The organism is Enterococcus faecium (genome assembly GCF_029023785.1).
Lineage (GTDB): Bacteria > Bacillota > Bacilli > Lactobacillales > Enterococcaceae > Enterococcus_B > Enterococcus_B faecium.
In genome coordinates this window covers 1,873,014-1,930,684 of sequence record NZ_CP118955.1, presented here as the reverse complement: position 1 = coordinate 1,930,684, position 57,671 = coordinate 1,873,014, and the positions used below count along the sequence as shown (strand labels likewise).

Annotated in this window: 59 protein-coding genes (2 of these 59 cut by a window edge); 47 read left to right on the top strand and 12 right to left on the bottom strand. The window is 38.5% G+C overall.

Going from position 1 to position 57,671, the window contains the following annotated elements; all coding sequences use genetic code 11:
- The 4 genes from PYW34_RS09440 to PYW34_RS09425 all read left to right on the top strand — a co-directional run.
- A protein-coding gene (locus PYW34_RS09440) for a bifunctional folylpolyglutamate synthase/dihydrofolate synthase (RefSeq protein WP_002294071.1) crosses the window boundary here: on the top strand, positions 1 to 879 show its 3' portion. The gene continues 435 nt to the left of window position 1, outside the view; 879 of the gene's 1,314 nt are visible here — the last part of the coding sequence; the start codon falls outside the window, past its left edge; it ends in the stop codon at positions 877 to 879.
- Positions 869 to 1,522, top strand: a complete 654-nt coding sequence (locus tag PYW34_RS09435) for an HAD family hydrolase (RefSeq protein ID WP_002287951.1) — start codon at positions 869 to 871, stop codon at positions 1,520 to 1,522. The genes PYW34_RS09440 and PYW34_RS09435 overlap by 11 nt, the downstream gene beginning before the upstream one ends.
- A 54-nt stretch (positions 1,523 to 1,576) precedes the next feature.
- Positions 1,577 to 2,269, top strand: a complete 693-nt coding sequence (radC, locus tag PYW34_RS09430; RefSeq protein WP_002294069.1) for a RadC family protein — start codon at positions 1,577 to 1,579, stop codon at positions 2,267 to 2,269.
- 149 nt (positions 2,270 to 2,418) lie between these two features.
- Positions 2,419 to 2,619, top strand: coding sequence for a cold-shock protein (locus PYW34_RS09425; RefSeq protein WP_002294067.1), 201 nt, complete (start codon positions 2,419 to 2,421; stop codon positions 2,617 to 2,619).
- Between the two features lie 253 nt (positions 2,620 to 2,872).
- Here the strand turns inward: PYW34_RS09425 and rnjA are convergent, their stop codons facing one another.
- Both rnjA and PYW34_RS09415 read right to left on the bottom strand, forming a co-directional pair.
- Entirely contained in the window at positions 2,873 to 4,552 is a 1,680-nt protein-coding gene (rnjA, locus tag PYW34_RS09420) for a ribonuclease J1 (RefSeq protein WP_002287948.1), read from the bottom strand.
- 1 nt (position 4,553) lies between these two features.
- A complete protein-coding gene (locus PYW34_RS09415) occupies positions 4,554 to 4,766 on the bottom strand; it encodes a DNA-directed RNA polymerase subunit epsilon (protein ID WP_002287947.1) in 213 nt (70 codons plus the stop codon).
- 392 nt (positions 4,767 to 5,158) lie between these two features.
- Between PYW34_RS09415 and efrA the strand changes: the two genes are divergently transcribed.
- The 4 genes from efrA (at position 5,159) to PYW34_RS09395 (ending at position 9,576) form a co-directional block, all read left to right on the top strand.
- Entirely contained in the window at positions 5,159 to 6,889 is a 1,731-nt protein-coding gene (gene efrA, locus PYW34_RS09410; protein ID WP_002294065.1) for a multidrug efflux ABC transporter subunit EfrA, read from the top strand.
- Positions 6,886 to 8,646, top strand: coding sequence for a multidrug efflux ABC transporter subunit EfrB (gene efrB / locus PYW34_RS09405; RefSeq protein ID WP_002299665.1), 1,761 nt, complete (start codon positions 6,886 to 6,888; stop codon positions 8,644 to 8,646). Before efrA ends, efrB begins: the two co-directional genes overlap by 4 nt.
- 94 nt (positions 8,647 to 8,740) lie before the next feature.
- A complete protein-coding gene (locus PYW34_RS09400) occupies positions 8,741 to 8,938 on the top strand; it encodes a hypothetical protein (protein WP_002294061.1) in 198 nt (65 codons plus the stop codon).
- A 152-nt stretch (positions 8,939 to 9,090) separates the two neighbouring features.
- Positions 9,091 to 9,576, top strand: a complete 486-nt coding sequence (locus PYW34_RS09395; protein ID WP_002289401.1) for a gamma carbonic anhydrase family protein — start codon at positions 9,091 to 9,093, stop codon at positions 9,574 to 9,576.
- A gap of 103 nt (positions 9,577 to 9,679) precedes the next feature.
- Here PYW34_RS09395 and clpP read toward each other — a convergent pair whose 3' ends face one another.
- Positions 9,680 to 10,273 (bottom strand): ATP-dependent Clp endopeptidase proteolytic subunit ClpP, encoded by a 594-nt coding sequence (gene clpP, locus PYW34_RS09390; protein ID WP_002289402.1) that lies wholly within the window; start codon positions 10,271 to 10,273, stop codon positions 9,680 to 9,682.
- A gap of 179 nt (positions 10,274 to 10,452) precedes the next feature.
- Here clpP and PYW34_RS09385 point away from each other — a divergent pair, with 179 nt between their 5' ends.
- The 8 genes from PYW34_RS09385 (at position 10,453) to PYW34_RS09355 (ending at position 18,752) form a co-directional block, all read left to right on the top strand.
- Entirely contained in the window at positions 10,453 to 10,980 is a 528-nt protein-coding gene (locus tag PYW34_RS09385) for a hypothetical protein (RefSeq protein WP_002289403.1), read from the top strand.
- A 90-nt stretch (positions 10,981 to 11,070) separates the two neighbouring features.
- Entirely contained in the window at positions 11,071 to 11,808 is a 738-nt protein-coding gene (locus PYW34_RS09380; RefSeq protein ID WP_002289404.1) for a glycerophosphodiester phosphodiesterase, read from the top strand.
- Between the two features lie 3 nt (positions 11,809 to 11,811).
- Positions 11,812 to 12,729 carry a tRNA (adenosine(37)-N6)-dimethylallyltransferase MiaA gene (miaA, locus tag PYW34_RS09375; protein WP_002289405.1) on the top strand — a complete coding sequence of 306 codons (918 nt, stop codon included), beginning with the start codon at positions 11,812 to 11,814 and terminating at the stop codon, positions 12,727 to 12,729.
- 1 nt (position 12,730) lies between these two features.
- Positions 12,731 to 13,960: a GTPase HflX gene (gene hflX / locus PYW34_RS09370; protein WP_002289406.1), complete on the top strand. Its 1,230-nt coding sequence runs from the start codon at positions 12,731 to 12,733 to the stop codon at positions 13,958 to 13,960.
- A gap of 228 nt (positions 13,961 to 14,188) precedes the next feature.
- Complete coding sequence (locus PYW34_RS09365; protein WP_002287002.1) at positions 14,189 to 14,581, top strand: MerR family transcriptional regulator; 393 nt, start codon at positions 14,189 to 14,191, stop codon at positions 14,579 to 14,581.
- Between the two features lie 27 nt (positions 14,582 to 14,608).
- Positions 14,609 to 15,949, top strand: coding sequence for a type I glutamate--ammonia ligase (glnA, locus tag PYW34_RS09360; protein ID WP_002287001.1), 1,341 nt, complete (start codon positions 14,609 to 14,611; stop codon positions 15,947 to 15,949).
- Positions 15,950 to 16,674: 725 nt separating this feature from the next.
- Positions 16,675 to 16,920: a hypothetical protein gene (locus PYW34_RS13070; protein WP_002326505.1), complete on the top strand. Its 246-nt coding sequence runs from the start codon at positions 16,675 to 16,677 to the stop codon at positions 16,918 to 16,920.
- Between the two features lie 221 nt (positions 16,921 to 17,141).
- Entirely contained in the window at positions 17,142 to 18,752 is a 1,611-nt protein-coding gene (locus PYW34_RS09355) for a CTP synthase (RefSeq protein WP_002286999.1), read from the top strand.
- Here the strand turns inward: PYW34_RS09355 and PYW34_RS09350 are convergent.
- On the bottom strand, positions 18,729 to 18,941 hold the full coding sequence (locus PYW34_RS09350; RefSeq protein WP_073506237.1) for a hypothetical protein: 213 nt from the start codon (positions 18,939 to 18,941) through the stop codon (positions 18,729 to 18,731). The two genes, PYW34_RS09355 and PYW34_RS09350, sit on opposite strands and share 24 nt — an antisense overlap.
- Positions 18,942 to 19,043: 102 nt before the next feature.
- Between PYW34_RS09350 and PYW34_RS09345 the strand changes: the two genes are divergently transcribed.
- From PYW34_RS09345 to PYW34_RS09305, 9 genes are all read left to right on the top strand, one after another.
- Positions 19,044 to 19,913, top strand: a complete 870-nt coding sequence (locus PYW34_RS09345; RefSeq protein ID WP_002294057.1) for a class II fructose-bisphosphate aldolase — start codon at positions 19,044 to 19,046, stop codon at positions 19,911 to 19,913.
- Between the two features lie 164 nt (positions 19,914 to 20,077).
- Positions 20,078 to 21,349 (top strand): UDP-N-acetylglucosamine 1-carboxyvinyltransferase, encoded by a 1,272-nt coding sequence (locus PYW34_RS09340; protein WP_002294056.1) that lies wholly within the window; start codon positions 20,078 to 20,080, stop codon positions 21,347 to 21,349.
- Entirely contained in the window at positions 21,346 to 22,641 is a 1,296-nt protein-coding gene (gene rho / locus PYW34_RS09335; protein ID WP_002290332.1) for a transcription termination factor Rho, read from the top strand. The genes PYW34_RS09340 and rho overlap by 4 nt, the downstream gene beginning before the upstream one ends.
- A gap of 98 nt (positions 22,642 to 22,739) precedes the next feature.
- Positions 22,740 to 23,003: a type B 50S ribosomal protein L31 gene (locus PYW34_RS09330; protein WP_002290330.1), complete on the top strand. Its 264-nt coding sequence runs from the start codon at positions 22,740 to 22,742 to the stop codon at positions 23,001 to 23,003.
- 444 nt (positions 23,004 to 23,447) lie between these two features.
- Positions 23,448 to 23,897 (top strand): PTS sugar transporter subunit IIA, encoded by a 450-nt coding sequence (locus tag PYW34_RS09325; protein ID WP_002296225.1) that lies wholly within the window; start codon positions 23,448 to 23,450, stop codon positions 23,895 to 23,897.
- Positions 23,898 to 23,953: 56 nt separating this feature from the next.
- Positions 23,954 to 25,372 (top strand): PTS fructose transporter subunit IIC, encoded by a 1,419-nt coding sequence (locus tag PYW34_RS09320; protein WP_002294052.1) that lies wholly within the window; start codon positions 23,954 to 23,956, stop codon positions 25,370 to 25,372.
- The gene (locus PYW34_RS09315; protein WP_002289226.1) at positions 25,372 to 26,232 is read left to right on the top strand and encodes a ketose-bisphosphate aldolase; all 861 of its coding nucleotides are present in this window, start codon (positions 25,372 to 25,374) and stop codon (positions 26,230 to 26,232) included. Before PYW34_RS09320 ends, PYW34_RS09315 begins: the two co-directional genes overlap by 1 nt.
- Positions 26,233 to 26,405: 173 nt before the next feature.
- Positions 26,406 to 27,179, top strand: coding sequence for a DeoR/GlpR family DNA-binding transcription regulator (locus tag PYW34_RS09310; RefSeq protein WP_002289227.1), 774 nt, complete (start codon positions 26,406 to 26,408; stop codon positions 27,177 to 27,179).
- Positions 27,180 to 27,325: 146 nt separating this feature from the next.
- Complete coding sequence (locus tag PYW34_RS09305) at positions 27,326 to 27,691, top strand: DUF2512 family protein (RefSeq protein WP_002289228.1); 366 nt, start codon at positions 27,326 to 27,328, stop codon at positions 27,689 to 27,691.
- Positions 27,692 to 27,838: 147 nt separating this feature from the next.
- On the opposite strand, the gene PYW34_RS09300 is transcribed toward PYW34_RS09305, so the two are convergent.
- Both PYW34_RS09300 and PYW34_RS09295 read right to left on the bottom strand, forming a co-directional pair.
- Positions 27,839 to 29,047: an MFS transporter gene (locus PYW34_RS09300; protein WP_002294047.1), complete on the bottom strand. Its 1,209-nt coding sequence runs from the start codon at positions 29,045 to 29,047 to the stop codon at positions 27,839 to 27,841.
- Between the two features lie 18 nt (positions 29,048 to 29,065).
- Entirely contained in the window at positions 29,066 to 29,344 is a 279-nt protein-coding gene (locus PYW34_RS09295; protein WP_002289230.1) for a hypothetical protein, read from the bottom strand.
- A gap of 192 nt (positions 29,345 to 29,536) precedes the next feature.
- Between PYW34_RS09295 and PYW34_RS09290 the strand changes: the two genes are divergently transcribed.
- Positions 29,537 to 30,193 carry a Crp/Fnr family transcriptional regulator gene (locus PYW34_RS09290; protein ID WP_002289231.1) on the top strand — a complete coding sequence of 219 codons (657 nt, stop codon included), beginning with the start codon at positions 29,537 to 29,539 and terminating at the stop codon, positions 30,191 to 30,193.
- 442 nt (positions 30,194 to 30,635) lie between these two features.
- On the opposite strand, the gene PYW34_RS09285 is transcribed toward PYW34_RS09290, so the two are convergent.
- From PYW34_RS09285 to PYW34_RS09275, 3 genes are read right to left on the bottom strand one after another with little or no spacing between them, the layout of a single operon-like run.
- Complete coding sequence (locus PYW34_RS09285; protein WP_002289232.1) at positions 30,636 to 31,433, bottom strand: TPM domain-containing protein; 798 nt, start codon at positions 31,431 to 31,433, stop codon at positions 30,636 to 30,638.
- Positions 31,430 to 32,614, bottom strand: a complete 1,185-nt coding sequence (locus PYW34_RS09280; protein WP_002289233.1) for a hypothetical protein — start codon at positions 32,612 to 32,614, stop codon at positions 31,430 to 31,432. The genes PYW34_RS09285 and PYW34_RS09280 overlap by 4 nt, the downstream gene beginning before the upstream one ends.
- Positions 32,615 to 32,638: 24 nt before the next feature.
- Entirely contained in the window at positions 32,639 to 33,886 is a 1,248-nt protein-coding gene (locus PYW34_RS09275) for an SPFH domain-containing protein (protein WP_002294044.1), read from the bottom strand.
- Between the two features lie 214 nt (positions 33,887 to 34,100).
- Here PYW34_RS09275 and dnaX point away from each other — a divergent pair, with 214 nt between their 5' ends.
- The 10 genes from dnaX to dinB all read left to right on the top strand — a co-directional run bounded on the left by dnaX (position 34,101) and on the right by dinB (position 42,176).
- On the top strand, positions 34,101 to 35,846 hold the full coding sequence (dnaX, locus tag PYW34_RS09270; protein ID WP_002294042.1) for a DNA polymerase III subunit gamma/tau: 1,746 nt from the start codon (positions 34,101 to 34,103) through the stop codon (positions 35,844 to 35,846).
- A 19-nt stretch (positions 35,847 to 35,865) separates the two neighbouring features.
- Positions 35,866 to 36,180: a YbaB/EbfC family nucleoid-associated protein gene (locus PYW34_RS09265; protein ID WP_002292337.1), complete on the top strand. Its 315-nt coding sequence runs from the start codon at positions 35,866 to 35,868 to the stop codon at positions 36,178 to 36,180.
- 24 nt (positions 36,181 to 36,204) lie between these two features.
- Complete coding sequence (recR, locus tag PYW34_RS09260) at positions 36,205 to 36,801, top strand: recombination mediator RecR (RefSeq protein ID WP_002294040.1); 597 nt, start codon at positions 36,205 to 36,207, stop codon at positions 36,799 to 36,801.
- Positions 36,802 to 36,864: 63 nt separating this feature from the next.
- Positions 36,865 to 37,509: a dTMP kinase gene (gene tmk, locus PYW34_RS09255; protein ID WP_002294039.1), complete on the top strand. Its 645-nt coding sequence runs from the start codon at positions 36,865 to 36,867 to the stop codon at positions 37,507 to 37,509.
- Positions 37,510 to 37,523: 14 nt separating this feature from the next.
- Positions 37,524 to 37,853 carry a cyclic-di-AMP receptor gene (locus PYW34_RS09250; protein WP_002292340.1) on the top strand — a complete coding sequence of 110 codons (330 nt, stop codon included), beginning with the start codon at positions 37,524 to 37,526 and terminating at the stop codon, positions 37,851 to 37,853.
- A gap of 13 nt (positions 37,854 to 37,866) precedes the next feature.
- Complete coding sequence (gene holB, locus PYW34_RS09245) at positions 37,867 to 38,805, top strand: DNA polymerase III subunit delta' (RefSeq protein ID WP_002288071.1); 939 nt, start codon at positions 37,867 to 37,869, stop codon at positions 38,803 to 38,805.
- A 35-nt stretch (positions 38,806 to 38,840) separates the two neighbouring features.
- Complete coding sequence (locus PYW34_RS09240) at positions 38,841 to 39,665, top strand: PSP1 domain-containing protein (protein WP_002288073.1); 825 nt, start codon at positions 38,841 to 38,843, stop codon at positions 39,663 to 39,665.
- Positions 39,658 to 40,005 carry a DNA replication initiation control protein YabA gene (locus PYW34_RS09235; RefSeq protein ID WP_002288076.1) on the top strand — a complete coding sequence of 116 codons (348 nt, stop codon included), beginning with the start codon at positions 39,658 to 39,660 and terminating at the stop codon, positions 40,003 to 40,005. Before PYW34_RS09240 ends, PYW34_RS09235 begins: the two co-directional genes overlap by 8 nt.
- A gap of 68 nt (positions 40,006 to 40,073) precedes the next feature.
- Complete coding sequence (gene rsmI / locus PYW34_RS09230) at positions 40,074 to 40,946, top strand: 16S rRNA (cytidine(1402)-2'-O)-methyltransferase (RefSeq protein ID WP_002288078.1); 873 nt, start codon at positions 40,074 to 40,076, stop codon at positions 40,944 to 40,946.
- Positions 40,947 to 41,054: 108 nt separating this feature from the next.
- Complete coding sequence (gene dinB, locus PYW34_RS09225) at positions 41,055 to 42,176, top strand: DNA polymerase IV (RefSeq protein ID WP_002294035.1); 1,122 nt, start codon at positions 41,055 to 41,057, stop codon at positions 42,174 to 42,176.
- A gap of 53 nt (positions 42,177 to 42,229) precedes the next feature.
- Here dinB and nrdG read toward each other — a convergent pair whose 3' ends face one another.
- Positions 42,230 to 42,832, bottom strand: a complete 603-nt coding sequence (nrdG, locus tag PYW34_RS09220) for an anaerobic ribonucleoside-triphosphate reductase activating protein (RefSeq protein WP_002288081.1) — start codon at positions 42,830 to 42,832, stop codon at positions 42,230 to 42,232.
- A 314-nt stretch (positions 42,833 to 43,146) separates the two neighbouring features.
- A complete protein-coding gene (nrdD, locus tag PYW34_RS09215) occupies positions 43,147 to 45,336 on the bottom strand; it encodes an anaerobic ribonucleoside-triphosphate reductase (RefSeq protein ID WP_002288083.1) in 2,190 nt (729 codons plus the stop codon).
- 325 nt (positions 45,337 to 45,661) lie between these two features.
- On the opposite strand from nrdD, the gene PYW34_RS09210 reads away from it, so the two are divergent.
- The 11 genes from PYW34_RS09210 to PYW34_RS09160 all read left to right on the top strand — a co-directional run bounded on the left by PYW34_RS09210 (position 45,662) and on the right by PYW34_RS09160 (position 57,018).
- A complete protein-coding gene (locus tag PYW34_RS09210) occupies positions 45,662 to 46,429 on the top strand; it encodes an ABC transporter ATP-binding protein (protein WP_002304285.1) in 768 nt (255 codons plus the stop codon).
- Positions 46,419 to 48,461: an ABC transporter permease gene (locus PYW34_RS09205; protein WP_002288087.1), complete on the top strand. Its 2,043-nt coding sequence runs from the start codon at positions 46,419 to 46,421 to the stop codon at positions 48,459 to 48,461. Before PYW34_RS09210 ends, PYW34_RS09205 begins: the two co-directional genes overlap by 11 nt.
- 280 nt (positions 48,462 to 48,741) lie before the next feature.
- The gene (locus PYW34_RS09200; protein ID WP_002288113.1) at positions 48,742 to 48,891 is read left to right on the top strand and encodes a teichoic acid D-Ala incorporation-associated protein DltX; all 150 of its coding nucleotides are present in this window, start codon (positions 48,742 to 48,744) and stop codon (positions 48,889 to 48,891) included.
- Positions 48,892 to 48,901: 10 nt separating this feature from the next.
- A complete protein-coding gene (gene dltA, locus PYW34_RS09195) occupies positions 48,902 to 50,416 on the top strand; it encodes a D-alanine--poly(phosphoribitol) ligase subunit DltA (protein ID WP_002294033.1) in 1,515 nt (504 codons plus the stop codon).
- Positions 50,413 to 51,618: a D-alanyl-lipoteichoic acid biosynthesis protein DltB gene (gene dltB / locus PYW34_RS09190; RefSeq protein ID WP_002333274.1), complete on the top strand. Its 1,206-nt coding sequence runs from the start codon at positions 50,413 to 50,415 to the stop codon at positions 51,616 to 51,618. Before dltA ends, dltB begins: the two co-directional genes overlap by 4 nt.
- Before the next feature lie 44 nt (positions 51,619 to 51,662).
- A complete protein-coding gene (gene dltC, locus PYW34_RS09185) occupies positions 51,663 to 51,896 on the top strand; it encodes a D-alanine--poly(phosphoribitol) ligase subunit DltC (protein WP_002288092.1) in 234 nt (77 codons plus the stop codon).
- A 2-nt stretch (positions 51,897 to 51,898) separates the two neighbouring features.
- Positions 51,899 to 53,167, top strand: a complete 1,269-nt coding sequence (gene dltD / locus PYW34_RS09180; protein ID WP_002288094.1) for a D-alanyl-lipoteichoic acid biosynthesis protein DltD — start codon at positions 51,899 to 51,901, stop codon at positions 53,165 to 53,167.
- 140 nt (positions 53,168 to 53,307) lie between these two features.
- Positions 53,308 to 54,390 carry a M42 family metallopeptidase gene (locus PYW34_RS09175; RefSeq protein ID WP_002288096.1) on the top strand — a complete coding sequence of 361 codons (1,083 nt, stop codon included), beginning with the start codon at positions 53,308 to 53,310 and terminating at the stop codon, positions 54,388 to 54,390.
- The gene (locus PYW34_RS09170; RefSeq protein WP_002288098.1) at positions 54,390 to 55,193 is read left to right on the top strand and encodes a DUF975 family protein; all 804 of its coding nucleotides are present in this window, start codon (positions 54,390 to 54,392) and stop codon (positions 55,191 to 55,193) included. Before PYW34_RS09175 ends, PYW34_RS09170 begins: the two co-directional genes overlap by 1 nt.
- A 69-nt stretch (positions 55,194 to 55,262) precedes the next feature.
- The gene (locus PYW34_RS09165) at positions 55,263 to 56,003 is read left to right on the top strand and encodes an MBL fold metallo-hydrolase (protein ID WP_002288100.1); all 741 of its coding nucleotides are present in this window, start codon (positions 55,263 to 55,265) and stop codon (positions 56,001 to 56,003) included.
- Positions 56,004 to 56,013: 10 nt separating this feature from the next.
- A complete protein-coding gene (locus PYW34_RS09160) occupies positions 56,014 to 57,018 on the top strand; it encodes a lipoate--protein ligase (RefSeq protein WP_002288102.1) in 1,005 nt (334 codons plus the stop codon).
- A gap of 44 nt (positions 57,019 to 57,062) precedes the next feature.
- On the opposite strand, the gene PYW34_RS09155 is transcribed toward PYW34_RS09160, so the two are convergent.
- Positions 57,063 to 57,671: the final stretch of a hypothetical protein gene (locus tag PYW34_RS09155; RefSeq protein ID WP_002333275.1), read on the bottom strand. 1,236 nt of this gene lie beyond the right edge of the window; the window shows 609 of its 1,845 coding nt (coding positions 1,237-1,845); its start codon lies beyond the right edge, outside the window; it ends in the stop codon at positions 57,063 to 57,065.

The following is a 57,671-nucleotide window of genomic DNA, read 5'->3' as shown; positions in this document are numbered from 1 at the left end:
TTAGGCGGCTTATTGGATTCTACCAATGTAGCTGTACCAATGCTGACGGGAATAACAACGATTGGACTTGATCATACCGAAATACTTGGAGATACAATTGAAGAAATCGCTGCACAAAAAGCTGGAATCATCAAACAAGGCGTTCCAGTAGTAACAGGAAATATTGCCCCAGAAGCTTTTACTGTCATCCAACAAACAGCTAAAGCAAAAAATGCACCGCTTTATGTATACGGGGAAAATTATAAAATAAACTATCTGCATCCTGATGAGATGTGGGGAGAAGTATTTGAATTTTTTAATGAAATAGGAAAGATCCCTCAATTAACCACTCCGCTTTTAGGGCAACATCAAGCTGAAAATGCAGGAGTAGCCATCGAATTGTATTTTGTTTACTGTCAATTGGAAAAGCTGCCTTTCCGAGAAAAAGATGTTTTGAAGGGATTGAAGAAATCTCGATGGCCAGGAAGAATGGAGCGTTTGAGTAACGAGCCATTAGTTGTTTTAGATGGTGCCCATAATACGCATGCAATGAACCGGCTTGTTGAGAATTTGAAAAAAGAATTCAAAGGATATCAAATCAACATTTTGTTTTCCGCCTTACGAACTAAAAATGTTAGAGAAATGCTAGAACGATTGCAGCAAGTACCAAATGTCCATATTTATTTGACGACCTTTGAACATCCAAAAGCCATCGAATTAAGTGAAGTATCAGATTTAGCAAGTGAGAGAGTATCAATCGTTTCATTGTGGCAATTCGGATTAGCAGATATATTGGAAAAGATGACAAATGAAGACGTATTAGTTGTGACCGGTTCACTTTATTTCATTTCAGAAGTTCGCCATTTATTAATACAATTAGGAGGAGATCATGAAGTATAATGCAGTGATTTTTGACATGGATGGTTTGCTGTTCGACACAGAGTTAGTGTATTACGAAGCCACACAAGTAGTAGCAGACAAGATGGGTTTTCCTTATGATAAAGACCTGTATTTAAAATTCTTAGGTGTTTCAGATGAAGAAGTATGGGCGAATTATCATATGATTTTCTCGGAATTTGGCAAAACAAGTGTACAAAGATTCATAGATGATTCATACCAGGAAACGCTTGAACGTTTTTCGCAAGGAGCGGTACAAATGAAGCCCGGTGTGTTGGAACTCCTCTCTTTTTTAGAAGAACATCAGATTCCCAAAGTTGTCGCTTCCAGTAACCAACGAGCAGTCATTGAACTTTTATTGAAGAAGAACAATCTGTTTGAACGATTTGAGACGATTGTTTCTGCAGAAAATGTTCAACGAGCAAAACCAGACCCAGAAATTTTCTTGTTAGCTAATCAGAAGCTAGGTACAGCGAAGAAAGAAACATTGATTTTAGAAGATTCACAAAATGGTATTTTAGCAGCTTCTGCGGCTGAGATCCCGGTAGTCATGGTACCAGATCTGCTTCCACCATCCCAAGAATTGATCAAAAAAACAGCTGGGGTTGTTTCTTCTTTACATGAAATCCCTGCATTGTTAAAATAAAAATCCATCTCTTTTCGTATCTTATTTTAGATAAGATAGAAAGGAGATGTTTTTTTGGGAAAACGATTGATCAAAGAAGTACCTACTAGCTCTTTACCAAGGGAACGTATGGAAATTTATGGCGCGGAAGCTTTATCGGATCAGGAGCTTTTGGCAATCTTACTGCGTACCGGTCAACACCCTTATAGTGTGATGTCGATTGCTGGAAATCTGTTAAAAACGTTTGGAGGACTGGCCTCTTTACGACAGGCTACTTTGCATGAGTTAGAAGAGATTCGAGGGATAGGACGCGTGAAAGCAATCGAAATCAAAGCCTTGATCGAATTAGGTCGACGAATTCAGACGGATCATGAAAGAGCGGCTCCACCGGTTCGTACCAGCTACGAATTGGCCCAGCAATTGATTCTGGAAATGAAAGATCACAAACAAGAACATTTGGTTTGTATTTATTTGGACACGAAGAATCAAGTGATCTTAAAAAAAACAGTGTTCATCGGTTCGCTGAATCAGTCAGTCGCTCATCCTAGAGAAATTTTCCATTATGCTGTACGTTATTGTGCAGCAAGGATCGTTTTAGCGCATAATCATCCTTCTGGTAATGTTATTCCATCGCAGCAGGATATGAATTTTACCAAAAGGATACAAAAGTGTGGAGAAATGATGGGGATCACTGTACTGGACCACTTGATCATCGGACGCAAACGATATTTTAGTTTGAGAGAAGAAGGAATGATGGAAGAGAAGTAAGTTGCTTTCTTGCAAAAAAAATGAAGCAAGTGTACAATTATATTGTAATTTTGTTTGGGAATAGAAGTTGAAACATCTGTTGCACCTCTATCGTACACGAGCAATGTTACAATTTAAATTAGTGCTTTTGGCACGAGGAGGATATTATTATGGAAAACGGAACAGTAAAATGGTTCAACGCTGAAAAAGGATTTGGATTTATCTCACGTGAAGATGGAAGCGACGTATTCGTTCACTTCTCAGCTATCCAAGGTGACGGATTCAAAACATTAGAAGAAGGTCAAGCAGTGACTTTCGACGTTGAAGAATCAGACCGCGGCCCACAAGCTGCAAACGTTGTAAAAGCTTAATTTTATCTGTAAATCAAATTGATGGTAGACATCAATTTTTACGAGAGAACAAAGCGAGTAACAAAAATACCTGCCACAAGAGACAATTTCTCTTGTGGCAGGTATTTTTTTGTATGAAAAAGTAAATAAATTTAAGAGGCTATGAAAGAGCCACCTTGTATCAAGGAATAAGAACAAACAAAAATGGCTTCTCATGTTTTTCATTTGTTTTCTCTTATATTCAGGACAAGGTGCTGATTTCATAACCTCTTATTTATTCTTCATCTGGTGTCATTACCATTGGCAAAATCATTGGATGTCTTTCTGTACGTTCGAATAAGAAAGGCTGAAGCGCGCCAGTCATCGCTTCTTTCAATTTATATTCTGAACAGTCAGGTCCATTCAAACATTCTCTTAAAGCGTGGAATAAGATTCGCTGAGCTTCATTGATCATTTCTCCTGATTCTCGCATGTAGACAAATCCACGAGAGAGAATATCTGGACCAGCCAAGATTTCTTTTTTCTTGATATCCACTGTCGCGACAGCTAATACAAGACCTTCTTCTGAAAGCAGGTGACGGTCACGTAAAACGACATTACCAATATCACCGATCCCGCTACCATCGATATACACATCTCCAGCCACAAAATGCCCAGCAGGACGCGCAGAATCGCTAGTTAACGCTAAAACATCGCCATTTTCCATGATGAAGCAGTTTTCTGCAGGAACACCTACATCTTGTGCTAGAGAAGCATGTACTTTCAACATGCGGAATTCTCCGTGGACAGGAATAAAATATTTTGGCTTCATCAAACGAAGCATTAATTTTTGTTCTTCTTGTCCACCGTGACCGGAAGTATGGATGTTATTGATTTTTCCGTGAATCACTTCTGCACCAGCTTCAGACAGCAAATTGATCAAATGATTGACACTTGTTGTATTACCAGGAATAGGTGAACTTGAAAAGATCACTGTATCGTCTGGCTGGATTTGGATTTGACGGTGAGTACCATTCGCGATGCGGCTCAACGCGGCCATCGCTTCTCCTTGAGAACCTGTACATAGGATCATCGTTTCATTGGCAGGCAAGCGATTGATTTCGTGTGCATCTACAAATGTGCCGTCTGGAACTTTGATATATCCTAAACGTTGACCGTTGACGATGGCATTTTCCATGCTTCGTCCGAAAACAGCGATTTTACGACCAGTTGCCACAGCGGCATCTGCTGCTTGCTGCAAACGGAAGATGTTAGAAGCAAAGCTGGCAAAAATGATACGTCCTTCGATTTTTGAAAAGATCTTCAAAATAGAATGCCCAATCGTTTTTTCTGATTTAGTAAATGTTGGAATCTCAGCATTTGTACTATCAGATAAAAGGCACAAGACTCCTTCTTCCCCGATACGAGCCATTTTATGCAAGTTTGCTGGTTCGCCAACAGGAGTGAAATCGAATTTGAAGTCTCCAGTCGCTACGATATTTCCAGAAGGTGTTTTCACCACGATCCCTAATGCATCTGGGATACTATGGGTCGTTCTGAAAAAGCTGACAGAAGTCTTTCTAAAACGGATGATCGTATCTTCATTGATCTCATGGAGCTCTGCATCTCGAAGCAAGCCATGCTCATCTAATTTGTTTGTGATCAACGCTAATGCGAGAGGACCAGCATAGATAGGAATATTTGCTTGTTTCAGCAAGTAGGGTATTCCGCCGATGTGGTCTTCGTGCCCGTGAGTAATCACCAAGGCTTTTACTTTGTGTAAGTTTTGTATGATGTAGCTGTAGTCGGGAATGACATAGTCAATTCCAAGTAAATCGTCTTCCGGGAATTTGATCCCGGCATCAATCAAAATGATTTCATCTTGGAATTGTACCCCATACGTATTTTTCCCGATTTCACCTAATCCACCAATAGCAAAGACGCCTGTCTCGTTATTTTTGATGGAAAGTTTCATATTAAAACTCCACTAATGAGAAATCAGCATTTTCTTTTTCGTACTCTAGATGACTTCCTTCTAGAAGTTGAACGAATTCAATATTGTATGGGGTATTTTCTTCCACACGTTGGCGAGCGTCTACATCGCTTTTTGCCTCAATGTAAAGAGATTTTGTTTCTTCCCGTTTAGGGTTGCGTACTTTTGTTTCTTGATAATAAACTTTATAGATCATTGTTTTGTCTCCTTTATCTGCGTAAAGCAGTGATTTAGCTAGTTGATTTTTTTAGACAACACAAAACGAGGGGACAAGCCACCTGGTTTTTCATATGCTTTGACTAGAATACTGGATTCGAGTCAAAGAGACAAGCCTCGTTTTTGCTTATCTGTTCGGATATTTTTTCAACCGTACCTTCTGTATAAAAAATATACAACAATTAATTGTTATTCTAGCATAAAACAGCAAATAAGTATAGAAATCAACTAGATTGAAAGAAAAAATCAATGTTTATCATCCCGCTATAATCATAATGACTTTTTTATGAGAGAAGTGTTCTATTAATAGGCTCGTTGTGCTATCATTTTTAGTAATGAAAATGTAACAAAAGATTAAAAGGAGATGAGAAAGTGAAACTAATGTGGCATTATACCATGCGTTATAAGAAATTCTTGTTTTTCAATTTCATATGCATATTTGGTTTTATTTTGATTGAATTAGGACTTCCTACGATTTTAGCACGTATGATCGATGTAGGAATCCGCAATGATGATTTTGATTATGTGAAGCAACAAGGGATATTTATGATCGTTATTACTGTAATCGGTATTATTTTGAATATCTTGTTAGGTTATTTTGGTTCGAGGATTACGACTAATATCGTAGCAGATATTCGAGATGATTTGTTCGAAAAGATCCAAAGTTATTCGCATCAGGAATACGAAAATCTAGGCGTATCTTCATTGATCACTCGTACAACAAACGATGCTTATCAGATCATGTTGTTCCTGCAAAATATTTTACGTATCGGTTTTATGGCACCAATGATGTTCATTGTCAGTTTGTACATGGTCATGCGTACAAGTGTGACACTCAGTTTGTATGTAGTAGGTGCATTACCTTTACTATTATTGGCAGTCGTAGCGATTGCTAAGGTGTCTGAACCGTTATCTAAAAAGCAACAAAAAAACTTAGATAAAATCAACAGTATCTTGCGGGAAAATCTTTCAGGATTGCGTGTGATTCGTGCATTCGTCAATGAAAAGTTTGAAGAAAAACGTTTTGCTGTAGTCAATGAGAATTATGCTTCTAGTTCAAAAAGCTTATTCCGTTTGATGGCTGTTGCACAACCGGGTTTTTATTTCTTATTTAATATCGTAATGGTATTGATCATCTGGAGCGGGGCAGTGCAAATCGATGCAGGCGAGCTTCGTGTAGGAGATTTGATTGCGTTTATCGAGTATATATTCCATGCCTTGTTCTCATTCATGTTATTTGCTAGTGTGTTCATGATGTATCCAAGAGCAGCTGTTTCAGCTGGACGTATCCAAGAAGCCCTAGATGCCAAACCTTCGATTGTAGAAGATCCAAATGGTATATCTGATACAAAAACTAAAGGGTATATCGAATTTCAAAATGTAACATTTGCTTATCCAGGCCATTCGCAAGAGCCAGTGATACGAAATGTCAGTTTTACATCCTCTCCAGGAGAGACCGTTGCTTTTATTGGAAGTACCGGTAGCGGAAAATCTACGTTGATCCAATTGATCCCTCGCTTTTATGATGTGAGTGAAGGAAAGATCTTGATCGATGGAGTAGACGTGAGAGATTATCGGCTAAGCAAGTTGCGAGATAAGATTGGGTTTATTCCGCAAAAAGCGCTGCTATTTACTGGAACGATTGCAGATAATTTGCGATACGGGAAAGAAGATGCTACGCAAGAAGAAATGGAACGTGCAGCTGAGATTGCTCAAGCTTCAGAATTCATTTCTCGAAAACCAGATGGATTTAATGAACATTTATCAGAAGGTGGTTCCAATTTTTCAGGTGGACAAAAACAACGATTGGCAATAGCCAGAGCCATCATACGCCGTCCGGAAATCTATATTTTTGATGACAGCTTTTCTGCATTAGATTATCAAACGGATGCGAAGTTACGTGCTCGTCTGAAAAAAGAAACGACAGAATCTACTGTATTGATCGTAGCACAACGTGTGGGAACGATCATGCATGCAGATAAGATCATCGTATTAAATGAAGGAGAAGTCGTCGGTATGGGGACGCATCGGGAGTTGTTGGAAAAATGCCCGATTTATTATGATATTGCCGCTTCTCAATTATCAAAGGAGGAATTAGCATGAAAAAAACCTTTTCTTCCTTAAAACGTTTAGCTCGATATATCAGACCGTATCGTGGGACTTTTCTTTTAGTGATCCTATTTACAGTTCTGACAGTGGCTTTCAACGTGGCTTTGCCATATGTTACAGGACTTCCTACTACAGAAATCAGCCGTAATATTGCCAATGGCGAATCAATCAATTTTTCTTATATATTCAAATGTCTCATTTGGATCACAGTTGTTGGAATAGGGTATTGTATTTCGCAATTACTTTCTGGTGTTTTGATGACAAATGTCGTTCAAAGTGCCATGCATGATTTGAGAAGAGACATAGAAGAAAAAATCAATCGTCTTCCGGTTTCATATTTCGATAAAAACCAGCAAGGAAATATTTTGTCTCGTGTGACGAATGATGTAGATGCAGTCAGCGGTGCTTTACAACAAGCTTTTATTGGTATCGTAAATGCGATATTGGGAATTACGTTGGCTGCAGCAATGATGTTTTATATCCAGCCGATGATGGCGCTGATCTCTATGATCATGATTCCAACATCGATCTGGATCTCAAAACGAGTGATCAATGCTTCGCAGAAATATTTTCAAAGCATGCAGAATTCTCTTGGTGAGCTAAACGGCTACGTCCAAGAAAATATGACAGGTTTTAGTGTATTGAAAGTATATGGACGCGAAAAAGAAACATTGGAAGGATTCAAAAAAGTTAATCACAGCTTGAAATACTTTGGGTTTCGTGCAGCATTCATTTCTGGCTTGATGATGCCTCTAGTTCAATTAACTGCCTATGCTACTTATATTGGTATGGCTGTTCTAGGAAGCTTTTATGTTATTACTGGGGCGATCGTTGTCGGTCAACTACAAGCATTCATCCAATATATTTGGCAAATCAGTCAGCCAATGGGGAACGTGACACAATTGTCTTCAGTTTTGCAAAGTGCATCAGCGGCAACGAAACGTGTATTCGAGATTTTAGATGAGCCAGAAGAAAAAGAAAACAAAGTAGATGCTTCACTGCCAGAAACGATTTTAGGAGATGTGACATTCGATCATGTCGATTTTGCATATGATCCGAAGAAACCATTAATCCAAGATTTGAATTTTGAAGTGAAAGCTGGTCAAACCGTAGCTGTGGTCGGTCCGACCGGTGCCGGCAAGACGACATTGATCAATCTATTGATGCGTTTTTATGACGTAGACAAAGGAGCAATAAGGATTGATGGAATCGACACCAAATCAATGAGTCGCAGTGATGTGCGTTCGCTATTTGGTATGGTCTTGCAAGATGCATGGCTTTATCAAGGAACGATTGCAGATAATATCCGCTTCGGAAAGCTTGATGCGACAGATTATGAAGTAGTTGATGCTGCGAAAACAGCAAACGTAGATCATTTTATCCGAACGATGCCAGATGGATATGATATGGCCATCAATTCTGAGGGAGACAATGTGTCTTTAGGACAAAAACAGTTGCTGACGATTGCCCGAGCAGTGGTCTCCGATCCTAAAATCTTGATTTTAGATGAAGCAACAAGTTCAGTAGACACCCGTTTAGAAGCGTTGATTCAAAAAGCAATGGATCGCGTGATGGAGGGACGGACAAGTTTCGTCATCGCTCACCGTTTATCGACAATCCGTGATGCAGATCTGATTCTAGTGATGGATCAAGGTCAGATCATTGAAAAAGGAACGCATGAGAGTTTATTGGCACAAGGTGGATTTTATGAAAAACTGTATAACAGCCAATTTGCTGAGGAAGCAGAATAAGTCATATAAGAATAAAACAGTTTAAAACTTATTTTTTGTTCTCTATTCTTGATAATGGTAAAGTAAAGTTATCAAGAAAAGTGAGGACACGGAGATGGAACAGTTTTTAAATGAAAAAATTACTGAAGCCAAAAGAGAAATTGATCGTTTAACGCACGTCTGTCAGACGAAGCCTTTTGATTCAGCTGATTTTTTTGAAAATGAGTTTCAAATCGAACGCTTGGCAGCACAAATAGAAGTGTACGAATTAATTTTAAAAAAAGTAATAGAAGAAAATATAGATGTACAATAAAAACAGGTAAAACGTCAGTTACCAGATACTGTAAATAGACATCTGGCCTGAGCAGGTTTTACCTGTTTTTTTTCTTATGAAATAAATATATGCTATGATACCTTTATTCAATAGGATTAGTTTCTACAAAAAATGAAAGGAGAAAAATAAATATGGAACGGTTTATAGCATCAAATGCCACAGTGATTGGTGATGTGACATTGTCAGAAGATGTGACGATCTGGTATCAAGCTGTTTTACGCGGGGACAGTAATTGGATAAAAATAGGACAAAGAACGAATATCCAAGATGGTACAATCATCCATGTCGATCATGATGCACCTGTAGATATTGCGGAGAATGTGACGGTAGGACATCAGTGCATGCTACATGGCTGTACAATCGAAAAAGGGGCGCTGATCGGGATGGGGACCACGATATTGAATCATGCGGTTATTGGTGAGAATAGTTTGATTGGTGCTGGATCATTAGTAACAGAAGGAAAAGTTATTCCTCCTAATGTCTTGGCTTTTGGTCGCCCAGCTAAAGTGATCCGTCCTTTGACAAAAGAAGAAATACAAAAAAACAAAGAAAACATCCAGCATTATGTCGAGATAGGTCGGATGCATGCGCAAGGAAAATTCAAGGAGCAAAGATAGGCAGTAGCATCCATAAAATAAAAAAGGATGGTCAGTTTGAGTTGACCATCCTTTTTTATTTGGTTTAGATAAGAGAGCTTAAAAAAGCTTCCTTTGAAACAGATTAATTTAATGAAGAACTGTTTTCCATGACTTCATCGATCAATCCATATGCTTTTGCTTGTTCAGCTGTCATATAGTTGTCACGATCTGTATCTTTTTCAATCACTTCAAGCGGTTGTCCAGTGCGTTCAGCTAAAATTTTGTTTAAGCGTTCGCGTGTTTGCAAAATATGGCGTGCCGCAATTTCGATTTCAGTTGCTTGCCCTTGAGCGCCGCCAAGAGGTTGATGGATCATGATCTCAGCATTTGGTAAAGCAAATCGTTTACCTTTTGTACCAGCTGTCAGCAAGAAGCTTCCCATTGAAGCAGCCATACCCATAACAATTGTTTGGACATCTGCTTTGACAAAGTTCATTGTGTCGTAAATAGCCATACCTGCTGTAACTGAACCACCAGGAGAATTGATATAAAGATAGATATCTTTTTCAGAATCTTGAGCGTCTAAGAAAAGCAATTGGGCGATGATCGAATTAGCAAGATCATCTGTTACTTGGCCGCTTAACATGATGATACGGTCTTTCAATAAACGTGAGTAGATATCGTAAGCTCTTTCACCTCGTGAAGATTGTTCAATGACTGTAGGAATTAAATTCATAATAGAGTTCCTCCTTGATTTCGTTTAGAAATAGTGTACCATAATTTAGTTTCTAATACCTAAAATGTAGTATACATTTTTGGTCAAAAAAGGTCAAATAAAAAACTTAGGCAAATTAGTCGCATAAACCCGCTTTATGGTATGATAAGCAGAGAAACAAAACAAGGAGGAACAACAGATTGATAGTTGGTATTACTGGCCTTATCGGAGTGCTGACAGGTGCTGTAGTTGTCTATATCGGCATGATACTGCAAATGCGTCACTTGGAAAATAAAGAACAGCGTAGACGTGAATTGGAATTGAAAGTCAAAGAAATCGAGACGCTGAATCAATTAAATAAAAAGATCAACGAGATCTTGCAAAAACGGACAACGCTGATGGAAGAATATGTCAGCTTTGATGCATTTGATGATTGTTATATCACGATTGACGATTTTGCGTATCTCCAATCATTTTCAGCGCAAAATAGTTTTTATCTGCCAAATTATATTTTAGACGAGCTATTTAAGAATATCTCCCATCGAAAAGTGATTTTATCTCCAGATGAAACAATGAAGATTGGTGGATATGCTTATAAAGGCGGACGCGTGATTTTAGAGAATTTTACGGATAGTCTGACTGAAATGATCAATGAAAAAAAAGCTCAGTTGAAGACTATGACGCGCCAGCCGATTGGTTTCTTCTCGAAAGATGATGTTTGGAGCTGATATTTTGAAGCATTGCCGTTGCACATGAGAGCGTGGTAATGCTTTCTTTTTTTCTTAATGATACAATAGAACTGAACGGAGTGAAGAAAGATGTTACAAATCTATGCCCATCGCGGAAGCAGCGGCACCCACCCAGAAAATACGCTTCCTGCATTTGCAGAAGCTGTACGAGTAGGTGCAGATGGTATCGAACTAGATGTCCATCTAAGCAAAGATGGTTATTTGATCGTTATGCACGACGAAGAAGTGGACCGGACGACTAACGGTAAAGGGCTGATTCGAGAAAAAACATTGGAAGAACTCAAAAAATTGAATGCAGGGGGCAAATTCAGCAAAGAATTTCCAGCAGCTAAAGTTCCTGAATTGAGAGAAGTGTTAGGACTGCTCCTCCAAAAAAATTACCGAGGGATGCTAATGATTGAAATTAAAACTGATCAGTATGAATATCCCGGTATCGAAGAAAAATTAGCCGAAACATTAAAAAGTAGAGATTGGCCTTTTCAACATGCATATTGCAGCTTTCATTTGGATTCTTTGGAAAAAATCGCATTACTGGAACCGGAGATACAGCTGGACTTATTGATGAGTACTTCTGATAAAAAGATCCAACTAGCAGCAGAAACCCCTTATATAGAAGGAGTACATCCAAAAAATACTTGGTTGTTCGAACATCCAGTCCAGGCAGCTGATTTTCCAAAAGCAATTCGTGCATGGACGATTAACGATGAAGAAGAAATGGCCAAATGTCAAGAACTCAAAATAGATGGAATAATAACTGATTTTCCGGAGAAAGCTCTTCGGTGGAAACAATCAACGAAAAGTAGGTAAAATATGGAAAAAGTATTAGTGATCGTCGGTCCGACAGCAGTCGGTAAAACAGCGCTAAGTGTGGAACTCGCACAACTATTTGGAGGAGAGATCATCAGTGGTGATTCATTGCAAATCTATAAAAATCTGGATATCGGTACAGCAAAAATCAAAGAAGAAGAGATGAATAATGTTCCGCATCATTTGATTGATGTGATCGAACCTACTCAACGTTACTCAGCCGCTGATTTTCAGCATTCAGGTCGACAATTGATTACCGAGATTGCGAACCGAGGGCACCTACCTATCATAGCTGGTGGTACGGGTCTCTATATCCAATCCCTTCTATATGATTATCAGTTAGGAGCGACAGAAGAAGCGAATCCTGAGATTAGAAAAAAGTATGAAACGTTAGCTGAAACAATTGGTTCCCAAGCATTATGGAATCAGTTGAAAGAAAAAGACCCGGCAGCTGCTGAGAAAATCCACTGGAACAATCAACGCAAAGTGATAAGAGCTCTGGAAGTTTTAGAGACGACAGGACATAGTATCACGGCACCTAAAGAAGAGCCAAAGCAATTGTATGATTACCTCATGATTGGATTAGATACGAAGCGTAGTATTCTTTATGAACGAATCAATCAAAGAGTCGATTTGATGCTAGCAGAAGGTTTAGTAGCAGAAGCGCGTAAGGTGTATGAGCTTGGAGAAGTCCAGGCCAGTCAAGGTATTGGATATAAAGAATTTTTCCCTTATTTTGAAGGGAAAGAAACATTGGAAGAAGCAACAGAACAAGTCAAACTACATTCGAGAAGATACGCGAAACGTCAGTTGACGTGGTTTCGTAACCGTTTGGATGCACAGTGGTTTGATCTTATAAGTGAGCCAAATCAAAAAAGTCAGATTGAGCAAACAATCAAAAAATGGCTGGAGGCGGAATAAAATGGAAGAAAAAGTGATCATCGTAGGGGTAGAAACCGAAGCAAACCAGCGTTACTTTTCAGAGTCAATGGAAGAGCTAGTTCAGCTGACGAATACCGCATCAGGAGAAGTCGTATTCACAATTACACAAAAGAGACCACAAGTGGATCGGCAAACGATTATCGGTAAAGGGAAATTACAAGAATTAGTTCAACAAGCGGATGCGCATGAAGCGGATTTGATCATCTTTAATCATGAGCTAACTCCGAGACAGAGCCAACTGATTACCGATGCTGTTGGTCTTCCGGTAATTGATCGCGTGCAGCTTATCTTAGATATTTTTGCGATGCGTGCTCGTTCGAAAGAAGGGAAGCTGCAGGTTGAACTTGCTCAGTTAGAATACCTGCTGCCTCGTTTAGTAGGGCAAGGGAAAACATTATCTCGTCTTGGCGGTGGGATCGGAACAAGAGGGCCAGGTGAAACAAAGTTAGAAACAGACCGCCGACATATACGGAATAAAATTTTTGCTGTTAAGAAAGAATTGAAAGAAGTAGAAGCTCATCGAGAGCGCAATCGCCAAAAAAGAAAAAATAGCGAGATTTTTCAGATTGGACTTATTGGCTACACGAATGCCGGGAAGTCAACTATCTTGAATCTATTGACACAAGCGGATACTTATTCGAAAGATCAATTGTTTGCAACGTTAGATCCATTGACTAAGAGATGGCGTTTTGCTGAAGGATTTGAGATTACTGTAACGGATACCGTCGGGTTCATCCAAGACCTGCCTACGCAACTGATCGATGCTTTCCATTCTACATTAGAAGAAAGTCAAAATATGGATCTTTTGCTACATGTAGTCGATGCTAGTTCTCCAGATCGTATTTTACAGGAGCAGACTGTCTTAAAATTGATGGATGAACTGAATATGAAAGAAATGCCGATACTGACTGTTTACAATAAGGCAGACCAGATCGACCCAGCGATGTTCACGCCTACGCTATTCCCAAATGTATTGATTTCTACTCAGACGAAAGAAGGTAAGATGGCGTTGATCGAAGCAATCAAACGTCAGCTGATGGAACTAATGACCCCTTATACACTTTCTGTGCCAAGCAACGAAGGACAGAAATTAAGCGAGTTGAGAAGACAAACAATGGTTTTGGACGAAGCGTACATGGAAGAAACAAACGAATATGAAGTTAAAGGGTTTGCAAAAACCAATTCAAAATGGTTAAGAAAAAACCAATAAAATTTTATTTTTTTAACAATAAAAACACTAATAAAGGATAGTACAGTATAATAAAAAATAAAAGGTATCTGGTACGAAAATCAACTAGATACCTTTTTTGTGTTCTTATTTTTTTGTTATTTTATAAAAAATAGAGATCTCATGTTAGAAAACCTAACATATGCAGTTGACAATATTTTTTTTAATTGGTACACTTTAGCCAACTTATAAAACGAAAGGGGACGTCTGATGGGAGAAAAGGAATTGCGCCGATCTATGTCCGTATTTCCAATTGGTACAGTTATGAAGCTGACTGATTTGTCTGCTCGGCAAATTCGCTATTATGAAGAACAAGATTTAGTTCATCCGGAACGAAGCGAAGGAAACCGACGTATGTATTCGCTGAATGATATTGATATGTTGCTTGAGATTAAAGACTATCTTTCAGAGGGATTGAATATGGCTGGGATCAAACGTGTATACGAAATGGCACAGGCGAAAAAACAAGAAGCAAAAAACAAGAAGCCGTTGACAGATCATGACGTTCGACAAATTTTTCGTGATGAGATTTTGGCGCAAGGTGGGTTAAGCAAAACAGGTCATTATCAGTCGCAAGGATTGCAAAGACAATTCTTTGACTGAATAAATTAAAAAAGGAAGAGGGATACCATGGTAAAGAAACAGATAACAGGTGAAGAAATCAAACGAATCATTGAGGAAGAAAACGTACGATTTTTACGATTGATGTTCACAGACATCTTAGGTACGATCAAAAATGTAGAAGTTCCAGTGAGCCAGATCGACAAAGTATTAGAAAATAAAATGATGTTTGACGGTTCTTCGATTGAAGGATTTGTTCGAATTGAAGAAAGCGATATGTATTTGTATCCAGATCTCTCCACTTGGATGATCTTCCCGTGGGAAAGTGCTCATGGAAAAGTTGCTCGTTTAATTTGTGATATCTATAATCCGGATGGGACACCATTTGCCGGCGATCCTCGCGGGAATTTGAAACGAGCATTGAAAGATATGCGCGACCTTGGTTTTACCTCTTTCAATTTAGGACCTGAACCAGAATTCTTCTTATTTAAATTAGACGAAGACGGTGGGATCACAACGACCTTGAATGATAAAGGTGGTTATTTTGATTTTGCACCAACAGATTTAGGTGAAAATTGCCGCCGTGACATCGTGTTGGAATTAGAAAGTCTAGGCTTTGAAGTGGAAGCTTCACATCATGAAGTAGCGCCAGGACAGCATGAAATTGACTTTAAATATGCAGATGTGGTAGATGCTTGTGATAATATCCAAACCTTCAAGCTCGTTGTCAAAACGATTGCACGCAAGCATGGACTTCACGCGACTTTCATGCCGAAACCGTTATTTGGGATCAATGGTTCTGGTATGCATTGCAATATGTCTTTGTTCAATGATGAAGGAAATGTTTTCTATGATAAAGACGGTGAATTGGAACTAAGTGAAACAGCTTATCATTTCTTAGGTGGTTTGCTGAAACATGCTCGTGCCTACACAGCCGTTTGCAATCCAACAGTCAATTCTTATAAACGTCTCGTTCCAGGTTATGAAGCGCCTGTTTATGTCGCATGGAGTGGCCGTAATCGTTCGCCATTAGTACGTGTACCAGAATCTCGCGGTTTATCCACACGTTTGGAATTGCGGTCAGTTGATCCATCTGCAAACCCATACTTGGCAATGGCAGTATTGTTGCAAGCAGGACTAGACGGTATCCGTAATCAGATCACACCGCCAGCAGCTGTTGACCGTAACATTTATGTAATGGATGAGGAAGAAAGAGAAGCTGCACATATCCAGGACTTACCTTCAACTATCCATAATGCTATCAAAGAATTGCGTAAGGATAATGTAATGATTGACGCATTAGGACAACATATCTTCTCAAATTTTGTTGAAGCAAAACGTCTCGAATGGGCGGCATTCAGACAAACTGTTTCCGAGTGGGAAAGAGAACAATATCTAGAACTTTATTAAAACAGGAATACCGTGAATTAGAGGCTGTGAAATCAGCGTTTTGACCTGAGTATTAGAGAAACTAACGGAAAAATAGTTCCTCATATTTTGCCGTTTTTTGAGCTAATACCGAGGGTCAGCTGATTGAACACCGTTTAGTGGAGAGGTTGTGAAAAAGCTGCCCTGCAACAAGTAATAAGAATAGCCAAGCAAAAACAGCTTTTCTTGTTTTTGAATTGGCTGAACTTATTACCGCAGATGCAAGCTTTTGAACACCGTTTACCAAGAGGTTTTGAAAAAGACGTTTAGTTTCGAGTGTTAAGAAAAATTTTGTGAAAATGGCTTTCTACATTTTTGCATAAATTTGGCTTAATACCGAGAAACTGGCTTTTGAATACCGTTTATCCAGAGGTTGTGAGCCTACCATTTAACTCCGAATCACAAGAAATAATTTCAAAAACAGCTTCTCATGTTTGATGGATATTGTGACTTGTGACCGAGGAGTTGGCAGGAGAACACCGTTTATTTAGAAATAAGGAGGCACGACTTTTGTCGCATCTCCTTATTTTTTACTTATGTGATTCGTTACCTTCAATGAATCCCTACAAGGCACTTTTGTTGAAAAAAAGGTCATCTTTGAAAAAATTAGTGGAATTGTTTTGTTTTTGATATTATTTAATAGAAAAGATATGCCAAAAATCCGAGAACTGTGGACTACGTTTTTTACGTAAAGGAGGTAAATAAGGGTGAAAGAAAAAGATTGTTTCTACGATAAGCTATATAAACTGTTGCTGCAAGTAGGAAAAAGTAGTTCTTTGTTAGGTGGGATATTATCTATCATAATGTTTGTTTTATTTTTTTATCTATTATTTCACTTAAAATTTTTCAGTAACGATTTTCTGATTTGCTTAGGTTTAACGTTAGCTATGTTTATATCAAGCTTATTATGTGGGTTAAATTTTTTTTGCACTCATAAAGGACTTAAGAAATAATTTCTCAAAGGATATCGAAAAAGAAAAAATTGTAAGCGGATAGTATTCATTTGAGTACTTGACTTTCCCTTAGTCAGCTTGTATTATACACCTTGGGCACCCTTTTAGAGGGTCAGAAGTTTACAGAAATTTCGGCTCCCTATTCTTATTGAAGAATAGGGAGCTTTGTTTATTGTCTGAGACTTTTCCTGCACATAAATTAAAAAGGAGTTTTTGAACTTATGACAAAATATATTTTTGTGACCGGCGGTGTCGTTTCATCAATCGGAAAAGGGATTGTTGCAGCTTCTTTAGGACGCTTATTGAAAAACCGCGGCTTAAAAGTAACTATCCAAAAATTTGATCCATACATCAACGTGGATCCGGGGACGATGAGCCCATATCAGCACGGAGAAGTATTCGTAACAGATGATGGTGCTGAAACAGATTTGGATCTGGGCCACTACGAACGTTTTATTGACATCAATTTGAACAAATACTCCAACGTGACGACAGGAAAAATCTATTCTGAAGTTTTGCGTAAAGAACGTAAGGGCGAATACTTGGGAGCAACTGTTCAAGTTATTCCTCATATTACAAATGAGATCAAAGAAAAAATCATGCGAGCAGCTAAAATGACTGATTCAGATGTGATCATTACAGAAGTAGGGGGAACAGTAGGGGATATAGAATCTTTGCCATTCCTTGAAGCACTTCGTCAAATGAAAGCAGATGTCGGTACAGATAATGTTATGTATATCCATACAACATTGATTCCTTACTTGAAAGCTGCTGGAGAAATGAAAACTAAACCAACGCAGCACAGTGTAAAAGAGCTACGTGGTTTAGGTATCCAACCGAATATTTTGGTGGTACGTACAGAGCAACCTGTTTCTCAAAGCGTGAAAAACAAATTGGCACAATTTTGTGATGTCGAACCAGAAGCAGTTATCGAGTCGCCAGATGTAGATACACTTTACTCCATCCCATTAGTTTTACAAGCACAAGGAATGGATCAAATTGTTTGCGACCATTTAAAACTAGATACACCAGAAGCAGACATGACAGAATGGAAAGAATTAGAAGAACGTGTCTTGAACTTGAAGAAAAAAGTACGGATTGCGCTTGTCGGTAAATATGTCGAGTTACCAGATGCATATATCTCAGTAGTTGAAGCATTGAAACATTCTGGTTTCGCCTATAATTCAGACATCGAGATCGATTGGATCAAAGCACAAGAATTAACGAGAGAAAATGTAGAAGAACGTTTGAAAGACGCAGATGGAATCTTGGTTCCTGGTGGATTTGGTGATCGCGGAGTAGAAGGGAAAATCGAAGCGATTCGTTATGCTCGCGAAAATGACGTTCCGTTTTTAGGTATTTGTCTTGGTATGCAGATGGCTTGTGTCGAATTTGCACGTAACGTCGTTGGATTAGAAGATGCGTCATCAGCTGAAACGAATCCAGATACAGCAAACAATATTATTGATTTAATGGCTGATCAGGAAAACATCGAGAATTTGGGTGGAACTTTACGCCTTGGATTATACCCATGTAAAATCAAAAAAGGAACGAAGACGGCTGAAGCATATGATGGAGCCGATGTTGTGCAAGAACGTCACCGTCACCGCTATGAGTTCAATAACAAATATCGTCAATTGTTTGAAGAACAAGGGCTAGTCTTTTCAGGTGTCTCACCAGATAACCGTTTAGTAGAAATCGTAGAGCTGCCAGAGAAAAAATTCTTTGTGGGATGCCAATTCCACCCAGAATTGATTTCTCGTCCAAATCGCCCGCAAAAATTAATCAAAGCATTTGTCGGAGCATCATTAGCAGATCACGAAACAAAATAATTTTTGAACTTGATAGAAAGAGAAAAGTAGCAAGAGAAGGGGATAAGCAATTTTCTTGTCACTTTTCTCTTTTTCTGATTTGTTATTATTTGTAGGAAAAAAGATAGAAATCAAAAGACTTTTTTCGATTAAAGCGCTATTGGATATTTTATTTTTTGCAAAAAACTTCTTGAAAATTTTCATTTTCATTGATTTTAGTAGAAAACTACCGAAATGTTTGGTAAAATAGGGTCGTTGGTTAAGAATTGTCTTAACAAATTTAGTTTTACAAAACTTAGGAGGAATTTTATTATGCCAGTAGTATCAGGAGCTGAATTTTTAAAAGCTGCTCGTAAAGGCGGTTACGCTGTCGGCGGATTCAACACAAACAACTTGGAATGGACTCAAGCAATACTTGAAGCGGCTGAAGCAAAACAAGCACCAGTACTTATCCAAACATCAATGGGTGCAGCTAAATACATGGGTGGTTACAAAATCTGTAAAGATTTAATCACTGATTTAGTTGAAGCAATGAACATCACTGTTCCAGTTGCTATCCACTTAGACCATGGTGACTACGAAGCTGCTTTGGAATGTATCGAATTAGGCTATACTTCAGTAATGTTCGATGGTTCACATCTACCATTTGAAGAAAACTTGAAATTAGCTAAAGACGTTGTTGAAAAAGCACATGCAAAAGGTATCTCAGTTGAATGTGAAGTTGGTTCAATCGGCGGAGAAGAAGACGGAATCATCGGTAACGGCGAATTAGCTGATATTGAAGAATGCAAACAAATGGTTGCTACAGGTATCGACTACTTAGCTTGCGGTATCGGTAACATCCATGGTCAATATCCAGAAAACTGGAAAGGATTAGCTTTTGACCACTTACAAGCAATTGCTGATGCTGTAGGTCCAGACATGCCTTTAGTATTACATGGCGGATCAGGTATTCCTCAAGATCAAATCGAAAAAGCTATCTCAATGGGTATCTCAAAAGTAAATGTTAACACTGAATTCCAATTATCATTTGCTGCAGCTACTCGTAAATATATCGAAGCTGGTAAAGATAAAGAAGGTAAAGGATTCGACCCTCGTAAATTATTAGCTCCAGGTAAAGCAGCAATCGTTGAAGATGCTAAATCTCATATCGACTGGTTCGGTTCAGCTAACAAAGCGTAAGCATCCACATAACAGATACGATATATAGGAATGGAGAACGACTTTTGAAGTCGCTCTCCATTCTTTTTTACTTAAAACGGCAGACCATGCTCGTTTCTTTTTTTTATCTATGATAAAATACAAGCATATCCATGAAAAAAGATTAATAAACAAGGTGGAAACAGATGAAAAAAATCGTAATCAAAGGAAACCGACCTTTAGCTGGTGAAGTAACGATCAGCGGTGCAAAAAATAGTGCAGTCGCATTGATTCCAGCTGCAATCTTAGCTGATTCCCCAGTGATCTTGGAAGGTGTGCCGGACATACAAGATGTTCATTCATTAATTGAAATTTTAGAGATCATGGGCGCAACTGTCCATTTTTCCAACAACATACTAGAAATCGATCCTCGAGAAGTCGTATCGATTCCGATGCCGCACGGAAAAATCAATAGTTTGCGTGCTTCTTATTATTTTATGGGAACACTGCTTGGTAAATTTGGCGAAGCGGTAGTAGGCCTGCCAGGTGGCTGTTATTTAGGCCCTAGACCGATTGACCTACACGTCAAAGGATTTGAAGCTCTAGGTGCTGAAGTGACAAATGAACATGGTGCCATGTATTTACGGACAGAAAATAAAGGATTGCGTGGCAATCGGATTTTCATGGACGTGGTTTCAGTCGGAGCAACGATCAATGTGATGTTAGCTGCTGTAAAAGCAAAAGGACAGACAGTAATTGAAAACGCTGCACGAGAACCGGAAATCATAGATGTGGCAACTTTACTGAATAATATGGGGGCAAAAGTTCGAGGAGCGGGTACAGATGTGATCCGTATCGAAGGAGTCGAAACATTACATGGCTGTCGGCATTTCATGATTCCTGACCGCATCGAAGCAGGAACCTATCTAGCATTAGCAGCTGCAGTAGGAAATGGTATCAAAGTGAAAAATGTGATCTTTGAACATTTGGAAAGCTTTATAGCAAAATTGCAGGAAATTGGTGTCCATATGAAAATCAGCGAAGATGAAATCGAAGTTTACCCCTCGAAAGAATTAAAACCCGCAAACATCATGACCTATCCTTATCCAGGATTTGCCACAGATCTGCAGCAGCCACTTACTGCGTTACTATTGATGACTACAGGCACTTCAGAAATCATCGATACGATCTATGCGAAACGTGTGAACCATGTGCCGGAACTAGCACGAATGGGCGCTGATATTACCGTGGAAGGAAATATGATCATCGTGAATGGTCCAAATAAACTTCACGGCACAGAAGTCGTGGCTTCTGATCTTCGGGCAGGTGCTTGTTTAGTGATTGCTGGACTATTGGCAGAAGGGACAACGACGATTTACAATGTAGATTATATCTTACGCGGTTATGATCATATTATCGAGAAACTAACAGCCTTAGGGGCATCAATTGAAATGATAGAGGAAGTGGGAGCTGAATGAGCGATTATTTGACAATGGCAGAACTAGAGAACAAAACGTTAAAAGAAGTTTATAGTTATGCCAAAGAATTTAAAATTCCTTATTACAGTAAGATGAATAAAAAGGAATTATCTCTAGCTGTGATTCGTGCACAAGCAGAGAAACAAGGATTTTATTATATGGAAGGAATATTGGATATCGTTGGTCAAGATGGTTACGGTTTTTTACGGCCAATCAATTATGGACCAAGTGCAGAAGATATCTATATTTCTGCCTCACAAATCAGACGATTCAGTTTGAGAAATGGGGACAAAGTGGCAGGAAAAGCCCGTCCACCTAAAGAATCGGAACGTTATTATGGTTTGATGCACGTGGAAAGCGTTAATGGAAAAGATCCGGAAGAAGCAAAAGAACGTCCGCATTTTCCAGCCTTAACACCTCTTTATCCGCAAAGACAGCTTCAACTGGAAACAACACCGCAAAGACTATCTACCCGAATGATCGATATCTTTTCTCCAATCGGTTTTGGTCAGCGTGGATTGATCGTCGCACCGCCAAAAGCAGGGAAAACTTCTGTATTAAAAGAAATCGCAAATGGTATCACCGAAAACTATCCGGAAGTAGAATTAATCGTTCTACTGATTGATGAACGACCGGAAGAAGTAACGGATCTAGAACGAAGCGTGAAAGGCGACGTGGTATCTTCTACATTTGATCTGCAGCCGCAAAACCATACTCGAGTTTCTGAATTAGTATTGGAACGCGCAATGCGTTTAGTCGAAGATAAACGAGATGTCGTTATCTTGATGGATAGTATTACTAGACTTGCTCGGGCCTATAACTTAGTCGTTCCACCAAGCGGACGTACATTGAGTGGCGGGATTGACCCAGCCGCATTGTATAAACCTAAGAAATTTTTCGGGGCAGCAAGAAACATCGAAGAAGGTGGCAGTTTGACGATTTTAGCGACCGCTTTAGTCGATACAGGAAGCCGTATGGATGACGTGATCTATGAAGAATTCAAAGGAACTGGAAATCTAGAATTACAACTTTCACGTGAATTATCTGAACGTCGGATCTTCCCAGCCATCGATATCAAAAAATCAGGTACCCGAAAAGAAGAATTATTGATGCCAAGTGAAGAATTAGAAGAAATTTGGAAACTTCGAAAAAATATGACTGGAGATTCATTAGAATATACGGAACAACTGATCCGCTTTTTGCGTAAAACAAAAAACAATCAGCAATTTTTCAAAGAATTTCAAGATGTCTCCTTTGGTAAAAAAAATCCGACCAGAAATCTGAAAAGATAATTGCAACCTTGACTGAAACATGTTAAGATGTTAATGTTGTAAATCGACAAATCAACTCTGGTTCAGCAAATGGAGCAGGGCAAAGGAGCGAAAAAATCATGAAAGAAAACATCCATCCAGATTACCACCCAGTAGTATTCATGGATTCAACAACTGGTTTCAAATTCTTGTCAGGTTCAACAAAAACTTCACAAGAAACAGTTGAATGGGAAGACGGTAATACATACCCAGTCATCCGTGTCGAAGTAACTTCTGACTCACATCCATTCTACACTGGACGTCAAAAATTCACACAAGCAGACGGACGTGTGGACCGTTTCAACAAAAAATACGGTCTCAAAGACGCAAACGCTGCGGAATAATAAAAACGCTGATAACTCAACGTTTAGCAGACTATCTGATAGGGATAGTCTGTTTTTTTATGTTTTTTGCCAATTTAAAACTTCGTTTGATGCTGAAAAAGTCGTAGGATCATAATGCACAAAACAATGAAAAACTAGTATATAGTTTTAATTATCCACTTGATAAAAACACCTTATATTAACGAAATGAAGAGGGGTTATTTCGAAGTAAAAAACCATTTACCTAAAATTAGAAGCTAAGCTTTCCTTTCAAGGAAGGCTTTTTGTTTTGTTATAGACTTGCGATTGTTTGTGAGCTAGATCGTTCATTTTAATGACTTATACACGCGGATGATGGGTCTTTTTCCTCTGTTCATTCATAATATTGAACGGTACAGCTAGCGATGCTATACTGACCTCAGTTCCAAGAAAACGTTAACATTTTTTGTGGGGGAGAGGTTTTTTATGAGGTTTGATCAATTGATCGCAGAAGAACTGATTGTTTTCGATCCATCGATAGATTCAAAAGGATCATTATTTGAGCGAATAGGGGATGTGTTGAAAAAAACAAATAAGGTAAGAAATGTTCAAAAAGTCGTTAAGGCACTATTCAAACGAGAGGAGGAGATCTCCACAGGAATAGAAGATGGATTTGGGATTCCCCATGCAAAAAGCAAATATGTGACAAAACCAGCACTGTGTTTTTTTCATACAGCCAAATTAACGGACTATAGCGGGATAGATGAAATGCCAATTGAATATATTTTTGCCATCGTAGTTCCTGAAAAATCAGCAGATATGCATCTAGAGATTCTCAGCACACTCTCCAGACGATTGATGAATGCAGATTTTAGAAAGGGAATAAAAGAAGCCACTACGCCAGCAGATATCATCAGACAGATTAGTCAAGAATGAAAATAGTAGAGTCTTTGTCCGAGTATCGATAGTGAAGAAAAAGGAGGAAAATAATCATGAAAATCGTTGGTGTAACTGCTTGCCCGACTGGAATTGCTCATACTTATATGTCGGCAGAAAAATTAGAAGTAACAGCAAGAAATCTAAACCATCAAGCAAAATTCGAAACACAAGGTGTAAAAACAGAAAATCAGTTATCTGAACAAGAAATCAAAGAGGCAGATGCAATCATTCTTGCAGTAGATAAAGAAATCGAATTGGACCGATTTGCCGGGAAAAAAGTAAAGCGTGTCTCTACAAGCCGAGCAATCAAAGAACCGCAAGTAGTAATAGACGAAGCATTGAGAGATATTGGCGTATTCGTTGTGTCTAATGAAAAAGAACCAGCTGCAAATGAGAAAAAGCCGACAATCTATAATCATTTCATGAATGGTGTGAATTACATGCTTCCATTTGTGATCGCAGGCGGAATCATCATCGCACTGAGTTTTGCCTTTGGGATTACAGCGGCTGATCCCAACTCAGCAGACTATAATGTGTTAGCAGCTGCATTTTCAAGGATCGGAGGAGATACAGCGTTTGCCATGATGGTTCCTGCGTTAGGCGCGGGGATTGCTACATCGATTGCTGGAAAAGCAGGTTTTGCCCCAGGAATTGTTGCCGGATTACTGGCCTCTACAGGTGGTTCAGGTTTTCTTGGCGGAATGATTGGTGGCGTGCTAGCAGGGTATATCTGTGATTTTCTGGCAAATAAAATTAGCGTAAAAAAAGAATTTTCTGCTATTTATCAGCTGATTGTCGTCCCCCTTTTATCGATCTTAATTATTGGGCTTTTGATGGTATTTGTGATTGAACAACCGATCACATGGGTGTTGGATGCTTTGACAAATTGGCTGAATAGCTTGGGAAATACATCCGGGCTATTGTTCGGATTACTTATCGGGATCATGATGGCAGCTGATATGGGTGGGCCGATCAATAAATCGATTTCGACTTTCTCGATCGGTTTGATGTCAGCTGGAGTAAATGCACCGATTGCTGCTTGTATGGCTGCAGGAATGACACCTCCCCTAGGTATTGCTTTAGCCACTTTATTATTCAAACATAAATTTACCAAAGAAGAACGGACTTCAGGTCAATCATGCTGGATTTTAGGCGCTTCGTATATTACAGAAGGTGCTATACCGTTTGCGGTATCTGACCCGATCCGCGTGATACCTAGTTTGATGACAGGTTCAGCAGTCGCTGCAGGGATTTCCATGGCAGTAGGAGTTACTTCAATGGCACCTCATGGAGGGATTTGGGTGATGCTAATTCCAAATGTTATGAACAATTTACCTATGTATGTCTTGGCAATTGCATCAGGTACAGTCACTACAGCCTTTATGCTTGGACTATTGAAAAAAACAGTGAAAGAGAAAAAACAAGACAAGTGGACGAAAAATGAAAATCTAACAAATGAGGTGGAAGCGTAATGTTATATACAATGAAAGAGTTATTGAAAGTGGCTAAAGAGAATCAATTTGCAGTACCAGCCTTCAATATTTGCAGCTATGATATGATGAAAGCAATCATCGAAGAAGCAGAGAGATTAGAAGCACCAGTAATCTTAGAAATTCATCCTGATGAAATCGCCTATTTAAGTGATGAGTTTGTTGCGGCAGTAAGAGCCTATGCTTATACAAGTAAACTGCCGATCGTTATCCACTTGGATCATGGCGGTACGATAGAAGATGTCTTACGGGCGATTCGAAACGGCTATTCTTCCGTGATGATCGATGCGTCTTTGAAATCATTCGACGACAATGTACAGATTACGAAAAAAGTGGTTGCGTTAGCTCATGCGGTAAATGTCTCAGTGGAGGCTGAGCTTGGAACGATTGGGAATAATGGTTCTGCTGAAGGAGGTGCTGAAACAATCATTTATACAGATCCTGATCAAGCGAAGATTTTTGTGAAAGAAACAGGAATCGATACACTTGCTGTAGCAATTGGAACAGCGCATGGCTTGTATCCGAAAAACAGAACTCCAAAATTAAATATCGACTTACTGAAAGAATTGAACCAACAAATCGATCTTCCATTTGTTTTACATGGCGGTTCAGGTAATCCGGACGCAGAAGTCAGCGAAGCAGTAAAATACGGAGTTGCCAAAGTGAATTTGAGCTCAGATCTTAAAAGCGTCTTTTTCAATGCTTTGAGAGAAATATTGAGTGAAAATCCATCGATGTACGAGCCGAATGCAATTTATCCAGCAGCTAATAAAAAGGTACAAGAAGTAGTCAAACATAAAATGGAAATTTTGAACACAGTAGGCAAGGCTAGTTTATACTAAAAATAAAAATGTGTGGTCAAGAGGGTATGACAATAGTCTTGTCATACCCTCTTGACCACACACGATGTTCAGAAGTAGTTTTTTCGAAAAATTTCTTCTTATTTCTCGAAGCCAATCACTTCTGTCACAACCTCTTTTTTCCTGTTACTATATAAAGTAAATGGGGTGATTTTATGTTGAATGAAGTGGAGAATAGACAGCAGGAGATTGTGAATTATCTAAAAAACAACCAATTTGCAAGAGTCACCGATTTGATCGAGTTAGTAAATTATAGCGAAGCCACGATTAAACGTGACCTTGTTTTTCTGGAAAAAAGTGGATTGATCCGTAGAGTTCGCGGTGGCGCCATGCTTATTGACAATCGAAAAATTGACGTGCCTTACCTGATGAAGATCACCAAATTAGAAGAAGAAACAGAAAAACGTAAGATTGCAGATACAGCTTCTTCTTTGATTCGAGATGATATGGTCTTATTCTTGGATTCCAGTACAACCTCTTTACACTTAGTCAGAAACCTAGCAAGATTTGATGGTTTGCAGATCATTACGAATGGCATCGTCACAGCTGCTATGTTGAGTGAATATACAACGGCAAAAGTATCTGTATTGGGAGGGGCAATTGTTCCGAAACGAGCAACAATCAACGGTTCAAAAGCCTATAACGATGCATTGTCATATTATGCGGATTTAGCGATAATGAGTTGTCGCGGGCTAGATTTCAGCCAAGGAGTAACAGAAACTCATGAAGGAGAGGCAATGGTCAAAAAAGCTTTTAGAAAACAATCAGACCGGCTTGCCGTTTTAGTTACACAGCAAAAAATTGCACATAAATTCATGCATCAAGCCATTGCTTTTCATGAAATCGATTATCTGGTGACAAGTAAAGAACTGACAAAAGAACAGTATGCGAAAGTAAAGGAACACCATATCGAATGTCTGTACGGATAAATTATTACGTGAATGTTCTAAGTGGCTTCCTCATTTTTAGATAGGACCTTATCTTTGCTCGCTTCTCTCAGCCGATGGTATAATAATGAAAAGGTTATCTTGTTAGATAATCTTACTTTTTTATCCAGGAGAAAGGAGTGCAGAAAATGAAACATGTGAAGGCGTTGGTAGTGAAGGCAATCATGATCTGGGCGATTCTGTGGGTCGTGCTGACAGGTTTATACGGTGTTAGCTTTATGGATTCAACGATTGTTGGGGTAATTATTGTAGTCATGATCTATGTGCTAGGGGATCTGTTGATCTTACGTAAAGTAGGGAACATCGCAGCGACGATCGCAGATGCTGGTTCAGCTGCAGTTATCTTGTGGCTCTATCTATATTTTATGAATGATACAGTCGATATTTGGATGAAAGTATTGATTCCTGCTCTATTGATCGGTGTGGCAGAATGGTTCTTCCACAAGTGGTTGCTAAGTCAAGGCATCGTACCAGATGAACGGAAAATGGAATAAATCAACAGTTAAACTATTCTTATCGATAAATGAAAGCTTTAAAAATAAATAGATGTTTAATTAAGAATAATCATAAACTATTTTTACTCAAAAAACCGCTCAGATTATTTTCAGATCTGAACGGTTTTTTTTATCTATTCATCAAGATCAAATTTCATTTTTCAATGATTCAATCAATTCGCCCTCTGCTTCATGACTATGTTTTCGGCCATTAACAAGATAGAGTGCTGTACATATCAATGGAATGACTCCGGCAATCACATACAATCCTCTAAATGAAGTAAGAGATTTTAGCATCCCCATCAAATAAGGACCAACGCCTAAGCCTAGGTCTAAACCAATAAAGTAGGTAGATAAAGCAATACTGATTCGATGTTCGCGGACGATTTTTAAACAAACAGCCTGTCCATTTGACATAAACGTACCATAACCTAGGCCGACTAATGCTCCAGAGATAAGCAATGTCACACTATTCGTCGTTACACTCAGTAAAAATAATCCTGCTGTTAAGAATAAATAGCTAGGATACATCACGTATTGTTCTCCTTTGACATCGAAAATCCTTCCAGTCAATGGACGTGTAAATGTGATGACCAAAGCATATACGACGAAGAAAAATGACCCAGCAGCAACTAAGTGGATTACTTTTGTATAAGAAGATAAAAATGATAAAACACTTGAATAAGAAAGACCCATCAAAAAGGCAATTCCTGTAATGAAAAGTGCTTTCTTTTCAATAAAACTATTGATATTCCATGAGCGAAGAGATATTTTTTGTTCTTCAGATAATGGAATATTTTTTACAGGAAAGACAAGGCAGGCAATCGTAACAAAGAAGACCAGTACAATTGAAAACCAGATAATGAAACGAAAATCAGTCATATTCAGCAAAATCATTCCTAAAAATGGCCCAACAGCGGCAGCTAAACTAGTACTTAATCCATAATAATTGATGCCTTCCCCTTTTTTAGATGCAGGGATATATGCAGTAACGATAGCATTTGTAGCTGTAGAAACTGTACCGTAGCCGAATCCATTCAAGAATCGAACTAAATACAATGCCCCGATAGTTGGCGTATAAAGATATGCTAATGTTGAAAGGAGATAGAAGATCGCGCCGCCTCTTAAGGTAAACTTCCGACCAAATAGTTCTAACTGTTTCCCCATGAATAAGCGTGCCAGCAATGTTCCGATGATATAGATCCCAGAAGCAAAACCTGCTTGGCTCAAGCTGGCGTGTAAGGTGTCTTGCGCAATGACTGCCATGATGACCATCAACAGATAATAAATCAGGTAGACAATAAAATTGATCAATGTGATTCCAATAAAATATTTATTAAATAATTTCTTTTCCATGTATGTTATACATTCCCCTTAAGCTGAATATGCTTTTAATTTTTGTATTTGAACTTCTACATCGTGATAATTGGATGGATAGCGATCAACAAGTTGGCGAATAAATAAATCTCTTGTAGACATAAACAGATTTAAAAATTCTTCGCATTCGTTTGTTGGATTCTCATCCACTGCTTTGATCAATTCGATCGAGTTTTGATACGCATCATTTAAAAAGACTAAAGAAGCTTTCATATCAAATCTTGTTTGATATGCTGTTTCTAATCGATTAATGATTGTGTTCATCCAGTAATTCATGTTTTTTCCCTCTATTCTTAAAAAATTTTACTTCTGCAGTATAACGAATAAAAAAAAGGAAAAAAATCGCATAAGTGATGGAAAAAGGTACTTAACAAATGTTAATATCATTAGTAAAATACCTTTGGACTTTAAAAAGTTTTAAAGTACTGTATGATCTTTTTAGATGAAAGTTTGGATGGGGGAGCATCATTGGATAGTAGAGTCTTAAAGGAATATTTGGATAAAAATGATTTTCCGATTATACGCAAAGGATATCATAAATATTTGACATTCGAAGGGATGGAAGATTCCCATACGTATATCTTGAAAGAGGGAACGGTAAAAGCAAGTGTTATTTCAAATGATGGGAGAGAATTTAACCTTCGCTATATCAAAGATCTTGAAATCGTCTCTCTTTTAAAAGACGAATATTCACAATTCATCGATTCGCCGTATAATATTCGAGTTGAATCAGAATATGCAGAGTTTTATCGAATCAATCGTGTGCGCTTTTGGCAAAATATCAACCAAGACCCAAAGCTACAACACTATGTAAAAGAGTATTACCGCTATCGTCTGCTTTATTCGATGAAAAAAATGCAGCAAATGCTATTAAACGGAAAGCTGGGAGCTGTTTGTACGCAACTTTACGAATTATATGATTTATTCGGTGTGCGGACAGAAGAAGGGATGCTGATCGATTTTTCGATCACGAATGAAGAAATCGCCAAATTTTGTGGCATCTCAACTGCTAGCAGTGTAAACAGAATTTTAAAACAACTGAAAAAAGATGGTATTATCACCGTTAAAGACCATCATATCGTTATTTTGAATATGGACTTGTTAGAAGACAATATTATCTTTTGATGAACAAAGAGGTTGTGAAATCAGCGTTTTGACCTGAGTATTAGAGAAACAAACGGAAAAATAGTTCCTCATATTTTGCCGTTTTTTGAGCTAATACCGAGGGTCAGCTGATTGAACACCGTTTACCAAGAGGTTGTGAGCCTGCCGTTTAACTCTGAGTCACAAGGAACAATTTCAAAAAACAGCTTTTCATGTTTGATGAATATTGTGACTTGTGACCGAGGAGTTGGTAGGAGAACACCGTTTAAGGAAGAGGTTGTGAAAAAGCTGTTCTGCATCAAGTAATAAGAAGAGCCAAGTAAAAACAGTCTCTTATGTTTTTAACTTGGCTGGACTTATCACCGTAGATGTAAGCTTTTGAACGCCGTTTATTTGCAACAAAAGGGGCTGTGACACGATTTTTGTCACAGCCCTTTTTTTGCGAACATTCATTTAGCAATTTTTAGAAACTTCTGCCGCCACCGCCAAAAGTCCCGCCACCGCTAGAATGGGTAGTACTTCCGCCACCGCCGCTTCCAGGAGGTGGGCTTTTGGGGATTCTTCTTGTCGTGACAAAAGAATTTGTCAGACGATCGGTTTTTTCAGTTAATTTGATACTGGATTTTTCTCGGAATGGATATTTGTAGATGCCTGATTTCAATTGATAACGCGAAACAGTCACAAAATAAAAGACAAGACTAAGGATAAGAGCCAAAACAACAGCAATGATGATTTCTACTGTCGTCAAAACCTTATAGCGTGTAATTTTGCCAGTTTCTTCGTCTACACGATAATGTCCTCCTGGAACTCCGTCTTCCACATATGTTGCTGATTTAGACAGGTAAGCTTTTGCAGCATTGTAATAGGCAGCATTTGTCATCTGATCATAAACATCATCTAAGATCGAATCGATTCTGCTATCAGTCAAATAATCGATCATATTACCAGAAGTCGAAATGTAGATTTCACGCTGTCCCATATCTAATAGCAATACTGAGCCATTTTGATCATTTCCGACTGCGTCTCTTAAGTAATTATCAGCAAAGTCTCTTGGTTCTTCTGAATTAGATGTAGTCGTTACGATCAAGACTCGTCCTTTGATTTTTTCATTCAGCTTTTCTGCCTGTTGTTCCAAAGATTGGATTTGATCTGTTGTGAATAACCCAGCCTCATCATTTACCGTAGCTGTATCTGCATGAGTAGCCACCGGCCAGCCAACACTTACTAGCAAAAGAAAGAATAAAAAAAATTTTTTCATCATATCAAGTAACCTCCGATCAGAAAGAGGATCGCTAGCCCAGCGAAAATCCCAAGAGCGGTCAGTCCCAATTTTTTCTGGCTGATCGGCAGGACACCGCTGACCTTTCCTGTTTGTCCATTCATTGCGTAGTAGTAGACTTTTTTACTTGAGTCATTGCTTCGATAAGTAACAAGCCATACCGGCAGTAATACGTAATTATTTACTTCGTTTGTGATTGAAGCAGAAGTTCGCACACCGGTCAATGTTGTATATCCATTTGCGGTATCTTTTAACAGCTTCTCTGAATAGTCTTTTAATTCAGATTGAATCTGTGATTTGATTGCCTCATATTCGATATCTCTTTTTTCTGCTTGGAACCCGGCTAAATACTGGCTTTTAAAATCAATTGCTTTATCTAACGGGAAAGGTTGCACGCCTTCGACCATCTTTTGTTGCGTATTTTTTGATAAGGCATTTTTTACTAGTTCTTTAAAAGAAAGCTTGCCTGCTCTTGAAACAGCAAATTGCTTCGTTTCTGTGTATTCGATGTCACCTATCCGCCATATGCGGATAACTGTACCATTCGCCTGCATGGCACCATCTACTTCAGCATCTGTAGCCCAATAAGGGAAATACACACCTGTCAACTTATCGATTTGATCCTTATTGAAAAAAGCTTTGGGAACAAACCATTTTTTCTTGGTCCAAGCGAGAAATCTGTTGATTGCTTCTTCTTTCTCGACAGCAAAAGGAAGTACTTTATTTGGCAAGAATTCTCCGCTTAAACGTCCCGATAGTACGACGGGATTATGGCAGTAGTAACAATAAGTCGCAGCAGTTGTCGCATCAGTCACGATCTCTGCACCACAGTTGGGACAAAGAAAAAGATCTATCGCTGCGGTATTATCTGCAGATTCGTCCGCTGTATCTGAAAAACCGCCTGCCTCGTCAACCGCTTTGCGCTCGGCTTCATTCATATCGGCAAGCTGTTCTTGGGCTGTAAAAGTAAAATCTTCGGTAGGTGAAGGTTCTTCTTTGCTTTCTTCGCCAGCCATACGCGCTTCTTTTTGCTTTTGCTCATATTGGCTGACTTCTTCTTCTGTATAGATATTCAGGCAGTATTCGCAATGAAATTTTTGGTCTTTGGGATCAAAAGTCAACGGACCGCCGCAATTAGGACATTTATGTGTAAGAACATCCATCAGCTGCACACCTTTCTAAATAAATTAATCAACGGGGATTCCTTTAAACGGTTTACCACAGTTTGGACAGAATTTAGGGATGCCGTTGGAAAGATCCACGATCTCATTGCATTCACTGCATCGCATTTGTAGCTTAGGCTGAACGTTTTCTACAGGTTTGGCAGCTCCGCAGTTGGAACAGAATTTTCCGGAATTTTCTGTCCCGCAAACTGGACATGTCCAAGTATCCGCATTTCCTTGTGCAGTTTGTTGATTTTGTTTTTCTGCTTGTTGTTTGATTTGTTCTTGGTTATTTTGAGCTGCTTGAGAAAGATAAGAACCATTTGCATTCATTCCCATACCTACACCCATAAAGCCGGTCATTGCTCCTGCTTCATTTTTTCCGGCTGCTTCCATACCACGTGCAATGGAACCTTGCACGTATCCTTCACGTACGCTAGGATCACCTAGCATCGCCCCTTCGTTACGCATATTGATCAGTTTCACAGAATCATCGGTGTAAGAAATGCTGGCTACAGCCACAGAAACAATCTCCATCCCACGTAATTCACGCCAAGAATCATCCAATGCAGTATCCATGTATTTGCTTAATTCCAAACTCTTAGATGGTACATAAGAAATCCGTTGACCATCTGCAGACATCTGATTGATTGCTGATTGTAGCGCTGTTAGGAATTCAGCTAAATACTGCTCATTGATATCATTGATTTCCACTTGTGTTTTGTTTTTAGGGATTGCGTTTGTATAAAATAAAATCGGGTCAACGACATGAATAGAATAAGTGCCATGTGCCCGTAAGAATAATTCTGCGTTATAGAAATTGTCAAAGTAGTTCAACGGCGCGCTTGTACCGAATTTGATTCCCTTTATTTCTTGGAGATTGATATAAAAAACTTGTTGTTTCTGCGGTGTGACGCCGCCAAATTTAAATCGGTCAAAAGTTTCAGCAATTGCTTCTTTCAGTGTTCCGTTGAACATGGAAGGAGCTGCGTCATTTTTAATGGTGTAATAACCTTCCTCAGCGGTATAATCGATGATTTTTCCACCATCGACCAAAAGCATCATCATGTTTGGATAGACATGGACGACTGTTCCGTCTGTTAAAACATCTTCTGTTCCTTTACGATTGGAGCCACGTTTGTCATCTTTGCGGACTTTGACACCTTTTGTCATGACCGTTGTATCACTCATATTGTCTGGTTCGATGACTTCTAGCCATTGATCTGCCAGACCGCCGCCAACCATACTTGTTGCTGCTTTGATAAGACCCATAAAAAATTCCTCCTCTGATTCAGCTAATGCCAAACAATTATTGTTTATTTATTATACCATAGGAAGATGTGAAACTTCTCGGACTAGAGACGGAATTGAAATGGAAAATTGCGTATTGTTTAAATACCTGAAAAAGCCGAGAAGGATAGTAGTTTTTTTACCTAATATCACGTATAATAAGAGATAGTGAATTTTTTAAAAAAGGGGGATCCTTATGGCATATCAAGCACTTTATCGAGTCTGGCGTTCGCAGCGTTTCGAAGACATCGTTGGACAAAAAGCTGTGACACAGACACTAAAAAATGCTATTGTTTCCCACAAAACCTCACATGCCTACTTGTTTACAGGACCCAGAGGAACCGGAAAGACGAGTGCAGCAAAGATTTTCGCAAAAGCAATCAACTGTCCGAACAGTAAAGACGGTGAGCCATGCAACGAATGCGAAATGTGTCGATCAATTACTGCTGGTACGCAAGAAGATGTGATCGAAATCGATGCTGCCAGCAATAACGGAGTCGAAGAAATCCGATTTATCCGTGATCGGGCAAATTATGCGCCTACAAAGGCAGCGTACAAAGTGTACATTATTGATGAGGTACATATGCTTTCAACAGGAGCTTTCAATGCCTTGTTGAAAACATTGGAAGAGCCAAAAGAAAGTGTCATATTCATCTTAGCAACGACCGAACCTCACAAAATACCAGCTACGATCATTTCACGGACTCAGCGATTTGATTTTAAACGGATCAATACGGCAGATATTGTCGAACATCTTGAATTTATCTTGAAAGAATCGACTATCAGCTATGAACCAGCTGCATTGAATGTGATTGCCCGTTCTGCAGAAGGCGGGATGCGGGATGCATTGAGTATTCTTGATCAGGCAATCTCGTTTAGTGAAGGAACAATTACTTTAGATGATGCCATGCAAGTGACAGGTAGCTTAACTGACGAAATGATGGACAGTTACTTGAGTGCTTGCGTGAAAAAAGAAGTACCAGAAGCATTGGAAACATTGAACCAAATTCTCGCAGCCGGCAAAGAATCACGTCGCTTTCTAGAGGATATGTTACAATACTGCCGTGACTTGCTGATGTATCAGCAAGCACCTAACCTAGTTGAGGAACAATCGAGTACGATCAGAAGTACATTTACAGAATTGGCACAAACTGTTTCAGCGGATCAGCTGTTTTCAATGATAAAGATTTTGAGCGATACTCAAAATGAAATTCGTTTTACCAATAGTGCCGCTATTTATTTGGAAGTCGCTACAGTCAAACTTGCACAGCTACCGTCTGCTTCTGTTCCTTCAGCAGATGTAGCATTTGCAGATGATCAGATAGTAAAACAGCTACAACAAGAGATTAAGGAACTAAGAAACGAAATCAAGGAACTACGCAGTAATACAGGAATTGAGAATACAAAAGTACAGCCGGTACAGCAAACAAATCATAAAAAACAGACAAGTACCTATCGTGTACCGACGGAACGAGTATATAAAGTTCTGCGGGAAGCGACAAGACAGCATCTGAACCAAGTAAAAGAAGTATGGGAAGACTTGCTGATGAGTCTATCTGTCACTCAGCGAGCAATGCTTAAAGCAAGCGAACCAGTTGCAGCTGGACCTACAGGACTAGTGATTGCGTTTGATTATGAGATTGTTTGTCAAAGAGCAGCAAATGACGAAGAATTGCAGCTTTCGGTACACAACAACTTAAGCCGAATGATCAAAGATTATGCGCCTGATCCTGTTTATATTACAAGAGAAAGCTGGCCAGAACTTCGAAGAAATTATTTGACGCAGGCACAAGAAGAGGGAACAGAAAACTCTTTTGCTTCTGAAGACTCAGAAGGAGAAATCGAGTTGCTTCCTCAAGAACAAGAAGTACCAGAAGAAACACTTGTAGTAAAAGCAGAGGAACTGTTTGGCTCCGAAGCTGTTACAGTGGTAGATGATTAATAAAAAGGAGTAGATAATTATGATGCGTGGAATGGGCAATATGCAAGGCATGATGAAACAAGTACAAAAAATGCAAAAAGAAATGGCAGAAGCACAAGAGCTGCTAAATAAAACAGAGTTTACAGGTAAAGCCACCAATGAATTGGTCAAAGCGGTTTTTACAGGCGATCGTCGCATGAAAGATATCCAAATCAATGAAGAAGTCGTTGATCCTGATGATATCGAGATGCTTCAGGATCTTGTCGTAATGGCAGTCAATGATGCGATCGCACAAATTGATGTGGAAACTGAGAAAAAATTAGGGAAATACGCAAAAGGTTTGCCAGGATTTTAGTTTTAAACTGAAGGAGTAATGAATATGCAATATCCAGAACCAATTGCGAAACTGATCGACAGCTACATGAAACTTCCAGGAATCGGTCAGAAAACAGCGACAAGACTCGCCTTTTATACGATCGATATGAAAGATGAAGTAGTAAATGAATTTGCTAAATCTTTGTTAAGTGTAAAACGCGATTTGCATTTTTGTAGTATCTGCGGAAACATCACAGAAGAAGATCCCTGCGAAATATGTAGAAATCTTTCACGTGATCGAAGCGTTATCCTAGTGGTCGAAGAGCCGAAAGATGTAATGGCAATGGAAAAAATGCGAGAATATCACGGACTTTATCATGTTCTCCATGGTGTGTTATCACCGATGGAAGGGACAGGTCCAGAAGACATCAATATTTCTTCTCTGTTGCAGCGGCTGCATGATGCAGATGTAAAAGAAGTGATTATCGCAACAAATGCAACAACAGAGGGAGAAGCAACAGCTATGTATCTCTCACGTCTGATCAAACCTGCAGGTATCAAAGTGACTCGTCTAGCACATGGTCTGTCTGTAGGCTCTGATATCGAGTATGCAGATGAAGTTACTTTATTGAAAGCTGTCGAAGGAAGACGTGAGTTATAAATTTCTAATTAAGTGTTTTTTCAGATACAATATAAAAGCAGCACAAGAGATGGGGGCAACAATGTGAACGGACTATTTATTACAATCGAGGGGCCTGATGGTGCAGGAAAAACCAGCATCTTGAATGAACTTTACCCTCTTTTGAAAGAAGTAGCAAAAACAGAAATCATTCAAACAAGAGAACCAGGAGGCATTCCGATTGCTGAAGAGATCCGAGCAGTGATCCTTGATCCAAAAAATGATCGGATGGATGAACGTACGGAAGCACTGCTTTATGCAGCAGCAAGAAGACAACATCTAGTCGAAAAGGTTCTGCCTGCTCTGGCAAAAGGGAAAATCGTTTTATGCGATAGATTTGTCGACAGTTCTCTTGCTTATCAAGGTGCAGGCCGACGCATCGGCGTTACCGAGATTGCTCGGTTGAATGAGTTTGCTACAGAAGGTACTACGCCGGATTTTACCCTTTATCTTGACGTAGATTCAGACACCGGATTAAGAAGAATCAAGAAAAACAGACAAAATCAAATCGACCGTTTAGATTCGGAAGGTTTGGAATTCCACCAGCGTGTACGTCATGCTTACTTAAAGCTGGCAGAAGAGAATCCGGAAAGAATCCACAAAGTTGATGCAAGAAAAAGCTTTGAAGAAGTGCTGCAAACAAGTTATCATACAATTATTGAACAGTATCCGCAATTTTTTGAAAACTAGGAAGGTGAACGTTTATGAAAATTATTTTAGCGATTATCCAAGACAAAGACAGCAACCGTTTATCAAATGAATTGATTGATGCAAATATCCGTGCCACAAAACTATCATCGACAGGCGGCTTCCTTAAGGCTGGAAACAGTACGTTTATCGTGGGTATTGAAGATGACCGTGTAGAAGAAGCATTGGAAATCATCAAAAAAACGTGTGAATCAAGAAAGCAATTTGTATCTACACCTGTTACACTGGATATTTCGATGGATGGGGGCGTCCCTTATCCAGTAGAAGTAGAAGTAGGCGGTGCCACAGTCTTCGTCTTACCTGTTGAAGGATTCCATCAATTTTAGGAGGAGCTGAGCTATGAATCAAGAAATAAACTTGGCTCAAATGCAACCGATCGTGTATCAGCAGCTTCAACGGAGTTTTGAGCATGGGCGTATCGCTCATGCTTATCTTTTTGAAGGGGAGAAAGGAACAGGAAAACATGAAGTAGGTATATGGCTTGCACAGCACCTGTTCTGTACCCAAATGAAAGACAATCTGCCTTGTGGAAAATGCAACAATTGTCAGCGGATCGAAAAGAAAGAACATCCAGATGTTTTGGTTATTGAACCGGAAGGACAAACCATCAAAGTCGATCAGATCAGACGTTTGCAGACGGAATTCAGTCGCAGCGGTTACGAATCAAGAAAAAAAGTTTTTTTGATCAAAGAAGCTGAAAAAATGAATAGCAGTGCGGCAAACAGTTTGTTGAAATTCTTGGAAGAGCCCCCTGGAGATTTTTTAGCGGTGTTAGAAACAGATGCAGTAGGAAGAATTCTCCCTACTATTCAATCTCGTTGTCAAGTTCTGCATTTTCAAGAACTTTCGAAAGAAGCACTGATCCATCGATTGCAAGAAGAGCAGATTCCATTGGAAAAAGCAAAACTTTTGGCTTTCTTAACAAACAGTTTAGGAAAAGCAGTTGAAATCTCTCAAGATGAATGGTTTAATGATGCTAAGGACTTGATTTATCAATGGTTCGTTTACTTGCAAAAGCAAGATACTCAAGCCTTTATCTATGTCCAAAAAAAATTGGTAAAATCATTTAAAGAAAAAACACAACAGTTTACAGGATTATCTGTCTTGATGTTTTATTATCAGGAAGCACAGCGTCAAGCAGTAGCAAACGGCGAATATGGCAAAGTGAAACAGATAAACCAGATAATTGAACGGATATTGATCGCAGAGCAGAAACTACGCAGCAATGTCAGTTTTCAGGCTGTTGCGGAACAGTTCGTTTTGCATACGATTTTTTAGCTTGCCGCAAAGGATGATGATCAAGGAGGATGGAAATGGTAGAAGTAGTAGGTGTCCGATATAGAGATGCAGGTCATATCTATTATTTTGCACCAGGAGACTCTGAATATGTTTATAGTGACAAGGTATTAGTCGAATCTCAGCAATCCTTACATATTGCTACTGTTGTCCTTCCTAAAAAAGAGATTGATCCCAATGACCTTCCTGAAGCTATCCGTCCGATCTTGCATAAAGCGTCACAAGCTGAATTAGAAAAAGACAAAAAAAACAAAAAAGATGCTTATGATGCATTGAAAATCGCAAAAGAAAAAGTGCAGTTGCGTGAGTTGGAAATGAAAATGGTCAAAGCCGAATACACATTTGATCGAAATAAATTGATTTTTTCTTTCACAGCGGACGGGCGAATTGACTTTAGAGAATTGGTAAAAGATCTGGCCGCTGTATTTCGTACTCGTATTGAGCTTCGACAAATTGGTGTCCGCGATGAAGCAAAGATAATAGGCGGAATTGGTCCATGTGGGCGTCCATTATGCTGTTCTTCTTTTTTAGGCGATTTCGTGCCTGTATCAATCAAAATGGCAAAAGATCAAAGTTTATCTTTGAATCCAACAAAAATTTCCGGTTTATGCGGACGCTTGATGTGCTGTCTGCAATATGAGAGCGAAGAATACGAGACAGCGAAAAAAGAACTCCCTGACTTTGGAAAAGTAATTGCTACACCTGATGGTAAAGGGAAAGTCGTAGGGTTGAATCTGCTTAGCCGTATCGTTAGTATTCGGCTGACTGGACGGGAAAATCCTGTCGAATATGAATGGGATGAATTGAAAGAATTTATCCAAGTAGGTGAGATGAATGGATAAGAGATCATTATACGACGGATTGAATCAATTAGAATCAGAGTTGAGAAATACATTAACAGAACTTGTTGAAATGAAGCATGCTTTGCATGAGATCGTAGAAAAAAATACAACTTTGGAGATGGAAAATCAACGTCTGCGGGAACACCTGCGGGAATTGAACCAAGTTGCACAAGCTCCAGCTGAAAATGTGAAGCAGGAACTTTCTAAGTCTCGTATGAATCTTGAAAAAATTTATGAAGAAGGATTCCATGTCTGCTACGATTTATATGGATCAAGAAGGGACAATGACGAGCCTTGTGCGTTTTGTCTAGAAGTGATCTATCGCGAAAGCGGTCGATGACCAATAACAAGAGGAGACTGGAGCGGAGAAATACTGCTCCAGTCTTTTTATTAAGGAGATTGTGACAGATGTATAATCAAAAAAGTTTCAAGGGAAATCCGGTATATGGGGATTTATATCTTGTACCGACGCCAATTGGAAATTTAGAAGATATGAGCTACAGAAGTGTTCGTATGCTGCAAGAATCCGATCTTATCGCAAGTGAGGATACGCGTAATACACAAAAGTTATTGAATCATTTTGAAATCCATACACCCCAAAAAAGTTTACATGAACATAATTATAAAGAACGTGTCCCTCAATTGATTGCTTTGTTAAAAGAAGGAAAAACGATTGCTCAAGTCAGTGACGCAGGAATGCCTTCCATCAGCGATCCTGGACATGAGCTAGTTTTAGCCTGCATAAAAGAAGGGATTTCTGTGATCTCTATCCCAGGACCTACAGCTGGGATGACGGCTTTGATTGCTTCAGGGCTAGTGCCTCAACCATTTTTATTTTATGGCTTCCTTCCACGTAAGAAAAAAGAACAGAAAGAAACATTGAAAAAGCTAAAAGAACAGACAGTTACGCTGATTTTTTATGAGTCACCTTATCGGATCACTGCTACATTGACGAATTTCTTAGAAATTTTTGGAAATCGCCAAGTCGTTTTGTGTCGGGAATTGACAAAGGTCCATGAAGAATACCTTAGAGGAAGTACGGAAGAGCTACTCGCTTATATCGAAGAACATCCAGTAAAGGGTGAATGTTGTCTGCTTGTAGAAGGGAATTTGTTCGAAATGCCAGTGACGGAAGTTGATGAAGAGTTGGGAACGTTAAAGGAACAAGTAGAAGCAAAGATCGCTTCAGGCGAAAAACCAAATGCTGCTATCAAAGCAGTAGCGCTGAAAAATGGGCTGAAAAAACAAGAAGTCTACCGTCAGTACCATGAATTAGACTGAGATAGTATAAGTTGTCTATAATGAAAGACTAATGAGGAAATCAGCTACTAACTTTTCAAATCTCTTGAACGCGAACGAATGTTCTTGTATAATGAATAAGAGGTGAGGATGATGGAGCTGCAATTTCCTTTACATAATGATACATCAAGAAAAATCATTCATATTGATATGGATGCTTTTTTCGCTTCGGTTGAAGAACGAGATCATCCTGAGTTTCGCGGACATCCATTAGTAATTGCCAGACACCCCAGTGACACTGGTGGGCGTGGAGTAGTGACTACAGCAAATTATGAAGCAAGAAAATTCGGAATTCATTCAGCAATGAGTGCACAAAAAGCGTATGAGCTTTGTCCGCAAGCCATCTTTAAGCCTGGCGACCATCATAAATACAGCGATATTTCCAAACAAGTACGGGAAGTATTCTATCGTTATACAGATATTGTGGAACCAGTTAGTATCGATGAAGCGTATCTTGATGTGACCGAAAATAAAATCAATTGCAAGTCAGCCATCAAAATCGCCCGAATGATCCAAGCAGATATTTGGGAGAGTGTCCAGCTAACATGTTCTGCGGGAGTAAGTTACAATAAGTTTTTGGCCAAATTAGCATCAGACTATCAAAAACCTAGAGGAATCACGGTAGTTGCCCCTCAAGACGCTGTGCCATTTTTAAAAGCTTTGCCAATTGAAAAATTTCATGGGGTAGGGAAGAAAACTGTACCTAGAATGCATGAGCTAGGGATTTATACAGGAAAAGACCTATATGAATGCACAGAAATGATGTTGATTCGAAATTTTGGAAAAATGGGCTATTCTCTTTATCGTAAAGTCAGAGGAATCCATGATTCTCCAGTAAACGTTACAAGAGAGCGAAAATCTGTGGGAAAAGAGCATACTTATGGGCAGCCGTTGCAAACGGAAGAAGCAGTGCTGACTCAGTTGCGCCAACTAGCTGAAAAAGTAGAAGAAGCACTGAGAAGAGTCCAAAAACATGGGAAAACAGTAGTTTTGAAGGTCAGGTACACGGACTATTCTACTGTGACCAAAAGAGTGACATTGCCAGAATATATCTATAAAAAAGAAGCACTCTTTTATCAAGCAAGCCTTATATGGGAGGAAATCTTGGGAGTAGAAAAAGGAATCCGATTGTTAGGGATTACTTTGACGAATCTGGACCCGATGACTTATGAAAACATCGTCCTTCCATTATGGGAAAATCAAGAAATATAAAAACAGCTTTGAGAGTTGAAACCGGAAATCCGTTTTCTCTCCCAAAGCTGTTTTTATATCAAGTCTTGCTTTTTGATTTGTTCATAGGTTTCTGTTGCATCCGTACATTTTTCCCAAATCACAACTTGATTGGATTCTAAAGATTTTTGGACGTCAATGATCCGCTGGTTGCTACTTCCGCGAAATTGTAGTTTTAGGTCACGTTTGCTTAATTCAAAGCGTCCGTCAACAAGGATATCGATTTGCGAAAGGAGTTCTAATTTATCTTCTGAATCTTGTAGCAATTCATCAAAGGTATAGCCTGTCCATGACCAGATATCTTTTGTCGTACCGAACTCTTTTCGGATACGTCGTACGACTTGCAGACAAACATCTGTATTCAAAAAAGGTTCGCCACCAAGTAAAGTTAATCCTTGCACGTAATCGTTGCGCAAGTCAGCGATGATTTGTTCTTCTAATTCAGGTGTGAATGGTTTGCCATATCGGAAATTTTGTGCAGCTTTGTTGAAGCAGCCTTCGCAGGCAAATAAGCAGCCACTAACGTAAAGACTGTTGCGGACACCTTCACCATCGACAAAATTAAACGGTTTGTAGTCAGCAATATAGTTTTGGCTGTAGTCTTTTGCTAACCATTCTTTTGGTTTTGGATTTCTCATAAAAAAACTTCTTTCATTTAAGGTTCAAAGATATAGCTATTGAAGATAAAATCTACTCGACCACATAAATAAGAACAAACTGACCTAAATCCATTGTTCAAGAAAGCTTGTTCTTATTTTGATAGAGGGCGTTCAAAGATACAAAGCCATCGAAAGAGGGTGGTGAAAAAAGACTTGTCATAGCCTCTTATTCTGAATAAACGGTGTTCAAAAGCTTGCATCTGCAGTAATAAGCCCAACTAAACGAAAAATATGAGGAACTATTTTTGTTTAGCTATTCTTATTACTTGATGCAGGACAGCTTTTTCACAACCTCATTTCATGTGTTTCACACGTGAGGAAATTTCTTTATGGCGGCCATGTACCATCGGACGAGCTTGCGGATTTCCTAAATAGCCACAAGTACGTTTGACTACATCACATGTTTTTGGATCATGATTTCCACATTCTGGACATTCGAACCCTCGTTCTGTCGGTTTGAAATCACCTTCGAAACCACATTGATAGCAATGATCGATTGGCGTATTCGTACCAAGATACCCGATTTTGTCATATGCAAAATCCCATACAGCTTCTAAAGCTTTCGGATTTTGTTGGAGCATAGGGTATTCACAGTAGTGGATGAATCCACCTGAACAATATTTTGGATAATCCTTCTCAAATTCCAATTTTTCAAATGGCGTTGGGTTTTTACGCACATCATAGTGGAAACTGTTTGTATAATATTCTTTATCTGTGATATTTTCGATGATGCCGAATTTTTCTGTATCCAAACGGCAGAAACGGTCAGTTAGACTTTCACTTGGAGTTGAATAGACACTGAAATGATAACCATATTCATCCCCCCATGCATCTGCATTAGCTTTTAATTCTTTGACGATATCAAGTGTGAAAGCTTTTGCTTCTGGGTTTGTTTCCCATTCGCCACCGAAGAAAGCTGAAGCAACTTCATACAATCCAATGTAGCCTAACGATACAGTAGCTCGACGGTTTTTGAATAATTCATTGACAGAATCGGTACGTGAAAGACGTTTCCCGAAAGCACCATACATATATAAAATTGGCGCATTTGCTGGAATGGCTTCTTTACAACGTTCTACACGATAGAGAAGCGCATCTTTCATGATTTCTAAGCGGTCAGACAGTAACTGCCAGAATTTATTCTGATCTCCTTTTGATTCGATCGCGATTCTTGGCAAATTCAATGTAACAACACCTAAATTCATTCGTCCGACATTTACTTCTTGACCATTTTCGTCTTTCCACCCTTGCAAGAATGAACGACAGCCCATAGGTACTTTGAAACTTCCAGTTAATTCAACGATTTTATCGTAATTCAGAATATCAGGATACATTCTTTTCGTTGCACATTCCAATGCTAGTTGTTTGATGTCGTAATTAGGATCTTCAGGGTTTAAGTTCACACCTTTTTTCAAAGTGAAGATCAGTTTAGGGAAGATAGCTGTCCGCTTTTCACTCCCTAATCCATTGATTCGAATCTGTAAAATTGCTTTTTGAATTTCTCTTTCAAACCAGTTTTCTCCTAGTCCAAATCCTAATGAAGTGAAAGGAGTTTGTCCATTTGAAGTAAATAAGGTATTGATTTCATATTCCAAACTTTGCATAGCATCGAAGATATCTTTTTTGGTTTTTGCTTTTGCATATTCTTTTTGGCGTTCTGGCGAATCGATCCATTCTTCCGCGTCTTTTAGATGTTTTTTATAGTTCAATTCTGCAAAAGGAGCAAGCAATTCATCTGTTCGGTCGGCAGAACAGCCACCATATTGACTTGACGCTACATTGGCAATAATCTGTGAGATTTGTGCTGTGGCGGTCTGGATAGATTTTGGCGATTCGACTTCGGCATTGCCGATTTTGAACCCATTGTTCAGCATGCCTTTGAAATCAATCAAGCAGCAATTCGTCATCGGTGTATAAGGATGATAATCCAAATCATGGTAATGGATATCGCCTTTTTGATGCGCATTTGCTATATGTGGTGGCAACATTTTCAGTCCGATTGATTTTCCAACGATCCCGGCTGTCAGATCTCGCTGTGTATTGAAAACATTACTGTCTTTATTTGCGTTTTCGTTCACGACAGTTTGGTCCTTGTTGATTAGCTTTTCAATCGAAAAGTTGATATCTGTTGCTTTACTGCGAGCAAAATCTCGTTTGGTACGATAATTGATGTACTCTTCTGCTAATTCATATTCGTTTTTTTCTAGTAATATATGTTCCACGATGTTTTGAATCTCATAGATTTTGACATTTTCAGCAAACCGGCTTTTGATTTCTTGGACAACCAAGTCTGCAATCATTTGAATTTTTTCATAAGTAAGTGGTGATAATGAGCCGTGAATTTTCTTTTCTGCTTTGATCAGTGCTTCATTGATCTTTTGTTCATCGAAATCAACATGGCGGCCATCGCGTTTGATGACTTTCATCTGGGATGTCTCTGGCTGCTGAGTAACGACAGTTTTTTCTTCATAATTTACTTTCATTATCTTCAACTCCTGCTAAATTGTTCTTGTCTATCATAAAACAAAATCGGGGAAGGAGCAACTAAATATCGGCTATATATAGTATTCAATGTGCTGTATAATTGGATTTCTATACTATATGTAGTGTATATTTTATTGTGAAAAAAGGTGAAAACTTGTAGCTGGTGGATTTGTTTTTTGCATATTTAATTTTGCTGAATAAAATAATTGAATAAAATTTTTTATTCAGTCCAAGTAAAAGTGACAAAAACATAAGAGCAAATTATTCGTAGATATGCTACTATGCAAATAAATAGAAATGAAAAATGAAAGAGGAGGAGAAGAATTGGAAAAGATGATCGAAGTGAAACATCTAAGTAAAAGCTACGGCAGCAAACTTTCTCCCGTCAAAGCCTTAGATAATATCTCATTCACAGTAGAAGAAGGCGAGTTTGTTGGGATTATGGGCCCAAGTGGTGCAGGAAAGACAACGCTGATGAATATCTTGTCCACGATCAATTTGCCTACGATGGGCAGTGTCTCGATCCAAGGAAAAGAAATCACAAAAATGAAAAACAGTGAGCTCAGTGACTTTCGTCGAAAAAAACTAGGATTCATTTTTCAAGAGTTCAATTTGATCGATACCCTAAATGCAAAAGACAATATCCTATTGCCCCTAGCAGTTGAACGGATGACTAAAGAGGAAATGGAAAAGAGAGTAAGACATGTAGCTCAATTGTTGAATATAGAAGAACTGCTCAAACGGTATCCCGATGAACTTTCTGTCGGACAGAGACAACGAATTGCAGCTGCTAGAGCACTTGTTGTTCAGCCACAAGTGATTTTTGCAGATGAACCAACTGGCTCTTTGGACTCGAAGTCGGCTACAGAATTGTTGAACTACTTGAAGACCATGAATCAAAAAGAAAAAGCAACGATACTGTTAGTCACCCATGATCCATATACAGCAAGCTACTGCGATAGAATTTTATTTATTAAAGATGGTGTGATTTTTTCTGAAGTTGTCAGAAGAGGGACAAGAAGAGAGTTCTTTGAGAAAGTAATAGACATGCAGGCGACGATTGGCGGAGGAGGAAAAATGAATGCTGTATAAACTAGCCGTTAAAAGTTTTTTTCGGCAGTCACGAGGCTATCTTGTTTATTTTTTCAGTTTGACTTTATCCGTAATGATCTATTATTCCTTCAGCGCAATGACCTACGATCAATCTTTAGTCAGAAGAGCAAGTCAAGATACTTCGATAGATGGTGGATTGAGTTTTGGTGGATTTATCATTACTGTTGTTTTGCTTTTTTTCGTATTCAGTGCCAACCGATTTTTCTTGAATAGAAGGCAAAAGGAAATAGGCATCTATCAGCTTTTTGGTATGAATAAACTGCAGATATCAGGTATATATGTGTTAGAAATCATGATAATTGGATTGTTCGCCTGTATTTCTGGGATATTACTCGGTATTATTTTTTCCAAACTCTTTTCAATGATTTTGGTTCGAATGATGGATATGGATCTTACTAGTCCATTTTTTATCTCCATTCCATCAGTAGTAGATACTTTATTTGCTTTTTTCATCATCCTTTTAGCAGTATCTGTATATTCAATATGGAAAATATGGCGCTATCCAATGATTCGAAGTTTTGGAGAAAAAGAACAAGCAGATAGTTCAACAATGCGCTTCAGGACAAGGCACCGATTACTCGCAGTCATCGGGTTACTACTTTTAACGAGCGGATATTTTGGAGCTAGTCATTTTAGGGAAATCACTTCATGGATGATCAGTTATCATTATCTTGATACATTAGTTTTCTTTTTTCCTTTTTTAATTTTTTTCGTTTGTGTGGTCGGTACTTATTTGTTTTTCTGTTATACATTTCGGTTATTTTTGATCATATTGAGTAAATGGAAGATTTATTACTATGGTATCAATTTTTTGATAATGGGTAACACGCAAGTTCATTTGCTCAAAAGTTGGCGTACAAATTCTCTGATTACAGTCATTCTCGGAATTTCTTTAATGACAATTGGCGGCACGGCTAGTATCTCTACTATTTTATCCTACCAGGAGAAAGTTTCCTCCCCGATGGACTATCAGTTTGATGTTGAGACAGAGAAAAAAATCAAGCCGATTCTAGCAGAGGAAGGGCAGAAGATAACTAAAGAAATCACCTTGCATTATAAAGTCATTGGGAGTATCTATAGTCAAAATCTCGAAGAACCTATGTTTCAAACTGCTAATCTGATCACGGAAACACAATATCAAGCCTTCAGAAAAGTTAATCCAGATTTGCCGAACATTTCTTTGAAATCACCTGGTCATACTGTTTTGCTTGATCAAATGCAAACTCTTTTTCGGAATATTTCATTATATGGATCTAGTATTGGACTGCCAGATAATCAAGAATTGAAGATTCAACAAATGCTTCCAAGTGTATTAGGTGACGAAACAATGGTATATCTAAGTCCTGTACTGATTGTAGATGATACCGTTTTTGAAAAAGCAAAAGGTGTGGATTATCAAGTAGTCAATGTAGATGTATCAGGTGGAAATAATGAAAAAATAGATGAACGACTGAGCAATGACCTGTCGATAAAGTGGCTCAATGCTGTTTATTATTCTTATGATATCGTAAATGGAAGTCTACAAGGAGAAATTAGCACAAAGAAACTTCCGGATGACCAAATGAAGGAAGCACAATTTAGCCAAGAAAGCTCTCGTTTGAATTTCTCTTCCAGCTATTCGAAATTGCGTGCAGTTAATCGGCGAATCGGTATCAATATTTTTGTCACACTATTTGTCGGGATGATCGTGATTATTGCTACTGGTAGTATTTTGACAGTCCGGCAATTAGCAGAAGCAGAGGAAGAAAAAGAAAATTATCACCTATTGACTAAGCTGGGGATTCCACAAAGAAGGATCAGACGGATGATCTTCGAGCAAAACGCACTTACCTTCTTTCCACCCATGATATTAGGGATCACTCACGCAGTATTTGCAATCAATGTCTTCACTCAGTATATAAAAACTGCCGATTACTGGTTGGCTTATCTTGTGAGTGGCTTATTGATCCTTATCTATCTTTTGCTTTATGTCATTACGAGTCAGTTATATTGTCGGATTATCGAGGAATGATATACGGAATAAGACAAGATAATAAATAGAACTAAATTTTGAATACCATTTATTTGGAATAAGAGGTTGTGACACGATTTTTGTCACAACCTCTTTATTTTTTATATTTTTTAAAAGTACGAGAAATTATAAAGAAAAAAGCAGTGATTTGATGTGCTATTTTTATAAAAGCTATGTGACAAAACTGTTAGTAAAAAAACGGTTTCTGTAAGCTAGACACATGTTTCTTTTTGTCAAAATTAGTTACACTTTGTGTGAGGTTATATGAGGAGGGAATCCAATGAACAAATGGCGTTCTAATCCAAAATTGAATTATTGGGGAAAATTCATCATTCGAACAATTTTTTATAGTGCAGTACTGCTGTTCCTGATTTATCTGTATCACTATAAAAATATTCAAGGAGGAACTTTTATCTATAACGAATTTTAGGAGGAAGAGTATGGAAATCAAAACGATTATTGAAGCAATCGATGATTGGGGAATAAATGAACCTGATCGAGTTGCTTATCAGGCGGATGAGACGCATACTTTTGGTGAATTGAAACAAGCATCAGACGCACTTGCTTATTATTTAGAAAAAAAGGTAGAAGGCGATGGACCAATTGTCGTTTTTGGCAATTTGGAGTTTGAAATGATTGTCTCATTTCTAGGGGTTGTCAAATCTGGCCATGCCTATTTGCCGATTGAAGAGCATACACCCAAGGAGCGTATCCTATCGATCTTTCGGGTGGCTAAACCATCTATGGTCATCAGTATCGGGGACTGGATAGAAGATATTCCTTCGGTTCCTGTCATAACAAAAAAAGAATTTCAAGAAATCAAGAAGATACCAGTAGGATTTTATCCCAGAAATAGCGTAAAAGGTACAGAAAATTTTTATATTATTTTTACTTCTGGTACTACTGGAGAACCAAAAGGCGTACAAATCAGTCATGATAATCTAGTCAGCTTTGTTCAATGGACGATGGAAGACTTTGGGATCAAGCCTGGTATGCATTTCTTAGCCCAAGCGCCATTTTCTTTTGATTTATCGGTATTTTCTATTTATCCTGCATTAGTTTCTGGCGGAATGCTGAAGCCGTTAAATAAAGCAGTTGTTCAAGACTTTCGTCAATTATTCGCGACATTGCCAGCCTTGAAGTTGAATGTGTGGGTTTCTACTCCATCATTTATGGATATTTGCTTGATGGAACCTACATTCAATGGAGAAAATGTGCCGGAATTGGACATGTTTTTATTTTGCGGAGAAGAATTGACGAAAAAAACTGCAGAAAGTCTACTTGATCGATTCCCAAATGCACGGATATATAATACTTACGGTCCAACAGAAGCAACTGTAGCTATTTCAAGTATTCAGATTGACCAGCATGTACTAGATAGTTATGACCGACTACCGATTGGCTACGTAAAAAAAGACACGAAAGTTTCTATTGTCCAAGAAGGTAAACCTGTTTCAAAAGGAGAAACGGGTGAAATCATTATTGCAGGACCAAGCGTATCAAAAGGTTACCTGAACAATCCCGAAAAGACAGCTGCTGCGTTCTTTTGTCAAAATGACTTAGCAAGTTACCATACAGGGGATGCAGGTAGACTAGATGAAGATGGGCTTTTATTTTATGAAGGACGTATGGATCAGCAGGTCAAATTACATGGATACCGGATTGAACTCGGGGATATCGAACATTATCTGCTCCAAGACAACCGAATCAAACAAGCTGTCGTCGTACCAAAATACCAAGGAACAAAAGTACAGCAGCTGGTTGCTTTTGTCGTATTAGAAAACAAAACGAAACAGCCGGATTTTCAGTTGACTAAATCTATCAAAGAACAATTACTAGAAGTTGTGATGGATTATATGATTCCTCAGAAGTTCCATTATGTCGATCTGCTGCCTCAGACAGTTAATGGAAAAATCGATCGAAAAAAATTAACAGCTGAGGTGAATCCTGAATGATGTTACCTCATATGATCCCTTATGCAGAGCCGTTTTATTTTTTTCTTTTAGCCATTGCGCTTGTACCGATCGTTCTATCTTTATTGATATGGGAAAAAAGATTACCAGTTTATCAATCAGCAGTGACACTTTTCTTTTTATTTGTCAGCTTTGGAGGTAATTATTGGCAACAGGGAGCGGCGCTGATTGGGTATGTTTTGTGGCAGACGATACTTGTATGGGGCTATTTTGTTTATCGGCAAAGGAAAAATCAGACAGGATGGTTTTTTGCCGCCGTTATTTTAGCGATAATTCCACTGTTTTTAACGAAAGTGACTCCTTTTTTTGAACATGGAAAAGCATCGTTACTTGGTTTTTTAGGAATCTCTTATTTAACCTTTAAATCTGTACAAATGATCATGGAAATAAGAGATGGCATGATCAAAACATATAAGCCATTTCGTTATATCCAGTTTCTGCTGTTCTTTCCAACAATCTCTTCTGGACCAATCGATCGCTATAGGAGATTTGAAAAAGATCAGCTCCATCCGCCTGTTCGTGATAAATATGTTGATCTTTTGGGAAAAGGCGTCCAAAATATTTTTGTCGGTTTTTTATATAAATTCATTATCGGTTATTATTTTGGTCAAGTACTGCTTCCTGTAGTGGGACGCATTGCCTTACAGCATGGTGGTATTTCATGGGCATTAGTAGGTTATATGTACGTGTACAGTATGTATTTGTTTTTTGATTTTGCTGGCTATAGCTTATTTGCAGTCGGTACAAGCTACATGATGGGATATCAGACACCAATCAATTTCAATAAACCTTTTTTATCATGGAATATCAAAGAATTCTGGAATCGTTGGCATATGACGCTGTCCTTTTGGTTCCGTGATTATGTATATATGCGATTGATGTTCTTCATGATGAAGAAAAAATTTTTTAAAAGCAAGATCGTAATGTCAAATATCGGTTATTTTGCTTTGTTTCTTCTAATGGGTATATGGCATGGATTTACGTGGTACTACATCGTATATGGACTGTATCATGCTTGTCTGATCTGTCTGACAGATGCATGGATCCGATTTAAGAAGAAGCATAAAGAGCAGTTGCCTTCTAACAAATTTACGCATGGCTTAGCCGTATTTTTGACATTTCAAGCAGTATGTTTTAGCTTCCTGATTTTTTCAGGATTTTTAGATAAACTTTTTTTTAGCTAACGAATAGTGACATATTAATTTATATAACAAAGGAGAAAAGGAAAATGGAAGAACAAATTTTATCAATCTTAGAAGAAATAACAGGAACAGATGAAGTAAGAAAAAATCGTGATATTGATCTATTTGATGAAGGGTTGCTTGATTCTTTAGCATCTGTTCAATTATTAGTCGAGCTAGACGGAGAGCTGGATATCCAAGTCCCTGTATCTGAATTCGAGCGAGAGGATTGGAGCACACCGAATAAAATCATTCAACAAGCAACTGCATTGAAGGGTTGAGTATGAAAAAGAAACTTTTTGCTATTTTCGGCCCGGTTGTTTTAGCTGTTGGCTTACTGTTTGTGTTTTTTACCTCCTCCTATCAAGTAGATATCTCTAATCCAGAAACGATTAGACGTGCCTCTTCTTCCATGTCAGTGAACGTGTTGAAAGGAGATGCGATAAAAAATTATGCATTATCTGAAAAACAATATATTCCTTTTTTTGGCTCAAGTGAATTAAGCAGAATCAGTCCATTTCATCCGTCTGTTCTGGCAGAAAAATACCAGCGAAACTATCGTCCATTTTTGCTGGGAGCACCCGGGACACAATCGTTAAGCCAATATATGATGATGCGTTCTGCAGGAGATGCTATGAAAAACAAGAAAGTCGTCTTTATTATTTCTCCTCAGTGGTTCGTTAAAAATGGTGTAAAAACTGATTACTTTAATACGTATTATTCTGAACTTCAAACATACGACTGGTTGTTTTCAATGAAGAAAGTAACGCCTGCTGATCGCTATTTAGCTAGAAGATTATTAACTTTCTCAAAAGTAAAAGAGAATGATACGTTGACGGCGATTCTGCAAACGATCAAAAAAGGGAAGCTACCTTTACCTGAATCTTTGAATCAGCTGCGCAGCCAATGGAACATGCTGAAGAGAGAGGATGAAGTATTCAGCAATATTGGGTTGAAAGATCGACAGCAAAAAATCGATCATGAGTCAAAACGATTACCAAAACAATACCAAGAAACAGAATTATCCATTTTAGCAAATCAAATTGGAGAACGAGAAACGACGAATAATCCATTCGGGTTGAAAAACGATTTTTATACGCATCGTATCCGAGCCCACGAGCCAGAGCTCAAACAGTCACAAAAAAATTGGGATTATCGTTTTTCGCCAGAATTTTCTGATTTTCAGCTGGTCTTGGATCAATTAGCAAAAAACCATAACGAAGTATTGTTCATCATCCCACCGGTTAACGAGAAATGGAGCGATTATACCGGACTATCTCAAGAAATGTTACAAGGATTTGCCAAAAAGATCAAATTTCAATTAAATAGCCAAGGATTCAATCGAATAGCTGATTTTGTCAATCAAGCGGGTACCAACTATTTTATGGAAGACACGATCCATCTAGGCTGGAAAGGCTGGTTGGCTGCAGATCAACAGATCAGACCGTTTTTAGAAGAAAATCATATTACTGCTAGTAAGTATCATCTTGACGATGCTTTTTTTAGCAAATCTTGGCAACATCAAATACCAGATAAACTACAATTAAAATAAAGAAAACAGGCGAGTGTTGCTCGCTTGTTTTCTTTATTTTTGAATATTCTGAATAAAAGATAAAAATACCAAGTTTGCCTGAACAAAAATCATAAGCAATGGTATAATCACAATATGAATATAGAAATGGGGGAAAACATTTGGATACAAAAGAAGAACAGCTACTTATTGATTTAACTTCTGCAAAAGGAGTACCTGGAAATGAAGAAGAGGTAAGAGAAGTATTCAGAGAATATGCCAAACCATTCGCTGATGATATTTTTTATGACGGTTTAGGCAGTGTGATTGCCAAACATGGTGCTGGCGGAGGCCCCAAGGTCTTTATTTCTGGACATATGGACGAAGTTGGTTTTATGGTAACAAAAATAACCGAAAAAGGATTCTTGGAATTCCAAACTCTTGGAGGTTGGTGGGGGCAAGTCATGCTTGCTCAGCAAGTTGAAATCAAAACACGTGAAGGGAAAATCGTCCACGGTGTGATTGGTTCCAAACCACCACATGTTTTAACACCTCAAGTAAGAAATAAACCTTATGAAATAAAGGATATGTTCATTGATATTGGCGCATCAAGCCAAGAAGAAGCCAAAGAGTGGGGCATACGTCCTGGAGATATGGTCACTCCATATATTGAATACAAACGAATGAATGGCAGTAAATATTTACTGGCAAAAGCATGGGATAATCGTATCGGGACAGCTGTTTCTCTGCGAGTATTAGAGAATCTATCTAAAGAAGCACACCCAAATGTTTTATTCGCAGGAAGCGATGTGCAAGAAGAAGTAGGCTTGCGAGGTGCTCGAACAAGTACACACCTTGTAAATCCCGATATTGCTTTTGCTTTAGATACTGGTACAGCAGGAGACACTCCAGGAATGACACCAAAAGAAGCAGATTCGATTTTAGGAAAAGGCCCACAGATTTTGATTTTTGATGCATCTATGATCCCGCATAAAAAATTATTGAATTTTGTTATTGATGTAGCAGAGGAAATGGATATTCCATTCCAATATACAGTGATTTCTGGCGGAGGAACTGATGCAGGACAAATGCATTTGACAAGAGATGGTGTTCCGTCTGTAGCCATTACCGTTCCTGTTCGTTATCTGCATTCCCATACATCAGTGATTCATGAAGATGATTATTTGAATACAGTGAAACTAGTCACAGAATTAGTGAAACGGCTTGATAGTGAAACAGTTGAAAAAATTCGGAGTTATGAATAATGAATAATAGAATACCTATTTCTGAATATCGGAAAAAAGCACGAGTTTCTTTGGAAAATCAATGGGGAATCAATACTTGGCTTGTTTTCTTATCTATAATATTTACGAGCGTCATCCAGAACTTTTTTGACGGTTTCAGTCCTTTTCCGGAAGAAAGCATGCAGCAGCACTTATTGAGTTTTCTAGTCGATAATTTACTTTTATTCGCATTCAACTATGCATTGTTTTACATTGCGCTAGTAGTTGTACGGGGTGGCAGACCAAAAAGTAACCTTTTATTTTCAGTTTTCCAAAGAAAGTATTTTGGTTCGATACTTGGCATCAATTTGATCAATTCAGTCATCAACTGGCTACTCAACAGTTTAATCTTTCTGCCCATGTTTTTAATCAGCGGAGTGAGTACTTATATGCAGCTGCTTTTCAGTTCAAATGCGGTACCTACGGGTGTCATGCCAGAAGATTTTCTTGATATCAGCTTTGTTTTATCGATGATAGGGATGATTTTTGTTTCAGCACTCATCATGAGTATTGTTGGCGGTTTATTCCAATTTGCTGCATGGACAAAGTTCGACTATCCTGATTTGTCGGTTATTCAATGTTTGAAATATGGCTGGTTTTTATTGAAAGATAGAATTGGTACGTATATTTTGTTGCAGCTGTCTTTTATCGGCTGGTATTTGCTAGGAGCAATCGCTTTGTTCATCGGTCTTTTGTGGGTCATTGTTTATGTGAATGTGTCAGTTGCAGAATTTTATGAACAAGCACGGATTGAAAAAGGAGGTCCAGACGCCTATTTTACTTAGCATGTAAGCAGTTTATTCATCAAAAAAATAACTTTTGTGGTAGGATAAATCTTTGAGGGGGAATGTACGATGAAATTAACTGTTTTAGGATGCTTAGGAGCGTATCCTTATAAAAATCAAGGGACAACAGGTTATTTGCTTCAATCTGACGGGTTCAATTTGTTGATCGATGCAGGTAGTGCTACGCTGATCAAATTACAAGAACACCTTGATCCACTTGATCTAGATGCTGTGATCCTTAGCCATTATCATCATGATCATATTGCTGACCTTGGTGTATTACAGTATTACTGGCAACTTCATCCTAAGAGAAATCCGGAGACATTGCTTTCAATTTATGGACACACAAAAGATTCCATTCACTTTGAAGAATTGACGTTGGAAAATGTCTCAAAAGGACATCCTTATTTTGAAGCTGAAGAATTAAAAATTGGTCCTTTTCTGATTACTTTTATGGAAACAATCCATCCAGTAGTATGTTACGCCATGCGTATCGTAGAAGAAACAACGGGGAAAGTATTCGTATTTACAGGTGATTCAGGTTATTTGGAAAGTTTCGCTGATTTTGCGAAAGATGCTGATTTGTTTCTAGCAGATACCTATCTTTTTGAAGGAAATGAACATCATCATGCCCATTTCACTTCAAAAGAAGCTGGAGAACTTGCGAAATCAGCTAACGTAAAGAAACTTGTACTTACACACCTACCTCAGTTTGGTGATTTAGAACAATTGAAAAATGAAGCGCAAAAGGCAGCAGGCAAAGGGATTGATATAGAACTTGCTGCAGTTGACAAAGTGTTTAACATTTAGGAGGAAGAACATGATTTTTGTACCAAATGAAAACCACGACCCAAGAATCAATTTAGCAATTGAACAATATTTGCTGCAAGAAATGCCTTTAGATGAACCTATTTTGCTCTTTTATATCAATGAACCTTCAATCATCATCGGCAGAAACCAAAATACGCTTGAAGAAATCAATCGAGATTATGTGGAAGAAAATGGCATTCATGTTGTCCGTCGCTTAAGTGGAGGCGGAGCTGTCTACCATGATTTTGGAAACCTGAACTTTAGTTTTATCATGCCTGATGATGGGGATTCATTCCGTGACTTTGCGAAAGTAACACAGCCAATCATCCAAGCACTTCATGAATTGGGTGTTGCTGGGGCGGAATTGAAAGGCCGAAATGATCTAGTCATTGATGGCATGAAATTTTCTGGCAACGCGATGTATGCTACCAACGGTCGGATGTTTGCTCATGGAACAATTATGTTCGACTCTGATATCAATGAAGTAGTCAATGCATTAAAAGTAAAAAAAGACAAAATCGAATCAAAAGGAATCAAATCGATCCGTTCTCGTGTAACGAATATCAAACCATTTCTTCCAGAAGAAAAGCAAAAAATGACAACAGAAGAATTTCGTCAAGAAATCTTGTTGAAAATTTTCGGCGTAGAGTCAGTAGAAGAAGTAAAAACGTACGAATTGACTGATGAAGATTGGAAAAAAATCAATCGAATCTCTGAGGAATATTATCGAAATTGGGATTGGAATTACGGGAAGTCTCCAGATTTCAATTTCTCTCGCCAAAAACGTTTTTCTATCGGTTCGATTGAAGTCCATTTGAATGTCTCAGAAGGAATGATCAAAGAAGCAAAAATCTTTGGCGATTTCTTCGGACTAGGAGATATCTCTGACGTGGAAAAAAAATTGGTTGGACAGAAATATGATAAAGCATCTCTATCAAAAATAGTCAGCCAAATTGATGTGAAGAAATATTTTGGTGCGATAGAACCAGAAGAATTGCTTACCTTACTTTATTGAAAATAAAAAATAGCGGAATCCACATATATGGATTCCGCTATTTTTTATACAGGATTCGGGTAATTTCGAGAGAGTTGAACAGTGATCCGATCAATGAAAGTATCTTTTTCCTGCGTTAGTGTTCCTGTGTAACGATCCGCTACGTCTTTCATCATCATTAAGTCAAAACGTTCCTGATCATCTAATTCTTCTGTGATGCCTCGACTAAATAGGTTTGTATCGTAATGTGCACTATGTTCGCAACAAATGACGAAATGTTCCTCTTGTTCGTGTATCGACAAATAAATTTTTCGATACAGTGGATTTTCGATGGCATGAGTTTCTCTAAAGGAATGCTCTAAAGCGTGGATCAAAAGTTGAGCCAGATCGTCATCGTTGATAGGAAGTTCTTCGGGAAGATCTGCTTGGAAGGTTATCTGAATATTCCGTTTGGCAGATAACTTCTGGTAACGCGCTAAGATAAGATTTGTCACCTGGTGGTTGCAAAAAGAACACAGCATTTCGAAATTTTTTGCTTCTTCTAATATCTTTTCCACATAGTTTTTAGCTTTTGTTTGGTCCGTATGCATTAAATCTTGCAGATTCTCCATCTCTTGGACAAATTCCAGGCGAAGTGTATTTACTTCTTGGATATGCTGTCGAAGCTGCTCATA

Excerpts from the sequence above, each read along its gene's own strand:
- dltB (WP_002333274.1), top strand. The coding sequence starts at position 50,413 with ATGATGTTACCTCATATGATCCCTTATGCAGAGCCGTTTTATTTTTTT.
- dnaX (WP_002294042.1), top strand. The coding sequence starts at position 34,101 with ATGGCATATCAAGCACTTTATCGAGTCTGGCGTTCGCAGCGTTTCGAA.
- rnjA (WP_002287948.1), bottom strand. The coding sequence starts at position 4,552 with ATGAAACTTTCCATCAAAAATAACGAGACAGGCGTCTTTGCTATTGGT.
- PYW34_RS09400 (WP_002294061.1), top strand. The coding sequence starts at position 8,741 with ATGGAACAGTTTTTAAATGAAAAAATTACTGAAGCCAAAAGAGAAATT.
- PYW34_RS09160 (WP_002288102.1), top strand. The coding sequence starts at position 56,014 with ATGATTTTTGTACCAAATGAAAACCACGACCCAAGAATCAATTTAGCA.
- PYW34_RS09310 (WP_002289227.1), top strand. The coding sequence starts at position 26,406 with ATGTTGAATGAAGTGGAGAATAGACAGCAGGAGATTGTGAATTATCTA.
- PYW34_RS09340 (WP_002294056.1), top strand. The coding sequence starts at position 20,078 with ATGAAAAAAATCGTAATCAAAGGAAACCGACCTTTAGCTGGTGAAGTA.
- rsmI (WP_002288078.1), top strand. The coding sequence starts at position 40,074 with ATGTATAATCAAAAAAGTTTCAAGGGAAATCCGGTATATGGGGATTTA.
- PYW34_RS09320 (WP_002294052.1), top strand. The coding sequence starts at position 23,954 with ATGAAAATCGTTGGTGTAACTGCTTGCCCGACTGGAATTGCTCATACT.
- PYW34_RS09265 (WP_002292337.1), top strand. The coding sequence starts at position 35,866 with ATGATGCGTGGAATGGGCAATATGCAAGGCATGATGAAACAAGTACAA.
- PYW34_RS09325 (WP_002296225.1), top strand. The coding sequence starts at position 23,448 with ATGAGGTTTGATCAATTGATCGCAGAAGAACTGATTGTTTTCGATCCA.
- glnA (WP_002287001.1), top strand. The coding sequence starts at position 14,609 with ATGGTAAAGAAACAGATAACAGGTGAAGAAATCAAACGAATCATTGAG.
- rho (WP_002290332.1), top strand. The coding sequence starts at position 21,346 with ATGAGCGATTATTTGACAATGGCAGAACTAGAGAACAAAACGTTAAAA.
- PYW34_RS09170 (WP_002288098.1), top strand. The coding sequence starts at position 54,390 with ATGAATAATAGAATACCTATTTCTGAATATCGGAAAAAAGCACGAGTT.
- recR (WP_002294040.1), top strand. The coding sequence starts at position 36,205 with ATGCAATATCCAGAACCAATTGCGAAACTGATCGACAGCTACATGAAA.
- PYW34_RS09425 (WP_002294067.1), top strand. The coding sequence starts at position 2,419 with ATGGAAAACGGAACAGTAAAATGGTTCAACGCTGAAAAAGGATTTGGA.
- PYW34_RS09205 (WP_002288087.1), top strand. The coding sequence starts at position 46,419 with ATGCTGTATAAACTAGCCGTTAAAAGTTTTTTTCGGCAGTCACGAGGC.
- PYW34_RS09280 (WP_002289233.1), bottom strand. The coding sequence starts at position 32,614 with ATGGATGTTCTTACACATAAATGTCCTAATTGCGGCGGTCCGTTGACT.
- PYW34_RS09355 (WP_002286999.1), top strand. The coding sequence starts at position 17,142 with ATGACAAAATATATTTTTGTGACCGGCGGTGTCGTTTCATCAATCGGA.
- PYW34_RS09285 (WP_002289232.1), bottom strand. The coding sequence starts at position 31,433 with ATGATGAAAAAATTTTTTTTATTCTTTCTTTTGCTAGTAAGTGTTGGC.
- nrdG (WP_002288081.1), bottom strand. The coding sequence starts at position 42,832 with ATGAGAAATCCAAAACCAAAAGAATGGTTAGCAAAAGACTACAGCCAA.
- hflX (WP_002289406.1), top strand. The coding sequence starts at position 12,731 with ATGGAAGAAAAAGTGATCATCGTAGGGGTAGAAACCGAAGCAAACCAG.
- holB (WP_002288071.1), top strand. The coding sequence starts at position 37,867 with ATGAATCAAGAAATAAACTTGGCTCAAATGCAACCGATCGTGTATCAG.
- nrdD (WP_002288083.1), bottom strand. The coding sequence starts at position 45,336 with ATGAAAGTAAATTATGAAGAAAAAACTGTCGTTACTCAGCAGCCAGAG.
- PYW34_RS09165 (WP_002288100.1), top strand. The coding sequence starts at position 55,263 with ATGAAATTAACTGTTTTAGGATGCTTAGGAGCGTATCCTTATAAAAAT.
- clpP (WP_002289402.1), bottom strand. The coding sequence starts at position 10,273 with ATGAATTTAATTCCTACAGTCATTGAACAATCTTCACGAGGTGAAAGA.
- PYW34_RS09305 (WP_002289228.1), top strand. The coding sequence starts at position 27,326 with ATGAAACATGTGAAGGCGTTGGTAGTGAAGGCAATCATGATCTGGGCG.
- dltD (WP_002288094.1), top strand. The coding sequence starts at position 51,899 with ATGAAAAAGAAACTTTTTGCTATTTTCGGCCCGGTTGTTTTAGCTGTT.
- PYW34_RS09275 (WP_002294044.1), bottom strand. The coding sequence starts at position 33,886 with ATGGGTCTTATCAAAGCAGCAACAAGTATGGTTGGCGGCGGTCTGGCA.
- PYW34_RS09330 (WP_002290330.1), top strand. The coding sequence starts at position 22,740 with ATGAAAGAAAACATCCATCCAGATTACCACCCAGTAGTATTCATGGAT.
- dinB (WP_002294035.1), top strand. The coding sequence starts at position 41,055 with ATGATGGAGCTGCAATTTCCTTTACATAATGATACATCAAGAAAAATC.
- dltA (WP_002294033.1), top strand. The coding sequence starts at position 48,902 with ATGGAAATCAAAACGATTATTGAAGCAATCGATGATTGGGGAATAAAT.
- PYW34_RS09365 (WP_002287002.1), top strand. The coding sequence starts at position 14,189 with ATGGGAGAAAAGGAATTGCGCCGATCTATGTCCGTATTTCCAATTGGT.
- dltC (WP_002288092.1), top strand. The coding sequence starts at position 51,663 with ATGGAAGAACAAATTTTATCAATCTTAGAAGAAATAACAGGAACAGAT.
- PYW34_RS09240 (WP_002288073.1), top strand. The coding sequence starts at position 38,841 with ATGGTAGAAGTAGTAGGTGTCCGATATAGAGATGCAGGTCATATCTAT.
- PYW34_RS09300 (WP_002294047.1), bottom strand. The coding sequence starts at position 29,047 with ATGGAAAAGAAATTATTTAATAAATATTTTATTGGAATCACATTGATC.
- efrB (WP_002299665.1), top strand. The coding sequence starts at position 6,886 with ATGAAAAAAACCTTTTCTTCCTTAAAACGTTTAGCTCGATATATCAGA.
- miaA (WP_002289405.1), top strand. The coding sequence starts at position 11,812 with ATGGAAAAAGTATTAGTGATCGTCGGTCCGACAGCAGTCGGTAAAACA.
- PYW34_RS09395 (WP_002289401.1), top strand. The coding sequence starts at position 9,091 with ATGGAACGGTTTATAGCATCAAATGCCACAGTGATTGGTGATGTGACA.
- PYW34_RS09345 (WP_002294057.1), top strand. The coding sequence starts at position 19,044 with ATGCCAGTAGTATCAGGAGCTGAATTTTTAAAAGCTGCTCGTAAAGGC.
- PYW34_RS09435 (WP_002287951.1), top strand. The coding sequence starts at position 869 with ATGAAGTATAATGCAGTGATTTTTGACATGGATGGTTTGCTGTTCGAC.
- PYW34_RS09415 (WP_002287947.1), bottom strand. The coding sequence starts at position 4,766 with ATGATCTATAAAGTTTATTATCAAGAAACAAAAGTACGCAACCCTAAA.
- PYW34_RS09380 (WP_002289404.1), top strand. The coding sequence starts at position 11,071 with ATGTTACAAATCTATGCCCATCGCGGAAGCAGCGGCACCCACCCAGAA.
- PYW34_RS09315 (WP_002289226.1), top strand. The coding sequence starts at position 25,372 with ATGTTATATACAATGAAAGAGTTATTGAAAGTGGCTAAAGAGAATCAA.
- PYW34_RS09250 (WP_002292340.1), top strand. The coding sequence starts at position 37,524 with ATGAAAATTATTTTAGCGATTATCCAAGACAAAGACAGCAACCGTTTA.
- PYW34_RS09350 (WP_073506237.1), bottom strand. The coding sequence starts at position 18,941 with ATGAAAATGAAAATTTTCAAGAAGTTTTTTGCAAAAAATAAAATATCC.
- PYW34_RS09235 (WP_002288076.1), top strand. The coding sequence starts at position 39,658 with ATGGATAAGAGATCATTATACGACGGATTGAATCAATTAGAATCAGAG.
- PYW34_RS09295 (WP_002289230.1), bottom strand. The coding sequence starts at position 29,344 with ATGAATTACTGGATGAACACAATCATTAATCGATTAGAAACAGCATAT.
- PYW34_RS09200 (WP_002288113.1), top strand. The coding sequence starts at position 48,742 with ATGAACAAATGGCGTTCTAATCCAAAATTGAATTATTGGGGAAAATTC.